The sequence below is a fragment of the Streptomyces sp. NPDC048269 genome, assembly GCF_040652395.1.
Classification (GTDB): domain Bacteria; phylum Actinomycetota; class Actinomycetes; order Streptomycetales; family Streptomycetaceae; genus Streptomyces.
In genome coordinates this window covers 1-46,598 of record NZ_JBEZLW010000052.1, presented here as the reverse complement: position 1 = coordinate 46,598, position 46,598 = coordinate 1, and the positions used below count along the sequence as shown (strand labels likewise).

At 71.0% G+C, this 46,598-nt stretch carries 32 protein-coding genes and 2 pseudogenes; 17 read left to right on the top strand and 17 right to left on the bottom strand.

Features of this window, described 5'->3' with window-relative positions; genetic code table 11:
- Window positions 1-136: 136 nt before the first annotated feature.
- From AB0D48_RS32635 to AB0D48_RS32625, 3 genes and pseudogenes are all read right to left on the bottom strand, one after another.
- Window positions 137-1,537, bottom strand: a pseudogene (locus tag AB0D48_RS32635) (amidase); the annotation flags it as partial.
- Between the two features lie 160 nt (window positions 1,538-1,697).
- The gene (locus AB0D48_RS32630; protein ID WP_362405242.1) at window positions 1,698-2,393 is read right to left on the bottom strand and encodes an alpha/beta hydrolase; all 696 of its coding nucleotides are present in this window, start codon (window positions 2,391-2,393) and stop codon (window positions 1,698-1,700) included.
- A 92-nt stretch (window positions 2,394-2,485) separates the two neighbouring features.
- Window positions 2,486-3,715, bottom strand: coding sequence for an MFS transporter (locus tag AB0D48_RS32625; protein WP_362405251.1), 1,230 nt, complete (start codon window positions 3,713-3,715; stop codon window positions 2,486-2,488).
- Between the two features lie 341 nt (window positions 3,716-4,056).
- Here AB0D48_RS32625 and AB0D48_RS32620 point away from each other — a divergent pair, with 341 nt between their 5' ends.
- The 7 genes from AB0D48_RS32620 to AB0D48_RS32590 all read left to right on the top strand — a co-directional run bounded on the left by AB0D48_RS32620 (window position 4,057) and on the right by AB0D48_RS32590 (window position 14,199).
- Window positions 4,057-5,130 (top strand): LacI family DNA-binding transcriptional regulator, encoded by a 1,074-nt coding sequence (locus AB0D48_RS32620; RefSeq protein ID WP_362405239.1) that lies wholly within the window; start codon window positions 4,057-4,059, stop codon window positions 5,128-5,130.
- 173 nt (window positions 5,131-5,303) lie between these two features.
- A complete protein-coding gene (locus AB0D48_RS32615) occupies window positions 5,304-6,503 on the top strand; it encodes a thiolase family protein (protein WP_362405236.1) in 1,200 nt (399 codons plus the stop codon).
- Between the two features lie 152 nt (window positions 6,504-6,655).
- On the top strand, window positions 6,656-8,095 hold the full coding sequence (locus AB0D48_RS32610; RefSeq protein ID WP_362405233.1) for an aldehyde dehydrogenase family protein: 1,440 nt from the start codon (window positions 6,656-6,658) through the stop codon (window positions 8,093-8,095).
- Window positions 8,096-8,168: 73 nt separating this feature from the next.
- Complete coding sequence (locus tag AB0D48_RS32605) at window positions 8,169-8,591, top strand: thioredoxin family protein (protein WP_362405230.1); 423 nt, start codon at window positions 8,169-8,171, stop codon at window positions 8,589-8,591.
- Between the two features lie 40 nt (window positions 8,592-8,631).
- The gene (locus AB0D48_RS32600; protein WP_362405227.1) at window positions 8,632-10,062 is read left to right on the top strand and encodes an NAD(P)/FAD-dependent oxidoreductase; all 1,431 of its coding nucleotides are present in this window, start codon (window positions 8,632-8,634) and stop codon (window positions 10,060-10,062) included.
- 131 nt (window positions 10,063-10,193) lie between these two features.
- Entirely contained in the window at window positions 10,194-12,677 is a 2,484-nt protein-coding gene (locus AB0D48_RS32595; protein ID WP_362405224.1) for a CHAT domain-containing protein, read from the top strand.
- Between the two features lie 127 nt (window positions 12,678-12,804).
- The gene (locus AB0D48_RS32590; protein ID WP_362405221.1) at window positions 12,805-14,199 is read left to right on the top strand and encodes a hypothetical protein; all 1,395 of its coding nucleotides are present in this window, start codon (window positions 12,805-12,807) and stop codon (window positions 14,197-14,199) included.
- Window positions 14,200-14,204: 5 nt separating this feature from the next.
- Here the strand turns inward: AB0D48_RS32590 and AB0D48_RS32585 are convergent, their stop codons facing one another.
- Window positions 14,205-19,322, bottom strand: coding sequence for a peptidoglycan-binding domain-containing protein (locus AB0D48_RS32585; RefSeq protein ID WP_362405218.1), 5,118 nt, complete (start codon window positions 19,320-19,322; stop codon window positions 14,205-14,207).
- The gene (locus tag AB0D48_RS32580) at window positions 19,319-21,283 is read right to left on the bottom strand and encodes a CHAT domain-containing protein (protein WP_362405215.1); all 1,965 of its coding nucleotides are present in this window, start codon (window positions 21,281-21,283) and stop codon (window positions 19,319-19,321) included. The genes AB0D48_RS32585 and AB0D48_RS32580 overlap by 4 nt, the downstream gene beginning before the upstream one ends.
- A gap of 244 nt (window positions 21,284-21,527) precedes the next feature.
- On the opposite strand from AB0D48_RS32580, the gene AB0D48_RS32575 reads away from it, so the two are divergent.
- Complete coding sequence (locus tag AB0D48_RS32575; RefSeq protein WP_362405212.1) at window positions 21,528-22,295, top strand: metallophosphoesterase; 768 nt, start codon at window positions 21,528-21,530, stop codon at window positions 22,293-22,295.
- Here AB0D48_RS32575 and AB0D48_RS32570 read toward each other — a convergent pair.
- The gene (locus tag AB0D48_RS32570; RefSeq protein ID WP_362405209.1) at window positions 22,268-22,573 is read right to left on the bottom strand and encodes a DUF2087 domain-containing protein; all 306 of its coding nucleotides are present in this window, start codon (window positions 22,571-22,573) and stop codon (window positions 22,268-22,270) included. The genes AB0D48_RS32575 and AB0D48_RS32570 overlap by 28 nt on opposite strands.
- Before the next feature lie 159 nt (window positions 22,574-22,732).
- Between AB0D48_RS32570 and AB0D48_RS32565 the strand changes: the two genes are divergently transcribed.
- Window positions 22,733-25,489, top strand: coding sequence for a penicillin acylase family protein (locus AB0D48_RS32565; RefSeq protein WP_362405206.1), 2,757 nt, complete (start codon window positions 22,733-22,735; stop codon window positions 25,487-25,489).
- An 80-nt stretch (window positions 25,490-25,569) separates the two neighbouring features.
- Here the strand turns inward: AB0D48_RS32565 and AB0D48_RS32560 are convergent, their stop codons facing one another.
- From AB0D48_RS32560 to AB0D48_RS32535, 6 genes are all read right to left on the bottom strand, one after another.
- On the bottom strand, window positions 25,570-26,226 hold the full coding sequence (locus tag AB0D48_RS32560; protein WP_362405203.1) for a hypothetical protein: 657 nt from the start codon (window positions 26,224-26,226) through the stop codon (window positions 25,570-25,572).
- On the bottom strand, window positions 26,223-26,660 hold the full coding sequence (locus AB0D48_RS32555; RefSeq protein ID WP_362405200.1) for a DUF6114 domain-containing protein: 438 nt from the start codon (window positions 26,658-26,660) through the stop codon (window positions 26,223-26,225). The genes AB0D48_RS32560 and AB0D48_RS32555 overlap by 4 nt, the downstream gene beginning before the upstream one ends.
- The gene (locus AB0D48_RS32550) at window positions 26,651-27,301 is read right to left on the bottom strand and encodes a DUF6230 family protein (RefSeq protein ID WP_362405196.1); all 651 of its coding nucleotides are present in this window, start codon (window positions 27,299-27,301) and stop codon (window positions 26,651-26,653) included. Before AB0D48_RS32550 ends, AB0D48_RS32555 begins: the two co-directional genes overlap by 10 nt.
- A 108-nt stretch (window positions 27,302-27,409) precedes the next feature.
- A complete protein-coding gene (locus AB0D48_RS32545) occupies window positions 27,410-28,162 on the bottom strand; it encodes a MerR family transcriptional regulator (protein WP_362405193.1) in 753 nt (250 codons plus the stop codon).
- Window positions 28,163-28,190: 28 nt separating this feature from the next.
- Entirely contained in the window at window positions 28,191-29,384 is a 1,194-nt protein-coding gene (locus AB0D48_RS32540; protein ID WP_362405248.1) for a methyltransferase, read from the bottom strand.
- Between the two features lie 101 nt (window positions 29,385-29,485).
- Window positions 29,486-29,836, bottom strand: coding sequence for a tetratricopeptide repeat protein (locus AB0D48_RS32535; RefSeq protein ID WP_362405245.1), 351 nt, complete (start codon window positions 29,834-29,836; stop codon window positions 29,486-29,488).
- Between the two features lie 129 nt (window positions 29,837-29,965).
- On the opposite strand from AB0D48_RS32535, the gene AB0D48_RS32530 reads away from it, so the two are divergent.
- Window positions 29,966-30,931 (top strand): pirin family protein, encoded by a 966-nt coding sequence (locus AB0D48_RS32530; protein ID WP_362405190.1) that lies wholly within the window; start codon window positions 29,966-29,968, stop codon window positions 30,929-30,931.
- A gap of 884 nt (window positions 30,932-31,815) precedes the next feature.
- Here AB0D48_RS32530 and AB0D48_RS32525 read toward each other — a convergent pair.
- From AB0D48_RS32525 to xylA, 3 genes and pseudogenes are all read right to left on the bottom strand, one after another.
- The gene (locus AB0D48_RS32525) at window positions 31,816-32,010 is read right to left on the bottom strand and encodes a hypothetical protein (RefSeq protein ID WP_362405254.1); all 195 of its coding nucleotides are present in this window, start codon (window positions 32,008-32,010) and stop codon (window positions 31,816-31,818) included.
- 283 nt (window positions 32,011-32,293) lie between these two features.
- Window positions 32,294-32,480, bottom strand: a pseudogene (locus tag AB0D48_RS32520) (DDE endonuclease); the annotation flags it as partial.
- Between the two features lie 156 nt (window positions 32,481-32,636).
- Window positions 32,637-33,809, bottom strand: coding sequence for a xylose isomerase (gene xylA, locus AB0D48_RS32515; RefSeq protein WP_362405187.1), 1,173 nt, complete (start codon window positions 33,807-33,809; stop codon window positions 32,637-32,639).
- A gap of 93 nt (window positions 33,810-33,902) precedes the next feature.
- Between xylA and xylB the strand changes: the two genes are divergently transcribed.
- Both xylB and AB0D48_RS32505 read left to right on the top strand, forming a co-directional pair.
- On the top strand, window positions 33,903-35,333 hold the full coding sequence (gene xylB, locus AB0D48_RS32510; RefSeq protein ID WP_362405184.1) for a xylulokinase: 1,431 nt from the start codon (window positions 33,903-33,905) through the stop codon (window positions 35,331-35,333).
- A gap of 13 nt (window positions 35,334-35,346) precedes the next feature.
- Window positions 35,347-36,558, top strand: coding sequence for an ROK family protein (locus tag AB0D48_RS32505; RefSeq protein ID WP_362405181.1), 1,212 nt, complete (start codon window positions 35,347-35,349; stop codon window positions 36,556-36,558).
- 186 nt (window positions 36,559-36,744) lie between these two features.
- Here AB0D48_RS32505 and araA read toward each other — a convergent pair whose 3' ends face one another.
- Complete coding sequence (araA, locus tag AB0D48_RS32500; protein WP_362405178.1) at window positions 36,745-38,256, bottom strand: L-arabinose isomerase; 1,512 nt, start codon at window positions 38,254-38,256, stop codon at window positions 36,745-36,747.
- A gap of 83 nt (window positions 38,257-38,339) precedes the next feature.
- Window positions 38,340-40,034: a ribulokinase gene (locus AB0D48_RS32495; protein ID WP_362405175.1), complete on the bottom strand. Its 1,695-nt coding sequence runs from the start codon at window positions 40,032-40,034 to the stop codon at window positions 38,340-38,342.
- Window positions 40,035-40,553: 519 nt separating this feature from the next.
- On the opposite strand from AB0D48_RS32495, the gene AB0D48_RS32490 reads away from it, so the two are divergent.
- The 5 genes from AB0D48_RS32490 (at window position 40,554) to AB0D48_RS32470 (ending at window position 46,551) form a co-directional block, all read left to right on the top strand.
- Window positions 40,554-41,552 (top strand): ABC transporter substrate-binding protein, encoded by a 999-nt coding sequence (locus AB0D48_RS32490; protein ID WP_112447263.1) that lies wholly within the window; start codon window positions 40,554-40,556, stop codon window positions 41,550-41,552.
- Window positions 41,553-41,646: 94 nt separating this feature from the next.
- Window positions 41,647-43,206: a sugar ABC transporter ATP-binding protein gene (locus AB0D48_RS32485; RefSeq protein WP_362405172.1), complete on the top strand. Its 1,560-nt coding sequence runs from the start codon at window positions 41,647-41,649 to the stop codon at window positions 43,204-43,206.
- A complete protein-coding gene (locus AB0D48_RS32480) occupies window positions 43,203-44,303 on the top strand; it encodes an ABC transporter permease (protein WP_362405169.1) in 1,101 nt (366 codons plus the stop codon). Before AB0D48_RS32485 ends, AB0D48_RS32480 begins: the two co-directional genes overlap by 4 nt.
- On the top strand, window positions 44,300-45,322 hold the full coding sequence (gene yjfF, locus AB0D48_RS32475) for a galactofuranose ABC transporter, permease protein YjfF (protein ID WP_362405166.1): 1,023 nt from the start codon (window positions 44,300-44,302) through the stop codon (window positions 45,320-45,322). Before AB0D48_RS32480 ends, yjfF begins: the two co-directional genes overlap by 4 nt.
- Window positions 45,323-45,426: 104 nt before the next feature.
- Window positions 45,427-46,551 (top strand): aldose epimerase family protein, encoded by a 1,125-nt coding sequence (locus AB0D48_RS32470; RefSeq protein WP_362405163.1) that lies wholly within the window; start codon window positions 45,427-45,429, stop codon window positions 46,549-46,551.
- Window positions 46,552-46,598 lie beyond the last annotated feature (47 nt).

Below are 46,598 nucleotides of genomic sequence, written 5' to 3'. Positions count from 1 at the left end.
GAGCGCCCTTGAGGGACCGGCCCGACCCGGAAGACGATGGGACGGACGGGAAACCCCCAGCCCCACCCTGATCCGGAGTAAGCGGCTCCCGCCCCCCGAAGCCCCCGCCCCGCCCCGCCCCGTCACCCAACACCCCTCACCCCGGACGCTTCGCCCCCCACGCCTCTGCCGCCTCCACCTGGGCCGCCAGGCCCAGCAGTGTCGGCTCCGATTCCGCCGGGCCCAGCAACTGGGCGCCCATGGGGAGTCCGTCGGCCGTGAAGCCCGCCGGGATGTTCACCCCCGGCCAGCCCAGGACGTTCCACGTCCAGGCGTACGGACAGGCCGCGATCATCGCCCGGTCCGTGGCCATCGCCCCCAGCCCGGCCAGCGCCCCGATCCGCAGCGGCGGGGTGGCCGTCGTCGGGGTCAGGACCACGTCGAAGCGGCCGAATATTTCGCCGACCCGCCACCGCAGTACGGACTCAGCCCGGCGGGCGGCCCGCAGCGGCAGGCCGCCCAGGATCCGGCCCGTCCGTACGGCCTCGTGCGTGCGCGGGTCCAGCAGCGCGGGATCCGGCACCCGGGCCGCCCAGTCCCGTACGCCGCTGGTCGCCCGGGGAACGAAGGTCAGGCCGATCGGGCCGTAGCGCGGGTCCTCGGGGACCACTTCGTGGCCCAGCGACTCCAGCCGCCCGGCCAGTCGCTCCACCGCCGAACGGACCTCGGGATCCAGTGACTTGGGCGTCGCCGTGAAGGGCATGGCGAACGAGAGGGCGATCCGCAGCCGGCGGGGGGTGCGGCGGGCTGCCTCGACGGCCGAGATGCGGGCCGGGCGGTGCAGGTCCTCGGGGTGCGGGCCGCTCGCGGCGTCCAGCAGGAGTGCGGCGTCGGCGACGGTGCGGGCCAGTACGCCGTTGACGGTGAGCCCGTGGAACGACTCGGGCTCCGGCCAGGTCGAGATGCGTCCGCGCTGCGGCTTGACGCCTATCAGGTGGGTCCACGCCGCAGGGATCCGTACCGAGCCGGCTCCGTCGGACCCGAGTGCCGCCGGGACCAGCCCCGCCGCCACGGCCGCGGCCGAGCCGCCCGAGGAACCACCGGGCGTGTAGGCGCGGTTCCAGGGATTGCGGGTCTCGCCGAAGGCATGCCCCTCGGTGAACGGCCACTGGCCCAGCTCCGGCGTCTGGGTCTTGCCGACGATCACGGCGCCGGCCGCGCGCAGCCTTCGTACCGCCTCGCTGTCGGCGGTCTTGGGGGCGAAGTTCCCGGCGCAGCCGAAGGAGGTCGGCTCGCCCGTCACGTCCATGTCGTCCTTGACGGCGAGCGGGACGCCCAACAGCGGCAGTCGCTCGCCCGTGGCCAGCCGGCGGTCGGCCGCGTCCGCCTCGGCCAGGGCGGCCTCGGCGCGTATGGTCCGGAAGGCGTTGAGCTCCGGCTGGGCGGCCGCGATCCGCCGCAGCGACTGATCGGTCAACTGCCGTGCGGTAATGCTCCCTTCGGCGAGAGCAGCCGCCATCTCCACCAACCCCCAGGGCCTGACGGTGCCCGATGCGGTCCTCGTGGCCGCCGCGACCGCTGACCCTGGAGAATCCGGCCCTGAAGCATCCGACCCCGAAGAACCTGACACTGAACCCGTCACTGAAGAATCCGACACCGCGACCCACTCCCCATTACCGACCGGTAGGAAGACGGTAACGGGGAGCGGTCGTGGTCGACTAGATCCAGCCCTCCAGTGAGGCCATGAACCCGTCGAAGTCGTCACGGTGGATGGTGTGTCCGGCCCCGGAGACCGAACGCACCTCGAAACCACGCTCCTTGAGGATGTCGGCCCGCTCCTCCGTGATCAGGGTGCTCGGATCGGCGAGCTGTACGAGCGAGGGGACCACCGGCGCTCCCGGCATCAGGTCGGCTCCCATCAGGGGACCGAGGCTCAGTGCGGTGGCCTCGTCCCACACCGCCAGGGTTTCCAGCTCGACGTCGACGTCGGCCTCGTCCCATCGCGGGTTCATCGCCTGGATCTGTTCCTTGGGCGCCGCCTTGAACTGCGCGAGCATCTCGGGACCGAAGCCCTCCACGGGAGCGGTGAGGTACCACGCCGGGTCGGAGAACACCGCCCGTCGCGGCTTCAGCCGGTCCACCGCGAGGGACAGGGTCAGACCGCCCAGGGAGTGCCCGATGGCGAGTTCGGCGCCGGCGGGGAGCGTCTCGACGACGTCGTCGGCGTAGAGCTCCGGACGGTACTCGCCGCGGCCGCTGGCCCCGTGGCCGCGCAGGTCCACGGCCATGACGCGGTACCCGAGGCCGGCCAGGGCGGGGCCGACCCGGCGCCAGGTGCGGTGGTCGGCCATGATGCCGTGGATCAGGAGGGCGAGGCGGTCGCCCTCGCCCCAGGTCCGGGTGTGAAGCTGCACGGTGGTGCCTTTCCATAAGTACTCGGAGGCTTCGAAGCGTTCGAAGAAGTGGACGAAGCCGAGGAAGTGGAGGACGCGCGGGAGCAGAGCGGTCAGCGCACGCTGCGGATCGGCCTCACGGCCAGGGCGCCCGCCACCGCCAGTACGGCCGCGACGATGAACAGGGCGGTGTACCCGCCGCTGAGCGAGACGATGACCGAGGCGATGAACGGGGCGGCGATCTGCGGGCCCGCGTTGGCGATGTTGAGCACCCCCATGTCGCGCGCCGCGTCCTCGGCCTTGGGCAGCACCATGGTGACCAAGGCGGTGTCCACGGCCATGTAGCAGCCGAAGGCGAGCCCGTTGACGACCGAGAAGGCGAGCATCGCGGTCCAGGTGCTCGATACGGCGGGGATCACCAGGGCTACCGCCGACAGCAGGGCGGAGGCGCCCACGAGGAGCTTGCGGCGGTCGAACCGGTCGGAGAGGTAGCCGCCGAGGACGGTGGAGAGGACCATCGCCACGCTGGTCAGCGGCATCAGCACCGCCACCGCGGCCTCCGGCTTCATGCCGTCGGGCAGCGCCGTGTGGTCCTGCAGGATGTACAGCTGGTAGCCGCTCACCGCGAAGTACCCGAGGACCAGGAGCGCCCGCCCGATGAAGGCCCACCGGAAGTCGTGGTCCTTCAACGCGCTCGCGAAGGCGGCGAGCTGGGCCTTGACGGGCATCGGGGCGCGGGCCGGCAGCCGCTGTTCCCGGGTGCAGGCGGTGAAGAGGACCGCGGCGCCCGCCACGAGCGCGCCGAAGACCAGGTACCCGGTGCGGTAGTCCTCGGAGAAGGCCGCGCCGGCCAGTGCGCCCGGGGTCGACCCGAAGGGCAGTCCGAGGCCGACCGCCGCCGAGGCCTTGCCGCGGGCGCTCATCGGCACCCGGTCGGGGACCACGAAGGTGATGGCGGCCTGGTAGACGTTCATGACGGCCTGGCCGAGGCACCAGGCGATCGTGATCAGCAGGATCGTGTCTGCGAAGCCGAGCAGCAACATCGCCGGTACGGCGGCGAGTCCGCCGCCGAGGATCCAGGGATTGCGCCGTCCGCTGCGGTCGGACAGGGCTCCGGCGACCGGGTTGAAGACCGTCGCGAAGATCGCCGAGACCCCTGCGATCAGGCCGAAGTTCGCGACCTTGTTCGCCGGGTCGATGTCTTCCACCTGGAGCGCGAGCAGCACGCCGGCGACCCCGACGTACAGCGCGTACATCGCGCTGTTGCCGACGAGCAGCAGCGGGAGCAGGCCGCGTCCCGGGCCGGAGGAGGCGTCGTCGGCGTCGGCGTCGGCGGTGTCGATGCTGGTGCCATTGCCGGGGGAGGAAAGGGCCACGGTGTCCTCCTGGGCAGATGCGAGCGGATGAGGGGCGGGGTTGCGGGGGTGCGGCTGAGCTGGGATGAAGGCGGTGCAAGGTGCGGACGAGGGTGCGCGCCGCCCTGTCGCGACGGCGGGGGTGCGACGGAGCGCGACAGGGCGACGGCACGGCTGGACACGGTCGCGACACGTCCGGGGATACATCTGACGAGCGGATGCGACACCCGGGTTACACGTGTCAATGAATCGTGTAACCACTGTGTAGCATCCGTTTCAGGCCATCCGCCAGCCCCCGGGCGCAACCGGTCTGGAAAGATGCGACGGCAATGTCACAGTCATCGAAATCGCCGAAGCCCCCGGCACCGGCCTCCGGGTCTCCTACGCCGCCCCCCGTGCCGACCAGCGCCGACGTGGCCCGCCTCGCGGGTGTGTCGCGCGCGACGGTCTCGTACGTACTGAACAACGCGGAAGCCGTGCGCATCAGCGAGCCGACCCGCCGCAAGGTCCGCGCGGCAGCCGAGGAGCTCGGCTACGTCCCGCACGCGGCCGCCCGCAGTCTGCGCGCCGGACACACCCGGATCGTGCTGTTGCCCACCTCGCACGTGCCGGTCGGACCGCTGTACAGCACCTTCCTCAACGAGCTCCAGTGGGCGCTGCGCCGCCTCGACTACACCGTCGTCCAGTACGGGAGCCTCGGTCTCGGCGGCGACGAGGCCGCACGCGCCTGGGCTGAGCTGCGTCCGGTGGCGGTGATCTCGCTGGGCGAGATCACGCTCTCGGCGCGCAACGTGGAGACCCTCAAGCGGGCCGGCGCCCGCGCGGTGATAACGATGGGCCCGGTCAGCGTGCCGGGGGCGCACGCGCTGGTCATGAACCAGGAGGAGGTCGGTGCCCGGGCCGCCGCCCATCTGGTCGCGCGCGGCCGGCGGCGGATCGGTGTGATCGTGCCCGAGGAGGACGGGCTCGACCTGTTCTCCGCGCCCCGACTGGCGGGCGCCCGTTCGGTGGCCGGGTCCGAGGCAGGATCCGGACCCGGGTCCGATGCCGGGATCGAGGCCCTCCCGATGGCCTACACCGAGGAGTCTGCCGCGGCGCTCGCCGCCCGCTGGCGCGGGCTCGGGCTCGACGCGGTGTTCGCGTACAACGACGAGTACGGCATGCTGCTGATGCGCGCCTTCCAGGACGAGGGGCTGCGCATCCCCGAGGACGTCGCCGTCATGGGCGCCGACGACCTGCTCATCGGGCGGCTGCTGCGGCCCCGGCTCAGCACGGTGCAGATCGAGATGCCGACCGGCGACCACCTGGCGTCGCTGGTGGACCGCGCGGTGCGGGAGCCCTCGGAGATCACGGAGCGGCACGACCTGATGGCGGCCGTGGCAGTCCAACGGGAGTCGACCTGACGCTGCCGGGATCCCACCGGACCCGGGCCTGGCTCCAGGGGGCCGTTGACAGGCGGTGACCTGCGGACGGAGACTGCGGGCGCGCCCCACCGGGCGCGCCCGGCGGCGTTCAGCGGTGCCCACGCACGCACCGATGCGCCACCGCCCGTACGGATCCGCCCAGGAGAGACCCCATGAGCATCCGCACCGTCCGCGACGTGTACGTCGTCGACGCCGTCCGCACCCCGATCGGCAAGTTCGGCGGGGCCCTGGCCGGGGTCCGGCCGGACGATCTCGCCGCGCACGTGGTGCGCGCGCTGGTGGACCGTACGCCCGACCTCGACCCGGCGCGCATCGACGACGTCGTGTTCGGTGATGCCAACGGCGCGGGCGAGGACAACCGCGACGTCGCGCGGATGGCCGTGCTGCTGGCCGGGCTCCCGGTCAGCGTTCCCGGCGTCACTGTCAACCGGCTCTGCGGCTCCGGCCTCGAAGCCGTGATTCAGGCCGCCCGCGCCATCGCGCTCGGCGACGCCTCCGTAGCCATCGCGGGCGGCGTCGAGTCGATGACCCGCGCCCCCTGGGTGGTGCAGAAGCCCGAACGGACCTTCCCCGCGGCCCACCAGCAGATGTGGTCCACCACGCTCGGCTGGCGGATGACCAATCCGCGCATGCCCGCGGAGTGGACCGGCTCGCTCGGCGAGGGCGCCGAACTCGTGGCCGACAAGTTCGGCATCACCCGCGAGGCGCAGGACGCCTTCGCCCTGGACAGCCACCGCAAGGCCGCGGCGGCCTGGGCTGCCGGCCTGTACGAGGACGAGGTCGTGCCTTACGCGGGCGTGGACCTTAAGTGGGACGAAAGCATCCGGGAGGGCTCCACGCCCGAGGCGCTGGCCCGGCTCAAGCCCGCCTTCCGGACGGACGGCAGCGGCACGGTCACGGCCGGCAACGCCTCGCCGCTCAACGATGGTGCTGCCGCACTCCTGTTGACGGACGAGGCGGGACTGGCCGCCACCGGCCGGGAGCCGCTCGCCCGGATCAGCGCCTCAGCCGTCACCGGGATCGAACCCCAGCTCTTCGGCCTGGGCCCGGTGGACGCCGTCCAGCGGGCGCTCGGCAAGGCCGGCCGCGGATTCGCCGATCTCACCACTTTCGAGCTCAACGAGGCTTTCGCCGCCCAGGCGTTGGGTTGCCTGGCGTCCTGGCCGGAGCTCGACCCGGCCGTGGTCAACCCGCGGGGCGGGGCCATCGCGATCGGCCACCCGCTCGGCGCGTCGGGAGCCCGGCTGGCCGGCTCGGTCGCGCACCAGTTGGCGGCGGCGGGGTCCGGTACCGGCATGGCGGCGCTGTGCATCGGCGTGGGGCAGGGCATCGCGCTGGTCCTGGAGCGCTGAACCCACCGCCGCCCTACGGTCGTCGATCGATTCCGGACACGGTCCAGTGTCAACTGCCTAATAACTGAACAGAAGTGGTGCCTCCGGTCTGGCACGATGGCGCGAGCTGCCGCCCCCCGCCCCGCCCCATCCCCACCCGGAGGCCCCGCGCCATGCCGCTTCTCGATCCGACGCTCTGGCAGGACGGACCCACCCTCACCGGCGGCGCCGCCGCGGTCGTCGAACCCGCCACCGGCCGCACCCTCGCCACCATCGACCTGGCCGCCCCCGCCGACGTCACGGAGGTCGCCGTACGGGCCCAGGCCGCGCAGCGGGACTGGGCGCGCGCCACCCACCTGGAGCGGGCGGCCGTGCTGCGCCGCGCCGGGGACCTCTTCGCCGTGCACGCCGAGGAGCTGCGGGAGTGGCTGGTGCGGGAGTCCGGCTCGATACCGGGCAAGGCCGACTTCGAGCTGCACGTCGCCGCGCAGGAGTGTTACGAGGCCGCCGCCCTGGCCTCGCGCCCGACCGGGCAGGTGCTGCCGAGCGAGGCGCCCCGGCTGTCCTTCACCCGGCGGGTGCCGGCCGGGGTGGTGGGGGTCGTGGCTCCGTTCAACGCCCCGCTGATCCTCGCGATCCGCTCCGTCGCGCCCGCGCTGGCCCTCGGCAACGCGGTGCTGCTCAAGCCGGACCGGCGCACCGCCGTGTGCGGCGGTATCGCCCTGGCCGCGGTGTTCGCCGCGGCCGGTCTGCCGGGCGGGCTGCTGCACGTCCTGCCGGGCGGGGCCGAGACCGGAGCCGCGGTGGTCGCCGACCCCCGGGTCCGGGTGGTCTCCTTCACCGGATCCACCGCCGCCGGCCGGTCGGTCGGTGAGTTGGCGGGTCGTCATATCAAGCGCGCCCACCTGGAGTTGGGCGGCAACTCCGCCCTCGTCGTGCTGCGTGACGCCGATGTCGAAGCCGCAGTGGCCCAGGCTTCCTGGGGTTCCTTCTTCCACCAGGGCCAGATCTGCATGACCGCCGGACGCCACCTCGTACACGCCTCGCTCTACGACGAGTACGTGGAGCGCCTCGCCGAACGTGCGGAGGCCCTGGTGGTGGGGGACCCGTACCGCGAGCAGGTCCACCTGGGCCCGCTGATCGACCGGGCCCAGCTGGAGCGCGTGCACGCCCTGGTGGAGGCCAGCACCGGAGGGGGAGCCAAGCTCGTCGCCGGCGGTACCCACCGGGACCTCTTCTACCGCCCGACCGTGCTGGCGGGCGTCGCCGACGACACCCCTGCCTACGCGGAGGAGGTCTTCGGCCCGGTCGCGCCCGTACGCTCCTTCGCGACGGAGGAGGAGGCCGTGGCCCTGGCCTCCGCGGGCCCGTACGGCCTCTCGCTCGGGATCGTGACCAGGGACGCGGCGCGCGGGCTGGACCTGGCCGAGCGGATCCCGACCGGGATCGCGCACATAAACGACCAGACGGTCAACGACGAGGCCGTCGCCCCGTTCGGCGGAGTGGGCGCCTCCGGCACCGGTGCCCGTTTCGGCGGCGAGGCGAACCTGGACGCGTTCACGGAACTGCGCTGGACCACGACCCGCGCCACGCCCGCAGGCCATCCTTTCTAGAAAGGGCCCAGGAATGCGGACGGCAGGTCGTTCGTTCAAGGAGCAGACGGCTCAATCAGGAGGTCTGGAAACCGTGGCTACAGTCGAGCTCACCAAGGAAAACTTCGACCAGACGGTCAGCGAGAACCCGTTCGTGCTGATCGATTTCTGGGCGGGCTGGTGCCGGCCGTGCCTGCAGTTCGCCCCCGTCTACGAGAAGGCCTCGCAGGCCCACCCCGACCTGGTCTTCGCCAAGGTGGACACCGAGGCGCAGCAGGAGCTGGCGAGCGCGTTCCAGATCACCTCGATCCCGACCCTGATGATCGTCCGGGACCAGGTGGCCATCTTCGCCCAGCCCGGCGCCCTGCCGGAGGCGGCGCTGACGGACCTCATCGGGCAGGCCCGCGCTCTCGACATGGACGAGGTGCGCGCCAAGATCGCCGCCGAGCAGAAGGGCGCGCAGGACGGGGGAGCGCAGGACGCCGGCGCGCGGGAACCCGGCACGCCGGAGGCCTGATGCGTGACGCCGCCCCCGGCGGGCGGTGACACTGATCCGTATGACCGAAGCCGTGGAGTACGACGTCGTGGTGCTCGGCGGGGGACCGGCAGGCGAGAACATCGTCGACCGGACCCGCGCCGCCGGGCTGAGTACCGCCCTCGTGGAGAGCGAGCTCGTGGGCGGGGAGTGCTCGTACTGGGCCTGCGTCCCCAGCAAGGCGCTGCTGCGCCCGGTGCTGGCCCGGGCCGATGCCCGGCGAGTGCCGGGGCTGGCGGGCGCCGTCGAGGGGCCGCTGGACACGGCGGCGGTGTTCGCGCACCGGGACTACTGGACCGGGAACTGGAAGGACGGGGGCCAGATCGACTGGCTCGACTCGATCGGCGCCCATGTGTACCGGGGCCACGGCAGGCTCTACGGGGTCCGCAAAATCGCCGTCACCAGCCCCGAGGGCGAGCACCACGTGCTGTCCGCCCGCCACGCGGTGGTGGTCGCCACCGGCACCCGGGCCGTGATCCCCGACGTGCCGGGGCTGGCCGGGGCCCGTCCCTGGACCAGCCGGGAGGCGACCTCCGCCCAGGAGGCGCCCGGGAGGCTGCTGATCGTGGGCGGCTCGGTGGTCGCCACCGAGATGGCCACGGCGTGGCAGGCCCTCGGATCGCAGGTCACCGTACTCGTACGCGGACCGCGGCTGCTGCCGCGGATGGAGCCCTTCGCGGGTGAGCTGGTCGCCGAAACGCTGCGCGAGGCGGGCGCGGTGGTCCGTACGGGCGTGTCCGTCGAGGCGGTCGTACGGGACGGCTCCACGGGGCCCGTCACGGTGGTGCTGGAGGGCGGCGAGATGCTGGAGGGCGACGAACTGCTGATGGCGACGGGCCGTTCGCCGCGGACCGAGGACATCGGGCTGGAGACCGTAGGCCTGCCCGCCGGGGAGTGGATCGGGGTCGACGACAGCTGCCGGGTGCCGGGGCACGACTGGCTGTACGCCGTCGGAGACGTCAACCACCGTGCGCTCCTGACCCACCAGGGCAAGTATCAGGCCCGGATCGCGGGCGCCGCCATCGCCGCCCGCGCGGCCGGCAACGCTCCGCAAGACACGGGACCCTGGGGCGCGCACGCGGCGACCGCCGACACGCGGGCCGTCCCGCAGGTGGTCTTCACCGATCCGGAGGCCGCCGCGGTGGGCCTCAGCCTGGCCGAGGCCGAACGGGCGGGCCACCGGGTGCGCGCCGTCGACTACGACCTGTCCAAGGTCTCCGGCGCCGGGCTCTACGCCGACGGCTACCGCGGACGGGCCCGGATGGTCGTCGACCTGGACCGCGAGGTCCTGCTCGGGGCCACCTTCGTCGGCCCGGGCGCCGCCGAGCTGCTCCACGCGGCCACCGTCGCGGTGGCGGGGGAGGTGCCGATCGCCCGGCTGTGGCACGCGGTCCCGGCGTTCCCCACGATCAGCGAGATCTGGCTGCGCCTGCTGGAGACGTACCGGGGGTAGAAGTCGCCCGCCGCACACTCGCGGTGACGGGGCGTCAGTTCCGAGCCGCAAAACGCAGCCGACGGTTGGTGACCTTGTGCTTCCCTTTCGCTACGTTCCGTATCGGTTGTTGATCGGCATCCGGAGGCGTCATGTCTGCAGGGTCGGACCGTTTCGTCACCACGAGCGACATCGAACCGCTCCTCGAAATTGCGGGGCAGGGCGAGGACCGTCGCCTCCGCATGGAGGCCCTCACGGCGTCCGCCTCGCTGCCCCTGGACGCAGCGGCTGCCGAGGCCGTCGGTGAAATCGTTCTCCATCGGTTGCGGACGGAGCGCGAACTGCCCGGCGCCTTGATCGCAGCGGCCGGCATCCTTCCCGTGCCGGAGGTTCGGGCCGTGCTGGACCACTGGGCTGCCGATCGCACTTCACCGCACCACGAGGCGGCAGGGCGTTCCCTCGCGGCGGATGTCCAGCCGCCGGCGCCACCGGCTGAAAGCCCTCCGGTCCCGGTCGCCGCAGGTGCGCGGGAACTGTCGGCGGCCGTGAGGGACGGGCTGCTGGAGGGCTCGGACTTCCCTGCCGACCTGTCACCGCTTGCCACGCTGCCGAAGGCAGAGGCCCGAGAGCTGCTCACCAGCCTTGTCTCCACGCTGATCGCGGCGATGGACTCGGACGACGACACGCTGGCCGCCGCTACGGAACGACTGAGCCTGGTCGTTCAGGCCCTGCCCACGACGGCGGTGGCCGCACTTCAGGCCCTGCCCGAACGGCCCTCCGGGGAACGGGACAACTGGCTGGGCGCTCTGCTCACCCTCGTGCCGCCCGCCGCCGTACTCAGCGCCGTCTACCGGCGCCTTGACGCCGAGGATTCCAGTGGACAGCTGAACACCCTTCGCCAGCTGACGCGGGCGGCACCACACCTCGGCCGGCCGCCACTGAACTGGCCGCCCCCCAGGGAGTCAGGCACGCTCGCCAGCGTCACATTGCTGCTGCGCCCGAAAGCCCGGGGCGCGCGCCGGGCCGGTGACGAGCCCGGGGCGCCGTCCCCCGCGGGGTACGGCAGGAGACCTGATGCCGGCAACGAGCCCGTGGCGCCGTCCCCCGCGCCCGACGGCGGGAGACGTGAGGCATACGCTCGACTGGACGCGCCGAGACGGGTCCCCCCGGCGCACGTCTTCGAACTACGTGTGGGACTGGCCCCGACCCCGTCGCCCGAGGTGTCTCAGCCCACCTCGCTCACCGTCCCCGGCGGAGAGTTCCTGCTGGACGTGGAGATCCTCGCTCCAGGGTTCGAGGTGATGGGCGGGGACCAGCTCAGCGTCCGGATGAAGGCCGGCCCGGACGACTTGTACCCCTACCAGCTGCGGCGGCTGCGCGCGACGGACGACGACGCCTTCGCCGCCGAGCGGGTGATCACCGCGGTGTACTCCGTCAGTGGGCGAGTGATCGGAGTGGCCCACCGGACGGTACTGGTGGGGGAGGGCCCGGAGGACGCCGTAGCCGCGCAGGTCTCGGAAGAGCCGGCCGGTATCACCTGGGTGCTGCCTGACGATCCGGCCACCCAGCCGGACCTGGAGATCATCGTGGCTCCGGGAAACGATGCCGAAGGCACCCGGCTCTGCTGGCTGTACCGGTCTCCGCATCGCCAGGTGCGACCTGCTGGGAAAACCCCCGGTTCAAGGCTCGGCGGTGAGGCGGAGTGGGCGCGCTCGGCCATGCGTAGCGTCCAGGACCGGAAGGATGCCAGTGACCTCCCATCCCACCTCCGCGGCATCGGCCTGGACGTGAGAGATGCGGTGCCACTCCAGGTGTGGGAAGCCCTCCGAGCCGCAGCCCGGGTGACGAACCCCCCTACAGTGCTGATTGCCACCTGGGATCCGTACGTCCCCTGGGAGCTCGCCATGGTGCCCGAGCCCTGGGACACCAGCATTCCCGCCCACCTCGGCGCGCAGGCGACCGTGGGACGGTGGACGTACAAGGATCAAATTCGCTCTGCGGCCCCCCCGGCCCGTCTGACGGCTCGGACGATGGCTGTCGTGACCGGCGACTACCCCACCAGCCCACTCAAGCAGGCGGCCGCCGAGGCGGATCACCTCATCACGGAGTACCGGGCCGAGACCGTGGACGCTCTGACCGATCCGGTGCTGGGCAGGCTGGGGCGGAAGGTGGGCGCCCCGGACATCCTGCACTTTGCCGTACACGGGAAGTTCGATGCCGCCGACTCGGAGGACGGCATCATGATGACCGACGGCTCGTATTTGAGCCGGCAGTCGGTGCGCGGGGTCGAGACCAGTCTCGTGGGTCTCGTCTTCCTCAACGCTTGCCAGCTGGGACAGAGCCGAAAGGCGCTCGGCTCGTACGTCGGCATGGTGCCGGCCTTCGTCGGCCTTGGCATCAGCGCGGCCGTCGCACCGCTGTGGAACGTCGACGACGGCGTCGCCAGGGAGTTCGCCCAAGGTTTCTACAAGGCCGCGCTCAAAGGCAAGACCGCGCCCGCGGAATACCTACGGCGACAGCGCGCCGCCACCCAGGGGGCATCAGGCGCGGGTGTTTCGACCCCCCTCGCCTACCTGTTCTACGGCCATCCCCGGCTGACCATCGAGTGGGACCAGGAAGGAGCGGACGATGTCTGAGCTCGAACGGGACGGACGTGTGGATCTTCCGTACGGCGTCGTCCTGCGGTCCTCTGGCGTGGGCGGACGGGTCGGCGAGATCCGGAAGTGGGCCGGTGCCAACGGCCCCGTCCGGGCCACCGGTCCGGTGGACTTCGCAGACCGGCTGGCGACCGACGAGGTTCCTGACGGCGCGGCACGGCTGCTGGGGACGCTCGCCCAAGAGGCCGGGATGCGCCCGGTTCTGACGCTGCCCCTCAGCGACCTAACCGTCCCCACCCGCCCCAGCGGAAGAGTGCGAGGAGACGCAGCCGTCGCTCACGTGGCGCTCGAGGTACCCGCACCGGGCGAGGACGAAGGGCAGGTCGTCCTGGAGGTCGACGGGACCGGAGTGGTGCGCTGGGTGGTGTCCGAAACCGCGGCACACGGGGGCGGTACGGACCGGGCCGGGTCGGTCCAGACCTTCCGGGTCTCCATGGAGCGGTTCGTCGTTCCGGACGGGACACAGGAACGCGGAGTCGCCGGGTTCGGGATTCGCAAGGTCCTGCATGTCCTGCGCTTTCCCCTTGAGCGGGCGGCAGGCAGGGCGGCGGAGTTCGCGGTGGGCCGTTGGGAGAACCGGTTCCGTCCTTACGGGTTGCGGCTGACCAGTCCGGGCAGCTTCCTCGACCCGACGGCTGGCGAGCCGGTGACTGTTGACCGGCTCGCCGAGCTCGCCGACCAGCCGTTCCTTGTGTTCGTCCATGGCACCTTCAGCCGGTGTCACTCGGGATTCCACGGCATCGCCATGGACGGGCAGCTGCTGCACGACCTCCACGGCCGGTACCGGGACCGGGTCCTCCTGTTCGATCACCCGACCGTCCATCTGGATCCGGCCGACAACGCCCGCTGGTTCCTCGAGCAGCTCCCCACCAGCCGGCCGCTGACCCTCGACGTCGTCACCCACTCGCGCGGAGGGCTGGTGGCCCGCCAGCTCGGCCAAGACGGAGTCGTCAGGGCTACCGGACGGCCCGCTCCCTCGGTACGGACGCTCATTCACGTCGGAACCCCAAACGCAGGCACGGTTCTTGCTGATGACCAGCGGCTTGGCGATCTGCTCGACGTGTTCACCAATCTGCTGGGCCTGCTCCCGGACGAGATGGTGAGCACCACGCTTGAGGTGATCCTGGAGGTCGTCAAGCACTGCGCCACCGGAGCGTTGGGCGGACTCGGCGGGTTGGCCGCGATGGATCCCGCCTCTCCCGAGCTGAGTGATCTGAACGCGGCCGCAGCGCCGACGAGGGGGACGGTGCGCGCGATCACATCCGATTTCAGATTTGCCGAAGGGGCAGGGCTCGCCATCAAGGCGCTCAACCTCATGGTCGACCGTCTGTTCGGCGTCGGCAACGACCTTGTGGTGCCGACCGACGGCGTCCATCGCGCGGGCTCATACGTCGTGCGCGATCCACTGGTGATCCCCTCGACGAGTGCGGTGGCGCACCTCGACTTCTTCCGGGACGCGCAGGTGCGCTCGCGGCTCGCGGAGTGGCTGCCGGGGAGCTGACCGCGTCAGATGCCGATGGGCAGCATCTCGTACGGCCGCAGCGAACTCATCAGCGCGGTCGCCGCGTACGGCAGGGCGTTGAGCCGGTCCCCGGTTGCCATGTGCTGCAGACCCCGGGCGACCTCGGCCGGTGTCCGGTCATCCCTGAGCTTCTGGACGAGCTCCTCGATCTGCTGGGAATCGCCCGCCGAGGTGAGGCCGGTGGCGAGCACCACCACGGCATTGCCCAGACTCGCGAGCTGGAAGGCGAAGTCGTTGCGGAGCAGGAGCTGTCGAACCAGCTCACTGGGCCGGGCGGGCCTGGCGATGTCCAGGATCACCAGCGGCGCTGGACGTCCGGCGGACATCCTGCAGACGAAGTGGTCCAGGTCCGTCACGGTGATCGTGTCCGAGGCCTCGGTCGCCCAGGCGGAGTCTCCCGAGTAGATGGACGCTCCGAAATCGATGTACGGGACAGTGCCTACCCCCTCCATGGTGGCGCTCACATGGATCACGTCCGGCGCGGGCATCCGGGCCGCCAGATGTTCGAGCACGATGCCGTTCGGGTCGTCCGCGACCTCCATGACCCAGCCGGCCCTCTCGTAGGCGACCCTCAGGTCGGCCCCGCCCAGCTGGTGCCCGCGCTGGGACTCCAGCTGCCGCGCGGCTCCGCGCCGCAGGATCAGCACCTGCGGACTGCGGCGGCGCCCCGACAGCTCCGCGCGGAGGCGCGCCCACGTGAGCGAGTCGGCGACTCCGTCCGCATCCAGACCGAGGGAACGCTGCACATCCGACACCGCACGTGTGGTCTGCGGCCCCATCAGCCCGTCGACCGGGCCGGGGCCGGCCTCCAGCAGGTCCAGGGTCTCCTGCAGCACACCGGTACGGACCCTCCCGGCCCGAGGGGTGCGGGGCATCCGGTAGACGGACCGGACCCGGTCGTCGGTGGCCAGCATGCCGTATCTCGTCGCCGCGATCTCCCAGGGCACTTGCGCGAGTTCGGGCTGGGCGACGGTCAGACAGATGTCCAAAGGTTCCATCATGCCCTGGTTGAGAAGTGGCTCCAGCGTCCATTCGCCGGGCACCAGAGGGTCACCGGCGAGAATCGCGCTGACGAGGGGCCCGAGGGACATCCGATGGCTCTTCTTGCGTAGCGCCAAGGCGAGCGGGGCCAACGGCCCTACCCGGCCCAGCTCTCGGTCGCCGCCGTGAACGAGCACGGCACCGTCCGGAGCGAGAGCAAAACCGACGGTATCCGGGGCCGGGGGCTGCGACGAGGGGATCCCGCGCTCGTCGCCGAGCTCCGCGAGGACGGCACGGGCGGCGTGCACGTGGAGGTCCGCCTCGGCGCTCTCGGTCCTGGCCAGCAGCCGGGACCAGGTCTCGTGGGACAGGACCTGCCACCGGTTCGCCGGCCCCGGCGGCAGAAGGGTGTCCGCCAGGCGGAGCCGTTCGGCGGTCCGGTCCGGCGAAACGCGGTCAGCCCAGCGCCGGGCGACAGTGATGAGATGGGCAGCCTGCAGCAACGGATACTCGTCATAGCCGTCGAGGGCAGGCGGCTGCGGCTCTCCCTGCCCGACGGGCCCGGTCAGCTCCATGAACCGGGCCAGCCGCCACCAGGCGAAGCTGTCCTCGCGCGTGAGGATCCCGGCCGCTCGGGCGGCGCAGCGACGCGCGTCGCCGAGTTGGCCTGCCAGGCGGTACGCGGTCGCGGCGCGTGCGGCCAACCATCCGACGTCCATCAGATCCACCGCTTTCGGCGGGCCTCCGTCGGGCAGGACGAGCGTCAGCAGCTCCAGCCCGACGGCAAGCGGCCCCGGGCAGTACTCCAGCGTGCGCAGCAGCGCGAGGCGCGCCGTGGCCGGCGTCACCCGGCGCAGTGCGCGGAGCAGGGCTTCGCCGAATGGTTCGGGCCGGTCGTCCGCCAGGGCCAGCCCGTGTGCGGCAGCCTCGACGATGAGCAGTGGGTCCGCACCGGTCTGCTCCAGCTGCGCCAGAACGTCCTCACACACCCTTGTGGCGCCAGCTGTGTCTCCGTGCCCGGCCATGAGATCCGACTGCAGCAACAGGCACCGGGTTGCGATCTCACTGTTGTCCTCGTAGCTCAGCCGCATCGCCTCGTCGAGGAATTGCGCCGCCTCCAAGTGGTTCCCGACGACGTCGAGCTGCGCCCTGGCAGCGTGGAGCGCGCACTCGGCAGTGCCTTCGTAGTCCTGGAAGCGGGCATATCGCTCACGCGCCACCAGCAGGTCGCTCATGCCCCGGTCCACCTGCATGAGCTCGATATTGACCCGCCCGCGCAGAGCGAACACCGCGGCCTCCTGTTCCGGATGCAGGCTGACGGGTGTGCTCAGCGCGCGTTCGCACAGAGCACGGGCCTGCCGCGGCAGACCGAGCGTGAGTAGCGCCTCGACGCTCAGGGGCAGCGGCCGGGCCCCTGGGTCGTCGGACGGTGTCGCGGCCAGCCGGGCGGCGGTAGCGGGCAGCCCGAGGCTTAGGGCCAGCTCCGCCTCCATACGGCGCAGCCCGGTGCGCGCGGCGGCCGTGATGCCCTCGCGCGGGGCCGCGTGGACCCATCGCAGGGCTTCCTCGTACTTCAGGCCGGCCGCCGCGTCCTGGGCCAGAAGATGCGCCAGATGGGCCGAGTTGGGCTGGTCTCCCAAGGTCTGGGCGATCTGCTGGGCCGTGTGCAACGCCGCGGACGCCTCGTCCGGCCGCCCGAGGGCGCTCAGCGTCCCCGCGTACACCTCCAGCGCGAAGCAGAAGTCCGCGGACAGCTCGATGGTCTCCGCGGTGGGCCTCAAAGCCTTTTCGGCGCGCCCGGGCCGACCACGGGCGAGCAGTAGCGCGCCCCGTGCGGTGTTCCACCGCACGGGGGGAAGCCGTACGGCGGACTGCGTCGCGATCGCTTCCACGGCGCTCAGACTGCGCTCGGCCTCGCTCCAGAGCTGGTGTCCCCCGGAGAGCTCATCGCTGCGCGCTCTGCGGGCGAGAGCCCAGGCCAGTTCCACGTGGGCCTCTGCGTGCAGCCGCGGGTCGAGTGCGGGGATGTCTCCCGCGACCTTGAGCGGCTCGCCGTCCTCGTCGACGTACTGCGGGCCGAGGATTTCCCCCGCGATCTCGGCCAGGTCCTCGAAGCGGCCGGAAGCCCTGGCCTGTTCCACGGCCTCCCGCCAGGCGGGCGCCGCCTTGTATCCATAGGCCTGGATGCGATGGTAGAGCGCTGCCCTGGTCCAGGCGGCCCACGCCGTCGGCTGCAGTTGGGCCAGCCGCTCGTAGTAGCGCGCGGCGTCCTCGTGCAGCAGCCGGTAGACGGGCTGTCCGGAGAGAAGGCGCCGCAGCGGCTCCGCCACGCAGGGGTGGAAGACCAGGGTGTCCGGATCGGTCGGGGCAGTGCTCACCCAGGAGGATACTTCGGCCGAATACTGCTTGAGGTTCTCCCAGATCCGCGCGAAATCCGCGGGCCCGTGCGGAGGTGCGACTCCGGTGCGGAACGCGGGTGGGGATCCGGACGGCCGGGGATCATCTTCCGGGCAGTCGTCCCTGGTACCCCGCATCGCCGAGACCATTCGGGGGAGAACGACCTGCTCGGCGAAGTCCCGGCTCAGTCGTCTCGCCAGCACGCCGTACCGGACCAGCCACCTCAGGGCGTCGTCCTCGATCTTGCCGATGATGCGGTCCATGCACCAGGCGAGCTGGGGGTCGAGGCTCGCCACGCTCTCCACCGACATGTCCGGCGAGTAGTCCGCCACGTCGGCGAAGAGCGCGAGTTGCCAGGGGATCCCCTGGGCCCTGCGCCCGATGGCGTCGACCAGCTCCGTACGCCGGATGCCGCGCTTTCCGGTCAGATAGCTCCTGGCCTCGTCCGCGGTGAACGGTGGGATCTCCAGCTGGCCCATGTCGTGCTCCGACAAACGTTCGTCCAGCCGGATCAGCTCCTCGGCGCCGGTGACCCGCCCGGACAGGATCAGCCTCACCTGGTTCGACGAAGCGTGGATGTCCGCCAGGACATCGACCAGTCCGGCGGAGCCGCCGAGTGACCGCAGTACCGCGACTTCGAAGCCGTCGAGCACGATGAGCAGCGTTGTTCCGGAATGGTCCTCGCTCAGCGTGCTGAGGAACCGGTCGCGGACATCGAGGGCGTCGGATTCGGCTGCGGCGGTATCGAGCGCGGCCGCCCCCGACCGGGCCAACGTCGGGGCGTCTCGGAACAGCACCGAGCGGTACGCGCCGTGCCGGCGCAGCAGCTCCTGGAAGGGGGCGCCGACCATCTGCTCGTTGAGCTGCTCCGCGAGTTCCAGTGTGAGCAGCCAAGGACTCCGTACGACATTCACCACGTCGACGGCATCGAGGTCCACCAGCGCGCAGGGCACCCGGGCCGGTGCGGCGACGCAGCGGCGGGCGATGAACCATTGGAGCATCATCGACTTCCCCATACCGCCGAAGGCGTGCAGTCGCAGTGCGCGGGTGGGGGTTCCGGTCAGCAGTTGGTCGAGTCTGTGCTCCAGGTCGGGCCGGGACAGATAGTGGCCCGACCTGAGCAGCGCGTCGTACCAGAGCATCCGTGACCGGAGATAGCGGTCACAATCACTGCGCAGTTCAGCCAGGCGCGGACTGAACATCCATGCCCAGGAGTCGTTCAAAGCGTCGAGCAGGTCCTGACAGCCGGGGAAGTCGAAGCGCTCGTCCCGCTCCCGGTACCACTGTTCGAAGCGCGCGGCTGCCCGGTCGGGATCAGCGACGACGAGGGCGTGCAAGGCCGCCAGGCTTCGGCCCGTACGCTCGCAGAAGTCTGCGATGCGTTGCTCGGCGGCACGGAGTGCTTCAGGCACCGGCAGGGAGTCGAGTACCGCTCCGACTTCGAGCCACCAGGCTCGCCGGGCCGCTTCCCGTAGTCCGGACGCCACCTCGTAGGTGCCCGCCCTCCCGGGTTGCGGCTGGACGCACGGCTGGAGCACCAGCTCGTCCAGCGGCGGCCCCACACCGTCACGCAGGGCCGCGTCGTACAGCGCCTCGTCGAAACCGTCCACCAAGGCGCACCGCAGCAGTGTCCGATGCAGGGGCTCGGGCATCAAGGACAGGGTGACGTCGGCAAGGTCCTCGCCTGATGCGAGGCGCTTCGCGGCTTCGTCCACGGTGATCATTGCTGCACCTGCCGAAACGTGTACGCCATCTGTTCCCACGCCACAAGTTCCTTGGGGCTGAAGTACTCTCCGTCTTCTCCCTCTCGTTCGAGAGCCCGAGCTCGCATGCTCTTGACGAAGGCCGTCCAGGACTCCTCGTCGGGCCGCTGTCCTCGGTAGAAGTCCCGCTTGCGGGCGCAGTACTCGCGGACGAGGAGCTTTGCCTCACTCCGGTCGAAGGTCCTGACGGTCCTGACCCGGTCCACCAGTTGCGCACCGAGCTTTGCGTCGAGCCCGCAGTCGACGGCCACGATGCGAACCGGATCGAAGTCTCCTGCAGCAGCGGGTTTCAGCAGGTTCTCCACGACGTGGCCGTACGGTTCGCAGCGAAGGACGTGGTCCAGGATCAGCAGGATCGGTTCGTGGGTGACCGCTTGGAGGAAGAGAGCGAAGTCGTTGAGCAAGCTCTTCTCGTAGGCCACGGCGTCGCGCGGACGGTCGTTGAGAGGTGGCAGCGCCACGCCGGGTGCGGTGGCGGCCAACGGCTGCCCCTCGCGCAGTGACTGGACGAGATCTTCCTTGGCCTGGAGCGCCTGGGTAAAGGTGGTGACCGGCCGCTCGGCTTTCGGTCCGAGCCAATGAGCGACAGCATCCTTGATCTCTTTGAGCAACCCCTGCAGGTTGAGATTACCTTTGTTCATAAGATTCACGTAGACGACGGGAACGCCACACCAGATACTGGTCAACAGGCAAGAGCGGGTCAGCTCGGACTTTCCGGCTTCGCTGTCGCCGGTGACGGCCAGCAGATCGGCCTTGTCCGCCGTGAGCATCGAGGCCAGGCGCTCCATTATCTCGTGGTGCTCCATCCCGCGTCCCACCAGCCAGCGTGGCCCCTCGAACTCCTGCCCGCGCATTTTCGTCACTGTCAGATGGTCGATCGGCTGGGGCCACTTGAGGATCACCGAGGGGTCGGCTTGGACGGTCAGCACGGGCATGGCCCCGTCGCGGGGATGACCGCCGTTCACCCAGTGGAGTCGATTGCGTGCGTGGGCCGTGGCCTCGTCGAGAGCTCGCCCCGCCGCCAACTGCCCGTAGAACTCTCTGCTGAACCGCACCGCAGGGACAGACGCGATATCGCCCTGCATGGCAACGACCGCCAGTGTCTCACGTTCGAAGAAGGCGTCGCTGAGCCCCCAGACCACTTGTTGGGGATCCGCACCTGACGTCCGGCACGCATTCAGCACTGCGAGGCGCAGAGGCGTGGTCAGAACTCCGGCGATGAAACCGGCGCTGAGGTCCCAGGGCTGGTCCGGGGCCATGATCTCAAGGGACGGCCCTGCGGATGACTGCTTGCCGTGCCCGATGAAGTGAAGGATGTGCGGGGTGAAGTCTGCGAGGGCCTGGCGCGTCTTCTCCATATCGGGTGCGCGTAGAACGTGCACCTGCCAGCAGCAGGGGACATTGCTGAGCCCGGTGTATATGGCTTCGAGTTCTCGGTCCCCCTTCAGTACCTCGTCGTCGGGGTCGCCCATGATGACGAGAAGCCGGACCGGTCCGGTCAACGGCTCTGTTTGCATCGCGAAGGGGATGCGCGCCCGGACGCAGGGGCTTGCCTCGTTCTCGAAGAGCCAGTGCTCCTGGGGCTCGGGCGTGCAGAGCAGTTCCCACGGCAGTGAGCGGAGATCGCTGGGCTCTATGTCCAGCACCATGCGCGAGTCCCGATTCGAGGTCGCAGCCTCCCAGACCTCGGCTGGGCTGCCGGACAGGAGGGCGCCGAAGAGGTCCCGCCCGGTCGACAGCAAGTCGTCGGCCTGGATGCCGTCATCCATCAGGCCGGGGCATTGTGCCAGCTCGTAGCTCGGTATGAACTTTCGGGCACGCGGATTGACGAACCATTCAGGATCCGAACCGTCGTCGACGTAGACGTCCTCGGGAAACCCCTGTGACTGGGGGTCTCCGACGTGGATGAGGATCGTCGACATACCAAGCCCCGCGCTCGCGATACAGCGCTGCGTGATCGTCCTACCTCCATGGTCGACCCGCCACGGGTGGATGTCCACCCGTCACCCGTCGAGCGGGAGGTGGTGCCTGCTAGCGGACATGCGCAGACGGGCCACCTGCGCAAGAACGCGGGCGCCCGGCGTGAATCGCCTGGAGAAGAGATCTCCGTCATGTGTTGAATGGGGCGTACACATGTGTGGACCGGAGACGAAAGAGGCGTTGCAAGTGATCGTGATCGCCCATCTCAGCGACATCCATCTCGACTGCGGCCCGCGGGCTGCCGAGCGCACCCGCGCCGTCATGGAGTACCTCGACGCCCTGCCCCACGACCTGGACGCCGTGCTGGTGAGCGGGGACATAGCCGACCACGCGGCCCCCGCCGAGTACGAGGAGGCCGCCAAGCTGCTCCGGTCCCGGCACCCCCTGGTCGTCTGCCCAGGCAACCACGACGAGCGGGTCGCCTTCCGGCAGGGGCTGTTGGGGGAGGGGGCCGGTGCTTCCGCGCGGCCGGTCGACCAGGTGTTGCGCGGGGACGGCTTCGTGCTCGCCGTGTGCGACTCGTCCGTTCCCGGCGAGGACCACGGCCTGCTGGAGGAGTCCACGCTGGCCTGGCTGGACGGCGTACTGTCCGACACCCCGCGCGACACGCCTGTGCTGGTCGCGTTCCACCACCCGCCGGTCCCGCTGCACACCCCGTACGTCGACGGGATCCGGCAGTTCGGCGAGGAGCGGCTCGCGGCCCTCGCCGAACGGCACCCGCACCTCACCGCGTTCCTGTGCGGGCACGCCCACACCGCGGCCGCGACCACCTTCGCCGGCCGCCCGCTGCTGGTGGCGCCCGGGGTGGTCTCCACCCTCCGGCTCCCCTGGGAGGTCCAGACGGCGCCCGACCACCACGTCCACCTCGACGAGCCGCCCGCCGTCGCCTTCCACGTACTGGGCGAGGACGGACGGCTGACGACCCACTACCGCGTGGTCGTCGCCCGCCGGTAGCAACTGCCGTCCCGGGTCCGGGTGAGACGGCCCGAGGTGATCAGATAGCGCCGCAGCGCCGAGCAGTCCTCGTGCACCGTGCGCAGCGCGTCGTTCACCTCGGGCTCCGTGTACTCCCGGTCCACCGCGAACAGGGTCTCGGTGAGGTGGGCGAGCAACTGCTCGCGCCGGGCCGCCCTGCGCGGGATGACGACGAGGCGCCCGCGGGAGAAGAGGTCGGAAACGTCCCGCCGTGCCGGGCTGGAGGACTGTTGCTGTTCGGTGCTCTGCTGTGACATGTCTGTGAGCTTCACCCGGCGCCCTCCCGCGGGGCAACGCAATTTCCGGCGCGAAAGCGCCTCGACGCCACAAAAGTGACGGTCGTTCATCTTACTGAGTGGTAGTCCCGCCAGTACCCTCCCCGTGACCGGTTCCTGCCCCCCCACGGAGGAGCACGTATGCGACGTCCCACCGCTCGCCTCAGAACCGCCGTCGCCACCGGGCTGATCGCCCTCGCCGCGGCCCTGCTCTCCCCCCTCGCACCCGCGGCCGCCGCCGCTCCCGGAGACCCCGTACCCCTCCCCGTCGCCGATTACTGCGGCGGCCAGTGCTCGGACATCCTGCCGCCCGGCCAGAACGGCAACGCCACCCTCGCGCAGATCCTCCTGCACAAGGCGTTCGGCACGATGCCCGCCCACACCTCCGACCAACTGGCCCGCTACGACTCGCTGGTGGCCGGATACCCCGGCCTCACCGACGCCAAGGTCAACGACTTCTTCAACAGCGCCTCCTTCGGCGTGCCGGCCGACCAGGTCGAGTCCACCGCCAGTCCGCGTCCCGACGTCACCATCACCCGCGACAAGAAGACCGGCGTCCCCCACATCAAGGGCACCACCCGCTACGGCACTTCCTTCGGCGCGGGCTACGCCGCCGCCCAGGACCGGCTCTGGCAGATGGACCTCTTCCGCCACGTGGGACGCGGCGACCTGACCCCCTTCGCGGGCGGCGCCCTCGCCAACCAGGGCCTGGAGCAGCAGTTCTGGCCGCAGGCGCCGTACACCGAAGCCGATCTCCAGGCCCAGGTCGACCGGATACGCACCACCGAGGGCGAGCGAGGCCGCCTCGCGATGGAGGACGCGCAGGCCTACGTCGACGGCATCAACCTCTATCGCACCCAGTCCAAGAACGGCCGCTACTTCCCCGGCGAGTACGTCCTCACCGGCCACATCGACTCCGTCACCAACGCCGGTGAGATCCAGCCCTTCAAGATCACCGACCTGATCGCCCTCGCCTCCGTCGTCGGCGGCCTGTTCGGCGGCGGAGGCGGCGGCGAGGTGCAGGCCGCGCTGTCCCTGCTGTCCGCGCAGCAGAAGTACGGGCTGGAGGAGGGCACCCGCGTCTGGGAGTCCTTCCGCCAGCGCAACGACCCCGAGGCCGTGCTCACCGTCCACGACGGTACGAGCTTCCCGTACGCCCAGAAGCCCACGAACCCCCAGGGCACCGCGCTCCCGGACGCGGGCTCCGTGGTCCCCGAACAGCTCGTGTACGACCGGACGGGCGCGGCGACGGCCGACGAGGCCCTCGACCCGCCGAAGCCCGTCAAACAGAGCATGTCCAACGCCCTGCTCGTCTCCGGCGCGCACACCGCGAGTGGCCACCCGATCGCCGTCTTCGGACCGCAGACCGGCTACCTCGCGCCCCAGCTCCTCATGCTCCAGGAGCTCCAGGGCCCCGGCATCAGCGCCCGCGGCGCCTCCTTCGCGGGCGTCAGCATGTACGTACAGCTCGGCCGCGGCCAGGACTACGCCTGGAGCGCCACCTCCGCGGGACAGGACATCACCGACACCTTCGCCGTCGAACTGTGCGAGCCCGGCGGCGGGGCGCCGACGAAGGCGAGCACCTCGTACCTCTACCACGGCACCTGCACCCCCATGGAGAAGCTGGAGCACACCAACACCTGGAAGAAGTCCGTAGCCGACCCGACCCCCGACGGCTCGTACCGGATGCAGGTCCGGCGCACGAACTACGGCATCGTCACGCACCGTGCCACCGTCGCGGGCAAGCCCGTCGCCTACACCGCGCTGCGCTCCACCTACCGCCACGAGGCCGACTCGATCATCGGCTTCCAGATGCTGAACGACCCCTCCTACGTCAAGGACGCCCGCACCTTCCAGCAGGCGGCCGAGCACATCGGCTACGCCTTCAACTGGTTCTACGCCGACTCGCGCGAAGCCGCCTACTACAACAGCGGGTTGAACCCGGTCCGTCCCGCCGGGGTGGACGCGGCCCTGCCCGTGCATGGCAGGCAGGCGTACGAGTGGCAGGGCTTCGACCCGGCCGCGAACACCGCCGTCTACACACCGCCGGCCGAGCACCCGCAGTCCATCGGCCAGGACTACTACATCAGTTGGAACAACAAGCAGGCCAAGGACTACAGTGCGGCCGGCTTCGGGATGGGCGCCGTCCACCGCGGCGACCTCCTCGACCGCCGGGTCAAGCCGCTCGTAGCGGCGGGCGGAGTGACCAGGGCCGAGCTCACCCAGGCCATGGCCGAGGCCGCCGTCACCGACCTGCGCGCCGAGAACCTGCTGCCCGAGCTCCTCGCCGTCCTGCGCAGTGCGCCCGGCACGGATCCGGCGGTGACCGCGGCGATCGACAAGCTGGCCGCGTGGCAGGCGAGCGGCACCAAGCGCAAGGAGACCGCCCAGGGTTCGAAGGCGTACGCGCACGCGGACGCCGTCCGGATCATGGACGCCTGGTGGCCGCTGCTGATCGAGGCGGAGTTCAAGCCCGGCCTCGGTGCCCCGCTGTACGATGCCCTGCGCGCCTCGCTGAGCGTCGACGAGGCTCCCAACGCGGGCCACGGACCCACCGGTTCACACGCCGGATCGGCCTTCCAGTACGGCTGGTGGAGCTACGCGGACGAGGACCTGCGCATGGTCCTCGGACGGCCTGTGGCCGATCCGCCGTCCCAGGTGTACTGCGGCGGCGGCTCGCTCACCGCGTGCCGCGAGGCCATCACCGCCACGCTCAAGCAGGCGGCCGCGGCCACCCCCGCGGCCGTGTACCCGGCCGACGGGACTTGCGCGGCCGGCAACCAGTGGTGCGCGGACTCGATCGTGCAGCGCCCGGTCGGCGGGCTGAGCCATCCGCAGATCAACTGGCAGAACAGGCCCACCTACCAGCAGGTTGTGGAGTTCCCGGCCCACCGCTGAGGCGTCCCGTACGCGCACACGGGGCCCGCCCGCCGGGGACATGTCCGCGGCGGGCGGGCCTGGGCGAACGCGGGGTGTGGTCAGGGACCGACGGTGATCTGCTGCGCCGGGTCGGTGGTGTCGGTGACCTTGTATACGGCGTTGAAGGTGGAGGACGTCGCACTCGTGGGGCAGCCGAACCCGCCGGTGACCGTGACCGGCACGGACACGTTGGTGAAGGTCAGGCCGGACGGGGCGCCGTTGACCCAGGATCCGCCCACGCTCGCCGCGGCCGCGGGGGCCGCCGTCACGGTACAGGTGGCGAGACCCGTCGTGTGGACGACGAGCCCGCCGACGGGCACGGTCATGGTGGCGGTGCTCGGGGCGCCGTTCTGCATCGACACCGACCAGGCGCCGCTGGTGGTGACCGTGGGGGTCACGCCCCACATGCTGGAGGTGCACGAGCTGTACGTGGGCGGCGAGATGGGCGACGAGACGGGCCCGGCCGCGTTGGCGTTGCCGGGAGCGGCCGGCACCGTACCGGTGGAGACGGAGACCGAGCAGGTGACCGTCACCGACCCGGCCTTGAGGGTGGCCTTTCCGCTGAGGGTGGCCTGGAAGGCGTGCCCGGCCGGGGTGACGGTGGTCGACCCGGCCAGCGGTATGGGCGTGGCGGAGGCGGAGGCGGTGGCCGAGGCCACCGACAGGGCTGCGGCGGCGGCCATCCCGAGGGCGAGCGCGGTGCGCGTACGGCTCATGGCTGTGCTCCTTGGGGATCGGAGTGCGGCGTGGGGACTGCGGTGGGGGGAGAGGGAGCAGGTACGGGAGCTGCGGGTGCCGGAGCGGGTGCGGCGGACGGCTGCCAGGCGAACATCAGGCCACCGCCGAGAATGCCGAGCAGGGTGCCGATCAGAAAGCCGCCCAGGTTCGACAGGACCAGGGCGGCCGTCGCGATCAGCGTGGTGAGGACACCGGCCAGGCTTCGCTGTGGGGGCGCGAACCAGGCGGTGAGCCCGAGCACGATCATGACGATCCCCATCAGGACGGACGGGATTCCCGCCACCCCCTGCTGGAGCATGATCTTCAGTGGTGCCAGCGGCAGGACGCAGATCCACGCCCCGGCAAGGACCGCGAACAGCCCGCCCCAGAACGGTCTGCTGCGCCGCCACCGCCGCCAGCGACTCAGAAGCATTCCTTCTTGCCCTTGCTGACGTGCATGCTGAGCCCGGAGAGCTTGAAGGTGCCGGCGTTGGTCGCCCACGCCGTCTGCTGCAGATCGGTGATGCTGACCCTGTCCGCCTGCTGGGCGAAGAGGTCCTGCATCCCCTGCGCGTCGGCCGGCCCCTTGTCGAGGGTGGAGGCGTCGCGCCCGATCTCGATGTTGGTGAACACCGCGTCACCGGAGAGCTGCGTCGCGTCGACGAACAGGTTGCTCGCCTCGACCGGCTTCTTCTGGCCGGCCGTCAGGTTGAGCGAGATGTCCCCGATCACCGGGAGCGAGGTGACCACCGACTGGCACAGGCTGTTGAGTTTGGCCTCCCGGATGGCGGTGACCGCTACCGGGATGAGTTCCTCGCGGGCGTTGACGTCGACGCTGCCGTACTGGGCGAAGCCCTCGCCCTCCAGGCTCTTCGCCGACACCTTGAACTGCTGCCCCGAGACCGCGAAGGAGGCGGCGAGCGCGCCCTGTGCGAGGGCGATGCCGAGGCCGGCGGTGACGGCGACGGCGGGGACGGTCAGGACCGCGAACCTGCGCCAGCGGACGCGGCCGTCGCCCGGCCCGGGCCCGTTGGGGCCATCGGGGGATTCGGGTAACTTGGGGGAATCTGCCATGAGATCGTCCCTTAACTTCGGCTGTGCACCGTTGTTACCGACGAGTTGAATGTAAGAGTGCCAATGGAGGTTGGCAAGGTTGTGCGAGCGCAGCCTTTCGGCCGACTCCTACTGCTCCGTACGGAGCAGTTCGGCGACCTCCGCGTCCACCCGGCGCGCCATCGCCCGCGCGAACTCCGTGGCCACGACCTCGCCCGCCACCGGCCTCAGCGCCGACACCGCCGCCGTGATGTGCTGCAACTGGGTGGCCGAAAGCCGCTCCAGCCCTTGCGCACCGATCACATGCCGCCGGAACAGTCCGACGAACCGGTCCGCGAGCGCGGCAGCCTGTGCCTGCGCGAACTCCCCGGCGTCCAGGATCTCGGCCATCGGCACCCCCTGACGCACCAGCGCCAGCGTCGCGTCCAGCAGCCGCCGGCTCGGGTGGGTGACGAGGTCCCCGTCGACCGTCACGTACCCCAACTCGGCTGCCCGCCGGGTGTCCTCGGCGGTGGCCGTGGGGCCGAACAGCTCCCGCAGCTCGGCCCGGGTCATCGTGATCGGCTCCTCCTGCACCCAGTCCCGGGTCATCTCCCGTTCCAGGCCCAGCAGTTGCGACAGACCGCCGCCGTCCTCCCAGGCGTGCAGGAGTTCGGCGATGCCGTTGACGGTGTAGCCGCGCCCCAGCAGGTCGCTGATCAGCCGCAGCCGCGTCAGGTGGTCGTCGGAGTACCAGGCGATCCGGCCCTCCCGGCGCGGTGGCGGCAGTAGCCCGCGCTCCTGGTAGTAGCGCAGGTTGCGCACCTTGACGCCGGCCGCCCGGGCCACGTCCTCGCGGCGGTAGCGCCCGCCGCCGTTCCCGTCCTCCACCTGGCTGCTCACGCGGCCGAGTGTAGGACGTACTGGCAGGTCACATAGGGCGCGGGCGGTCTTGTTTGACCGCGCGCAGCACCACGAACCTCGGTTCGCTCGCGACGACTTCACTGTTGCCGAAGAGCCGGCGCAGGTGGGTGTGGTACCCCATGTGCCGGTTGGCGACGATCCACAGCTCCCCGCCGGGCCGCAGCGCCTTGCGCGACTGGGCGAACATCCGCAGCGCCGTCGCGTCCGTCGTGGCCTGGTGGGAGTGGAAGGGCGGATTGCTCAGCACCCGGTCGACGGAGCCCGGGGGCAGCATGGCCACCCCGTCGCCGACGAGGAACTCGGCGGTACGCCGGCCCTCGCGGACGTTCGCCCGGTACGTCGCCTGCGCCGAGGCGACCGCCTGGTAGGACTCGTCCGTGAAGACGACCTCGGCGTCCGGGTCGGCGACCTGGACCGCCGTGCCGACGATCCCGTTGCCGCAGCCCAGGTCCACGACCCGGGCACCGTCCGTGTTGATCGGCAGGTTCTGCAGGAAGAAACGGGTGCCGACGTCGAGCCGGTCGGCGCAGAAGATCCCGGCGTGGTTCACGACGGTCAGACCGGAGCCCGACCCCGCGTCCTCGTCCACCGTGTACGTCAGCGGCCACGGCCCGGCAGTGGTCGGGTGCACGGCCCCGGGGGTGCCCGGCGTACAGAAGATCAGCCGTGCCTTCTTCTCGGCGAGCGAGGTCTTCGTCGGGCCCAGGATCCGCTCGAAGAGCCGCAGAGTGGAGGTGTGGATCTCCTTGACCATGCCGGTGCCGACGACCACGGTGCCCGCGTGCACGTGCGGGGCCAGCCGGTGCAGCTGGTCCTCCAGCAGCGCCAGGCTCTTCGGTACGCGCACCAGCAGGACGTCGATCCGCCCGGGCGGCGGATCCTGCGTGGTCAGCAGCGTCACCGTCGACTTCGACGTGCCGATCCCGTTCCGGTCGAGGTTGGCCGCGGTGGCGGAGCGGGTGAGGGAGGAGTCGGTGATCTGCGTCGGCCGGTACGCGGCTAGCGCCGTCGTCAGCGTTCCCCAGCGGTCCCCGAGCACGGTGATCTGCCCGGCGGCGGCGAGGTCCACCGGCCCGCGCTCCCCGGTACCGGAGTCGAGGTGGCGCAGCAGGTACTCGTCGGCGGCGTCCCAGGCGCGGAGCCGGTCGCGCGGGTCCTCGGGGAAGCGGGTGAGCTCGTAGGTGCCGAAAGGCGTGGTCAGGCGGTTCATATGGGACCCAGGCTAGCCGAGCCGGAGCCCCAGCCCCGCACGGACGGGGCGGGGAGGGGCCTGTCCGGTACGGGGACCGCGGCTGAACGGCCCTACTCGGGGAACTCCCCGGCCATCGCGGCGGCCATCCGCAGGTACGGACGGGCCTCGGCGGCCCGGCCGCTCCGCTCCAGCGTGCGACCGAGCATCAGCTGCGCGTAGTCCTCCACCGGCCAGCGCTCCAGGATGGCGCGGAGCTCGCGCTCGGCGCGGGAGAGCTGCGCGGAGTGGTAGTAGGAGCGGGCCAGCAGCAGGCGCGGCGCCAGCTGCTCCGGGGCTTCGCTCGCGAGCGCGTCCAGGATGCGTGCGGCCGTCGCGTACTCCTTCGCGTCGAAGAAGAGCTGGGCCCGCTCCCAGCGCTCGGCCGCCGTCCCGTGCTCGAAGTACGTCGTCGGCGCGTCCATCGCGTCCATCGCGTCCTTTCCGTCTTTCCGTCGATCCGTTTCCAGCTGGTGTGTCCGGAGCCTCCAACACGTCCCGGCGGCGGAACATTCCACCCCGCACGGCCCCCGCCTCGGGGCTAGGTTGTCCGCATGAGCAATCTCGATCGCCAGCCCGCTCTCTCCGCCTGTGGAGGCCGCGGCTTCGTCGTGGCCGAACCGGTACGCGAACTCCTCAGCCCGCGCACGGTCAAGCTCGGGGAGTCCACCGAGGTCCGCCGGCTCCTGCCGAACCTGGGCCGCCGCATGGTGGGCGCCTGGTGCTTCGTGGACCACTACGGCCCGGACGACATCGCGGACGAGCCCGGCATGCAGGTCCCGCCCCATCCGCACTCCGGACTGCAGACCGTGAGCTGGCTCCACGAGGGCGAGGTGCTGCACCGCGACAGCGTGGGCAGCCTGGCGACGGTGCGCCCGCGCGAGCTGGGCCTGATGACCTCCGGCCGAGGCATCAGCCATTCCGAGGAGAGCCCGCGCCCGCACGCCCGCTTCCTGCACGGCGCGCAGCTGTGGGTGGCCCTGCCGGACGCCCACCGCGACGTGGAGCCGCACTTCCAGCACCACGCCGAGCTCCCGCAGGTGAGTGCCCCGGGCCTGAACGCGACGGTCATCCTGGGCACCCTGGACACGGCCACCTCGCCCGGATCGACGTACTCGCCGATCGTCGGCGCGGACCTGACCCTCGCCGCGGGCGCCGAGGCCCGTCTCCCGCTCGACCCGGACTTCGAGTACGCGGTCCTGTCGATGTCGGGCGAGGCCCACGTCGACGGCGTCCCGGTCCTCCCGGGCTCGATGCTCTACCTCGGCTGCGGCCGCACCGAACTCCCCCTGCGGGCCGCGTCCGACGCGGGCCTGATGCTCCTGGGAGGCGAGCCGTTCGAGGAGGAGATCGTGATGTTCTGGAACTGGATTGGCCGGTCCCACGAGGATATCGCACAGGCTCGCGAGGACTGGATGAACGGGACCAGATTCGGCGAGGTGAAGGGGTATGACGGCCCTCCGCTTCCGGCTCCTGACCTGCCCCCGACTCACCTCAAACCACGCGGCCGAGCGCGCTGACCTGCGGTAACTGGAGAGAGGCAGTCCTGCAGGGCGCGGGGCTTATGCCTTCCGGTTGCTGAAGCCTCCGCGCTTCCGATCACGCCCCGCGCTTGCCCTTCGAAGGTGCGGGGCCTTCCCCTTCTGTGGGCGTCCGTGGATGGGCGTGTGTCTACGAATGCTGACCCAATGCTGACTTTTCTGACGCCGCATCAGGTGAGGCTTCGGGCAGGTGTAGACGTCTTATCGACTTCGTCGGCGATCGGCGCTTGCCTGGAAGTTGTTCCCGGCTTCATGCCGGTCGGGTCGCCCACTGCGCTTCGCGAAGGCTGGAGCGAGAGTCCGATCGCCTGGGGCTACCGCTTGTGGGAAGCCTACAACCCCCGCAGCGGTCGTCGCAGCGGCGTCCTACACGCAGGCTCGGCGAGGTGGGCTTCCGGGCGGCAGGGCGATGAGCGGCGCTGCCGTATGTCGCACCTTCCCTTCTCCCTCGTCAGCGGTGGTGCGTTGCGCTCCAGAAGCTATTCAGAGGGTAGCGTCTGCCGGCGCCTCCGACTCTTCGCAATTGCGGCGCCAGTAGGGGTGGTCTTGTCCATCTGCTTGGCCAGGCGGAGGAGGGGGTCTGTCGGCCGATCTGGCCGCTGGTCAAACGCGACATCGGCAACCTCGGCGCCGCCAACCTCGACCAGCTCACCCGAGCCGTCAAACGCAAGCTCAAGCAGATCCAGTACCGCCCGCACCTCATCAACGGCTGCCTCGCCAGCACCGGGCTGATCATGGATGGCTGACCGACAACACCCAATCAAGAAGCAGCCGATTCCACGTGCCAGCCCCGTTCAAGCGGGCGTTATGTCCGGCGCAATTTCTGTGGGGACGTCAAGCGGGTCGGCTTGCCAGAATCGCGGTCAGTCCAGAGCGGCGTCGCGATTCATCTCCCGGGCGAGATCGTTGAGATGTTGCGCGTTGTTCTGGTAGTGAGTGGGATCGGCGGCGAGGTTGTCGAGCATGCGGCTGAGATCGGGACTCTTGACGACGATCTGTGCAGCTCTGATGCGTGCGGGGATCTCGGACGCCAGAGCACTGTCTGTAAGAGCTTCCACGAGCGTTGTGTACCGGTCCCGTCGCTGCTTCTGGAACTCTGCATTCCTTGCGGTACTTGCCTCGAAACTGGGCCCGCCTGCTGTTTCTTTTGCCTGCTTGATGGCGGCTTCGGCAGTCGTCTTGGCTGCAGCCGCTGTGGCCTTGGCTTGTGCCAGGCCAGTCCTGGCACCTACGAGGCCTCCTCCGATGCTGCCGACAAAGGCAACGATGGCTGGGCGAGGTCATGGTGCGGGTCGGCACTACGGGGTGGTCGCCGGCCAGTTCGCGGCAGGCTGGAGTCGGTGGGTTGATAGCCAGGCCGGTGGCGGTGAGGCAGCCGTCGATGAGGTGGGGTCGGAGCTGAATTCTGCGTAACTCGCGGCGGAGTGTGCGGTCGAGGTCGTCGGGTGTCGAAGGCGGTGTTGGCCGTGGCTCTGCGCACGAGTGACCAGACGGCTTCAACCGGGTTCAAGCCTGGCGCGTATGCCGGGTTCATGGCGTGGGCAGCTCCACCTGCTGACCCATGCTCACCGCACCGAGGAACCCCAGCCGCGCATCGGCTGGGGTTCCTCATCCTGTACCGGCGGCCAAGGCGCCCCGGAGCCGGGCCGTGGAACGCCACGGCCCGGCTCCGGGGCGCTGCGGCTCAGCGGGCGCCGAGGAGGTGTTCGAGGGCGAGCTGGTCCAGTTGTTCGAAGGCCATGCCGCGGCGGGCGGCGGCGTCGACGTCGAACTCGTCGAAGGCGGACGGGTCGGCCAGCAGCCCGGCCAGGCCGTCCGCGGCGGTCGGGAGGGCCAGTTCGGGCAGCCGGGAGGCGGCGAGCGCGGCCCGGACCTCCGGATCGGACCGGAAGGCGCGGGAACGCTCCGCCAGGAGCAGGTAGTTGCGCATGCAGGCGGCCGCCGAGGCCCAGACGCCGGCGGAGTCCTCGGTGCGCGGCGGCTTGAAGTCGAAGTGACGGGGGCCGTCGTAGCCGGCCGACTCCAGCAGGTCGACCAGCCAGAAGGCCTGGCGCAGGTCGCCCGCACCGAAGCGCAGGTCCTGGTCGTACTTGATGCCCGTCTGGCCGTTGAGGTCGATGTGGAACAGCTTGTCGTGCCACAGGGCCTGGGCGATGCCGTGCGGGAAGTTCAGCCCGGCCATCTGCTCGTGGCCGACCTCCGGGTTGAGGCCGACCCGCTCGGGCCGCTCCAGCTCGTTGATGAACGCCAGGGCGTGGCCGATGGTGGGCAGCAGGATGTCGCCGCGCGGCTCGTTGGGCTTGGGTTCGATCGCGAAGCGCAGGTCGTATCCCTGGTTCTCGACGTACTCGCCCAGCAGGTCGAAGGCCTCCTTCAGTCGGTCGAGGGCGGAGCGCACGTCCTTGGCCGCGCCCGACTCCGCGCCTTCGCGGCCGCCCCAGGCGACGTAGACCGAGGCGCCGAGTTCCATGGCCAGGTCGATGTTGCGGATCGTCTTGCGGAGCGCGTACCGGCGCACGTCCCGGTCGTTCGCGGTGAAGGCGCCGTCCTTGAACACCGGGTGGGTGAAGAGGTTGGTGGTGGCCATCGGGACCTTCAGCCCGGCCGTGTCGAGTGCGGTGCGGAAGCGCTTGACCGCCTGCTCGCGGGCGGCCTCGCCGGCGCCGAAGGGGATCAGGTCGTCGTCGTGGAACGTGACGCCGTAGGCGCCGAGCCCGGCCAGCCGCTCCACGCTCTCGACGGGGTCGAGGGCGGGTCGGGTGGCGTCGCCGAAGGGGTCCCGGCCCTGCCAGCCGACGGTCCACAGGCCGAAGGTGAACCTGTGCGCGGGGGTGGGGACGAGCGGGTCGCTGGTCATGAGGCGCTCCGGATCTGGGCCGAGGGCTATTTGTAATGGCGAAAAACAAATTAGTATGCGGACACGCCAGAAGGAACCCCACCGGAGGAACGCATGTCTGCTCAGCGTGTCGTGATCGGTGTCGACAGCTCGACCCAGGCCACCAAGGCCCTCGCCGTCGACCTGGACACCGGCGCCGTCCTGGGCGAGGGCCGCGCCGCTCACGCCGTCAGCGCGGGCGCCGGACGCGAGAGCGACCCCGAACAGTGGTGGCGGGCGCTTGGCGAGGCCATGGCGGGCACCGGCTGGGCGGATCGCGCCGCCGCCTGCTCGATCGCCGGCCAGCAGCACGGCCTGGTCACCCTCGACGCGGCCGGACGGCCGGTGCGCCCGGCGCTGCTCTGGAACGACGTCCGCTCCGCCCCGCAGGCCGCCGAACTCGCAGCCGCGTTCGGTGCGGCAGAGCTCGCCCGCCGCACCGGAAGCGTCCCCACGGCCGCCTTCACGGCCGCCAAGTGGGTCTGGCTGCACACGAACGAGCGCGCCGCCGCCGACCGCGTCGCGGCCGTCCGGCTTCCCCACGACTTCCTGACGGAGCGCCTGACCGGTGAGGCGGTGACGGACCGCGGAGACGCGTCGGGAACCGGCTGGTGGGGCCCGGACGGCTACGACACCGACGTCCTCGGCCGGATCGGCCTCGACCCCGGGCTGCTGCCGCAGGTCCTCCCGCCGGGAGCCCGGGCGGGCGTCGTCCGAGCCGGGATGCCGCTGCGCAGGGGCGCACTGGTGGCGACCGGGACCGGTGACAACATGGCCGCCGCCCTCGGCCTGGGCCTGACCCCCGGACGTCCGGTGCTGAGCCTCGGTACCTCCGGCACCGTCTACGCCGTCGGCCGGACCCGGCCCACCGACCCGGGCGGAACCGTCGCAGGCTTCGCCGATGCCCTCGGCGGCTGGCTGCCGCTCGCCTGCACGCTCAACTGCACCCTCGCCGTCGACCGCTTCGCCGCCCTCGTCGGCCGCGACCGGGAGGACGTCGAGGGAGGCGGCACGGCGGTGGTGCTTCCCTACCTGGACGGCGAGCGCACCCCCGACCTCCCGGGTGCTTCCGGCCTGGTCCACGGCCTGCGCCACGACACGACGCCGGGCCAGCTGCTCCAGGCCGCCTACGACGGCGCCGCCCACGCCCTGCTCGCGGCCCTGGACGACGTGCTGCGCGCCGGAGGCGAGAGCCCCGCCCCCGGCGAACCACTCCTGCTGATCGGCGGCGGAGCGCGCGGCAGGGCCTGGCAGAGGACCGTCCTGCGACTGTCCGGGCGAGCGGTCCAGGTGCCCGAGGCCCGGGAACTGGTCGCGCTCGGGGCCGCCGCCCAGGCCGCCGCACTGCTCACCGGTGAGCCTGCCGATGCCGTCGCCCGGCGCTGGCGGACCGCCGAGGGCCGGGTACTGGAGCCCGTACCCCCTGACGACGACACGCTCGAACGGATCACCAGTACGCTGCGGCGGGCGCGGGCCTTGCAGGAGGTCCCGCCGGGAGAGCGATAGGAGGGTAGGGCCGATGACGGGGACCGGCAGGGCGAGCGGGGGCGCGGAGGCCGCGCCCGCCTCGCAGCAGGGGATGCGCCGGCGGAACCTCGCGGTGGTGATCGGCGTGGTCGCCGCGCACGGCCCGCTCTCCCGGGCGGACGTGGCCGGGCACACGGGCCTGACCAGGCCGGCCATCTCCTCCATGGCCGACGAGCTCATCGGTCGAGGAGCGCTGACCGAGACGGAGACCGCGCCCAGCGGACGGGTCGGCCGCCCCGGACGGGCGCTGGCCCTGAACGATCGGGGTCCCGCGGGCCTCGGCCTGGAGATCGGCGTCACCCATCTCGCCGCGTGCGTCGTGGACCTGCGCGGTGAACCCCGGGTCTGGCGTCGCGTGGAGCGGGCCAACGCGGGCCGGCCGGCCGGAGAGGTGCTGGCGGAGGCCGCCGCGCTGGGCGCCGAGGCGGAGTCCGAGGCCGCGGCCCTCGGCCTGCGCGTCGAGGGCCGCGTCCTGGCCGTGCCGGGGGTGGTGCCGAACGAGCCGGGCGGACTGGTCGCGAACGCTCCCAACCTCGGCTGGCAAGCCGTCCGCCCCGCCGACCACTGGCCCGACCCCGACACCGCGCCCGAGCCGGAGAACGAAGCCAACCTCGGGGCGCTGGCCGAGCAGTGGTACCAGGGAAACCCCGCCGAGACCTTCGTGCACGTCTCCGCCGAGGCCGGAATCGGTGCCGCACTGGTCATCGGCGGGCAGCTGTTCCGGGGCGCCCGCGGCTACGCGGGCGAACTCGGCCACCTGCCCGTCCACCCGGAGGGCGCCCGTTGCGCCTGCGGGGCGCGCGGTTGCCTGGAGCAGTACGCGGGCGAAGCGGCCGTGCTGCGGGAGGCCGGGCTGGGGCGCGTCGGCGACCCGGTGGCCCTGCTGGCCGAGCGGGCGGGAGCCGGGGACGCGGCGACCCTGCGCGCCCTGGACCGCGCAGGACGGGCCCTGGGCCTCGCCCTCACCTCGGCGGTGAACCTGATCGACCCGGACGGCCTCGTTCTGGGCGGCGCCTACGCCGAACTCGCCGACTGGCTCCTCCCGTCCATACGCGCCGAACTGGCCGCCCGGATCACCGTCCGGCCCTGGACCCCGGAGGCGGTACGACCCTCCGCCCTGGGGCGCCGCGGACCGGTGCTGGGCGCGGCCTGGTCGACCGTCCGAGAGATCATCGCCGATCCCACTCGCCTGCCGGCCCGGTAGTGCTGTGACCGCGTGGGTTCGCCGGGCTGGGGGCCGCCGTTCCCCGGTGTACCGGGGCGGTCAGTCGTCGATCGCGCTCGCAGCGAGTCGCCGCTCGGACAGGCGGCCGGCCACTGCTCCACGGCCGTGATGTGGACGGTCGCGGCCGGTGCCAGGCCGCGCGGACCGTGCCGGGCTTCAACTGGTTCACAGTCCCAGTGCCAGCCGGTAGTAAGCCTGGTTCCAGCGGAGATCGCGCCGGAACTGCTTCGGGGTGGTGGTCTCGTCGATGAGGGCGAGCTCCAGGCGGAGCATTTCCGCCAGGTCGTCGAGGTGGTCGGAGGCCAGGGCGGTGCTGAGGACGGTGTGGTGCGGTCCTCCGGCCGTCAGCCAGGATTCGGTGGAGGTCCGCAGGTCGGGGCGGGGCCGCCAGACCGCGCGGGCGACGGGCAGTGCGGGCAGCGGGTGAGGGGGTGCCACCACGTCGATGTCATTGGCGATCAGGCGGAAGCGGTCGCCGAGGTCGGCGAGCCCGACCACCACGGCCGGGCCGGGTGCCGCGTCGAACACCAGCCGCACCGGGTCCTCCCGCCCGCCGATGCCGAGGGGGTGGATCTCGCAGCTGGGCCTGGAGGCGGCGATGGTGGGGCAGACTTCCAGCATGTGCGCGCCGAGGATGAGCTCGTTGCCGGGTGTCAGGTCGTAGGTGTAGTCCTCCATGAAGGAGGTGCCGCCCGGGAGGCCGGCGGCAGCCACCTTGAGGGCGCGCAGCAGGACGGCGGTCTTCCAGTCGCCCTCTCCTCCGAAGCCGTACCCCTGGGCCATGAGCCGCTGGACCGCGAGGCCGGGCAGCTGGCGCAGTCCGCCCAGGTCCTCGAAGTTGGTGGTGAAGGCCCCGAAGCCGCCCGTTTGGAGGAAGGTGCGCAGGCCGGCTTCGATGCGGGCCGCGTAACGCAGCGCGTCGTGCCGTCCGCCGCCCGGTCGCAGTTCCGGCGCCAGGTCGTACAGGTCGGCGTACTCCTCGACGAGGGAAGCCACGTCGGTCTCGTCCGTGCTGTCGACGACCTTCACCAGGTCGTTGACGCCGTAGGTGTTGACGGAGACGCCCAAGCGCAGCTGGGCCTCGACCTTGTCGCCCTCGGTGACGGCCACGTCGCGCATGTTGTCGCCGAAGCGGGCGACCTTGAGGGTGGCCAGTTCGGATCGTGCGGCGGCCGCCCGCGCCCAGATCGCGACGCGTGCGCTCGTCTCGGGATCGGTGACGTGGCCGGCCACCGTTTTGCGGGGTACGCCCAGACGGGTCTGGATGTGCCCGAACTCGCGGTCTCCGTGGGCGGCTTGGTTGAGGTTCATGAAGTCCATGTCGATGGTGTCCCAGGGCAGGGCCACGTTCGACTGGGTGTGGAGGTGCAGCAACGGCTTGCGCAGCGCGTCCAGTCCGGCGATCCACATCTTGGCCGGCGAGAAGGTGTGCATCCAGGCGATCAGCCCGATGCACCGGTCGTCGGCGTTCGCGTCGAGGCACACCCGGCGGATGGCGTCGGCGTCGGTCAGTACCGGCTTCCACACCACGCGTGCGGGAATGCCGGAGGCGTCGGCCAGCGCGGCGGCGATCTGCAGCGACTGTTCGGCGACCTGCTTCAGCGTCTCCTCCCCGTACAGGCCTTGGCTGCCGGTGAGGAACCAGATTTCCTGGACGGGGGATGTTCGGCTGGGCACATGGACTCCTGAAGGTGACGTCCCGCAACGGTGGTGAGGGCGGCGGGCGGGTGGGAATGCGGGAACGGACAACGGGGCGGGGGTCAGCCCGCGGTGTGGGTCGTGTCGCGGATGTGCCTGAGGCGGTGCAGCAGGCCACCCGTGGCGAAGTGGTCGTGCAGGAGCCGGTATTCGGCGAAGAGGGCGTCGTACGCCTCGGCCCGGGTGGCGTCGGGCAGGTAGACGGCCGGCAGCCGGCGGCCCATGGCGGCGGTGGCCGTCCGTACGTCACCGTGCGCGCCGGCGGCTACGGCGGCGTGGATGGCCGACCCGAGGGCGGGGCCCTGGTCGGACGCGGCCAGGGAGACGGGGCGGCGCAGCACGTCGGAGTAGATCTGCATCAGCAGTTCGTTCTTGGCCAGTCCGCCGGCGACGATGAACTCGTGGACCGGTACGCCGCCTGCTTCCAGGGCCTCCACGATGACGCGGGTGCCGAACGCGGTGGCTTCGAGCAGTGCGCGGTAGACGTCCTCGGGGCGGGTCGCGAGGGTGAGACCCACGATGACTCCGGAGAGGTGGTGGTCGACGAGGACCGAACGGTTGCCGTTGAGCCAGTCGAGGGCGACCAGTCCGTGTCCGCCGACCGGCTGGCCGGCGGCCTTCCGGGTCAGCAGGGTGTGCAGGTCCTCGCCGCGCTCGGCGGACTCGGCGAGGTAGTCCGGCGGGACGCCTTGGTCCAGCACCCAGGCGAAGATGTCGCCGACCGCACTCTGGCCGGCCTCGTAGCCGTAGGTTCCCTCGACGATCCCGCCGGCCACGACACCGCAGATGCCGGGGACGTCGGCGAGGACGGGGGCGTTCACGACGTGGCAGGTGGAGGTCCCCATGATGGCGAGCAGTTGTCCGTCCTCGACGGCCTGGGCCGCCGCCGCGGTGACATGGGCGTCGACGTTGCCCGCGGCCACGGCGATGCCGGGCCGCAGCCCTGTCCACGCTGCCGCCTCCGTACTGAGCGAGCCCACTCGTGAGCCCAGTGCGGAGAGGGGGAATTCGAGGCGGGTGCGTGCGAAGTCGGCGAACCGGGGGTTCAGCGCGGCCAGGTACTCCTCGCTCGGGTAGGCGCCGTCCTGGTGGATGCCCTTGTATCCGGCGGTGCAGGCGTTGCGGGACTCGGTTCCGGTGAGCTGCCACACGATCCAGTCGGCGGCCTCGATCCACCGCGCGCAGCTTTCGTAGACGAGCGGGTCTTCTTCCAGGACCTGGAGCGCCTTCGCGAACTGCCACTCGGCGGAGATCCGGCCGCCGTAGCGGGCGATCCACTTCTCCCCGCGGGCGTGGGCGAGTTCGTTGATGCGGTCGGCATGGGACTGGGCGGCGTGGTGCTTCCACAGCTTGGGCCACGCGTGGGGCCGTCCGGCGAGCTCGGTCTCGGCGAGGGGAGTCCCGTCGGCCAGCGTGGGCAGGACGGTGCAGGCGGTGAAGTCGGTGGCGATGCCGATCACCGCGGCGGGATCGATCCCGGCCGCCGCCAGGGCCTGCGGGACGGCGCGACGCAGTACGTCCCGCCAGTCCTGGGGGTGTTGCAGGGCCCAGTCCGGAGGCAGCGGCGCACCGCCTTGCGGCAGGTATCGGTCGATGACGCCGTGCCGGTAGGGGTGGACCGCCGCGGCCAGCTCCTGACCGTCGCGAACCCGCACCACCACGGCGCGGCCCGACAGGGTGCCGAAGTCGACACCGACCGTGTACTGCTCCGATTCCTCGGAAGGAGGGGCGGGCGCGAGGAGATGGGGTGACGTCAACAGAGTGCCTTTCGAAGGAGCCGTGGGCGGCACGCGGCGCGGCCCGGCAGCCGGAGATGCCGTCCCGACCATCCTGGCGGTCGGCGGAGGATCCGATGAGCTTGCAGTGTGAGCGCTAACAATGTCGATAGGCAAGGGGTCTGCGTGGATCATGTGGGAGACCCTCATGGTGCGGCGGCCTTCGTATACGGGGCCGCGGCTCGATGTGCCTTTGATGCGAGGCGGGTTGAGGTCTCCGATTCGGGTAGGCGGGGTCGATGGTCGCGCGAAGGGATGGAGTCAGCGTTGTTGTCGCACGTGACGGGGTAACGGACAGGTAACGCGCGCAAAGGGGTTGAGAACCCGGCTTGTTAGCGCTCACAATGCGACGGCGCCCCCTCAAGGGCATCCCGCTCCTGTCGCCCCGCCCCCGCCCCCGCCCCCGGCCCCCGCCCCGGCCCCGCCACGCCCATGACCACGGGCGCAGCCCGGCACCGGCCGTGCGGAGCCTCATCCGTAGCCCCCGAAAGGACACCCGTCATGGCTCGCAGAGCAGCCCTCGTCCTTACCGTCGCCCTTCTCGCCTCCTCGGCGCTGACCGCCTGCTCGACCGAGGGTCCCGCCTCCGCCCCGGCCTCCGGGGCCAAGACGGGCTCCGGCGGCACGATCACCATGGGCTTCGCCCAGGTCGGCGCCGAGAGCGGTTGGCGTACCGCCAACACCAAGTCCGTCCAGGAGGCGGCGAAGAAGGCCGGGATCGAACTCAAGTTCTCCGACGCTCAGCAGAAGCAGGAGAACCAGATCAAGGCGATCCGCACCTTCATCCAGCAGAAGGTCGACGTGATCGCCTTCTCGCCGGTCGTGGAGTCCGGCTGGGACACGGTGCTCAAGGAGGCCAAGGACGCGGGCATCCCGGTCATCCTCACCGACCGCGCCGTGGACACCAAGGACACCTCCCTCTACAAGACCTTCCTGGGCTCGGACTTCGTCAAGGAGGGCAAGTCCGCGGGCGAGTGGCTGACCGGCGCGTACGCGAACGAACAGGGCCCGGTCAACATCGTCGAGCTCCAGGGCACCACGGGCTCAGCACCCGCCAACGACCGCAAGGCCGGCTTCGCCGATGCCATCCGTGCCGACGGCAAGTTCAAGATCGTCGCCTCGCAGACGGGCGACTTCACCCGCGCCAAGGGCAAGGAGGTCATGCAGGCGTTCCTGAAGTCCCAGAAGGACATCGACGTCCTCTACGCCCACAACGACGACATGGCCCTCGGCGCCATCCAGGCCATCGAGGAGTCCGGCAAGAAGCCCGGTACGGACATCAAGGTGATCTCGGTGGACGGAATCAAGGACGCCTTCGTCGCCATGACCGAGGGCAAGATCAACGTCGTGGTGGAGTGCAACCCGATGCTCGGCGACCAGCTGATGGAGCTGGCCAAGAAGGTCGTGGCGGGGGAGAGCGTGCCGACCCGGGTCGAGACCCAGGAGGGCGTCTTCCCGCAGGACAAGGCCGCGGCCGCCCTGCCGTCCCGGAACTACTGACGCGACAGGTTTTGGTGCCGGAGGAGGCCCGGCTCCGGTGCCTCCTTCACCCTCCGGAGCCCGCTCCACCACCCCACACATGAGAGGAGGGCGGATGACGCATCCGTCCACCCCGCCGGCCACGGGCGCCGGCGGCCCGCGGCCGGTCCTGGAAGCCCACGACATCCGCAAGCGGTTCCCGGGCGTGCTCGCCCTCGACGGAGTCGCCCTGCGGCTCTTCCCCGGTGAGGTGCACGCCCTGATGGGCGAGAACGGTGCCGGGAAGTCCACCTTGATCAAGGTGCTCACCGGTGTCCACCCCGCCGACGGCGGCGCCGTCCTCGTGGACGGCCGGCCCCACGCGTTCACGGACCCCCTCCAGGCGCAACAGGCCGGAATCAGCACCGTTTACCAGGAGGTCAACCTCTGCCCGAACATCTCGGTAGCCGAGAACATCCTCATCGGGCGCGAACCGCGCCGGTTCGGTCTCATCCGCTGGTCCGCGATGCGGCAGCGGGCGGCAGAGCTGCTGACGGAACTCGACCTCGATCTGGACGTCACCAGTCTGCTCGATTCGCACTCCCTGGCGGTGCAGCAACTGGTCGCCATCGTCCGGGCGGTGGACGTCTCGGCGAAGGTGCTCGTGCTGGACGAACCCACCTCCAGCCTGGATCGCGAGGAGGTCGCCCAGCTCTTCACCCTGGTGCGGCGCCTGCGGGACCGCGGTGTGGCCATCCTGTTCGTCACGCACTTCCTCGACCAGGTATTCGACCTCTGCGACCGCGTCACCATCCTGCGCAACGGCCGGCTGGAAGGCGAGTACCCGATCGGGGAACTCACGCCGGTGACGCTGGTACAGCGCATGATCGGCGGAGAACTGGCCACCCTCGACCAGCTGTCCGGCCGTGCCCACGAGGAAGCGGCCGAACGGGCGGCCGGCGAGCCTTTCCTCCAGGCCCGACAGCTGACCCGTACGGGCTCGATCGAACCGTACGACCTTGACATCCATCCCGGCGAGGTCATCGGACTGGCCGGCCTCCTGGGCTCGGGCCGCACCGAGGTGGCGCGCCTCCTGTTCGGCGCGGACAGCGCGGACGCCGGAGAAGTGAGCATCGAGGGCGAGAAGGTGGTCCTGCGCAGCCCCCGCCACGCCATCGCCCGGGGCATCGCGTTCTGTTCCGAGAACCGCAAGTCCGAGGGACTGGTGGGCGAGCTCACGGTCCGCGAGAACATCGTCCTCGCCCTGCAGGCCGCCCGCGGCTGGACCAGGCCGCTGGCCCGTGCGAAGCAGGACGAACTGGCGCGGCACTGGACAGAGGCCCTGGACATCCGCCCCGCCGACCCCGAAGCGCAGGTGCGCCACCTCAGCGGAGGCAACCAGCAGAAGGTCCTCCTCGCCCGCTGGCTGCTGACCGCACCCCGGCTCCTGATCCTCGACGAACCCACCCGGGGCATCGACATCGGGGCCAAGGCGGAGATCCAGAAACTCGTGGCCCGCCTGGCGGGCGAAGGCACCGCCGTGCTGTTCATCTCGGCGGAACTCGAAGAGGTCCTGCGCCTGAGCCACCGCATCGCCGTGCTCCGCGACCACCGCATGGTGGCCACCCTCGCGAACGACGACACCGTCACGCCCGAACGCCTCCTCACCACCATCGCCACCGGAACGGACTCATGACCACCCAGCCCGCCAAGTCCGAGGCGGCCGCCGCGATCGGGAGACGGCTGGCCGGCCACCGCCTGCTGTGGCCCGCGCTCATCCTGCTCGCCCTGCTCCTCGGCAACCTCGCGTTCCACCACGACTTCTTCTCCGTCCGCGTACGCGACGGCCATCTCTACGGCAGCCTCATCGACATCCTCCAGTTCGGTGCGCCACTCATCCTGGTGGCGCTCGGCATGACCCTGGTCATCGCCACCCGCGGGATCGACCTCTCGGTGGGTTCCACCGTCGCCATCGCCGGCGCCCTCGCCTGCGGGCACATCTCCACCGCCGCGCATCCCGGCAGCGTCGCCACTCTGCTCACGGCCGTCGCCCTCGCGCTCGGCGTCGCCCTCGTGCTGGGCCTGGCCAACGGCTTCCTGGTGTCCGGGCTGGGGATGCAGCCCATCGTGGCCACCTTGATCCTCATGGTCGCGGGCCGCGGCGTCGCCCAGCTGATCACGGACGGCCAGATCGTCACGGTGACCAGCGCCCCCTACAAAATGATCGGCGGGGGCTACTGGCTGACCTTCCCGTTCGCCGTCCTCCTGGCGGCCGCCCTCGTCGCGCTCACCGCCCTCGTCACCCGCCGCAGCGCACTCGGCATGCTGATCGAGTCCGTCGGCGGCAACCCCGCCGCCAGCCGCCTGGTCGGCATCCGCGCCGGCGGCCTGCTCGCCCTGGTCTACGTCTTCAGCGCCCTGTGCGCCGCCGTCGCCGGACTGATGATCAGCTCCAACGTCTCCAGCGCCGACGGCAACAACGCCGGCCTGTGGATCGAGCTCGACGCGATCCTCGCCGTCGTCGTCGGCGGCACCGCACTGACCGGAGGACGCTTCTCCCTCGGCGGCACCGTCCTGGGCGCCCTGATCATCCAGACCCTGTCGACCACCGTCTACACCCTCGGCGTCCCACCCGAGACCACCCTCGTCTTCAAGGCCTTCGTCGTCATCGTCGTCTGCCTCGTGCAGGCCCCGGCCTTCCGGGCCAAGGTCCTGCGCCGCCGCAGGACGACCACTCCCCGATCCCACACCACGGCGGGCGCCGCCCCGCTGCAGCAGGAGGTACGCGCATGAGTACCGGCATCGCGAGCGCCGCCGCGCACCTCACCCGCCCCTTCGCGACCGTGTCCCCGCGCACCCGCACCCGTATCCCACTGATCGTCACGGCCGTCCTGCTGGCCGTCATGTTCAGCGTCGGATCGGTGCGCTACGAGGGCTTCCTCTCGGCGCAAGTCGTACTGAACCTGCTGATCGACAACGGATTCCTCCTGGTCGTCGCGGTCGGGGCGACCTTCGTCATCCTCACCGGCGGCATCGATCTGTCCGTCGGCTCCATGGTGGCCCTGTCGACCATGCTCACCGCCTGGCTGGTCGAGTCGCACGGCTGGCCCCTGGCCACCGTCATCCCCCTGGTCCTGCTCGTCGGCGCCGGGAGCGGGACGCTCATGGGCTGGATCATCCACACCTTCGAGATCCAGCCGTTCATCGTCACCCTGGCCGGCATGTTCCTCGCCCGCGGGCTCTGCTACACGATCAGCACCGAATCCATCACGATCAGCGACCCCACGACGGCGGGAATCGCGCAGACCCGGCTGTACGGCCCGGGAGGACTGTTCGTCTCGATCCCGGTGGTCATCGCCCTGGCCGTGCTGGTGATCGCCTTCGTCGTCCTGCACCACACACGCTTCGGCCGCAACGTGTACGCGCTGGGCGGCAACGAGTCCTCCGCCCGGCTGATGGGTCTTCCGACGGGCTCCACCAAGATCGCCGCATACGCCGTCAGCGGCCTGTGCTCCGCACTCGGCGGCCTGCTGCTGACCTTTTACATGCTCTCCGGCTACGCCCTCCACGCCATGGGCATGGAACTCGACGCGATCGCCGCCACCGTGATCGGCGGCACGCTGCTGACCGGAGGCTCCGGCTTCGTCCTGGGCACCGCCCTCGGCGTGCTCGTCCTCGGCACGATCCAGACGGTGGTCAACTTCCAGGGCACGCTCAGCTCCTGGTGGACCCGGATCGTCATCGGTGCCCTGCTGCTCGTGTTCATCGTGCTGCAACGCCTGATGAGCGGCCGCCGCCCCGCCGTCGACTGACTCCGGCTCCGCAGCCCACCCGCCCGTGCCACCGCGTTCGCGTGCCGCGATCACAGCTCGGTCCCGGCGCGCATCCGGTGGACCGACTTCCAGGGAATGCCGTCATGGAACACGCATACGAATCTGTCGACCAGGCCGCCGAGCCCAGGCAGACGGCCGCCTGTCCGCGGACGGTCCGCCCCCTGCGTCTGGACGATGGCGGAACGGGGGAGAGGTGGCGGTTCGGCTTCCCCGGCAGGGCCCGTGCCGAGGTCCACACCCGCGGCGCCCGGCTCCGTTCACTGATCCTGCCGGACCGCTGGGGCCACACCGCTGACGTGGTGCTCGCGCCCCGCGACCCCGCCGCCTGCGAGGGTTCCGCACGCTACTTCGGTGCGACGGTTGGCCGTTACGCCAACCGCATCGCACGCGGCGGGCTCGTAGTCGACGGCGTCACCCACCGGCTCGCCACCCAGGAGACCGGGCACACATTGCACGGTGGTCCCGACGGGTTCGACCAGCGCCTGTGGCGGTGCGAACCCTTCCACTCGGCGCACCGCACCGGTGTCCGTCTGTTCCTGCACAGCCCCGACGGCGACCAGGGATTCCCCGGTGCCCTGAACGTGCGCCTCACCTACACGCTGGACCGCGACGACAACCTGACGATGTCGTACCAGGCGGTCGCCGACGCCCCGACGGTCGTCAACCTCACCAACCACGCCTACTGGAACCTCGAAGGGGAGGGGCGCGGCAACGTCCTGGCCCACCACCTCCAGGTCGCGGCCCCCCTGTACACCCCCGTCGACGCCGAGTTGATCCCCGACGGCTCCCACCGCCCGGTCAGCGACACCCCGTTCGACCTCCGCCGGCACCGGCGTCTCTCCGACTCCTTGACCCATACGGAGGCGCAACTTGCCCTCGCCGGCGGAGGCTTCGATCACAACTGGGTCCTCGACGACGCCCGGCGAGACAGTCCTCGTAAGGCCGCTGTGCTGTACGCCCCCGCATCCGGCCGCCGCATGGAGGTGCGCACCACGGAACCGGGCATCCAGGTCTACACCGCGCAAGGCCTGACCGGTGACATCACGGGCAAGGCAGGCAGGCCGTACCACGCCTACGCGGGGGTCGCGCTGGAGACCCAGCACTTCCCGGACTCCCCGAACCGCCCCGACTACCCGACGGTCGTCCTGCGCCCGGGCGAGCTGTACCGGTCGACCACGATCCACAGTTTCACCACGGTCGCCGCCTGAGAGGGGCGGCGGCGGCCGTAGCCGCTGTCCGGTGCCGGGGGGCACCG

Excerpts from the sequence above, each read along its gene's own strand:
- AB0D48_RS32505 (WP_362405181.1), top strand. The coding sequence starts at position 35,347 with ATGACGGGGACCGGCAGGGCGAGCGGGGGCGCGGAGGCCGCGCCCGCC.
- AB0D48_RS32600 (WP_362405227.1), top strand. The coding sequence starts at position 8,632 with ATGACCGAAGCCGTGGAGTACGACGTCGTGGTGCTCGGCGGGGGACCG.
- AB0D48_RS32610 (WP_362405233.1), top strand. The coding sequence starts at position 6,656 with ATGCCGCTTCTCGATCCGACGCTCTGGCAGGACGGACCCACCCTCACC.
- xylB (WP_362405184.1), top strand. The coding sequence starts at position 33,903 with ATGTCTGCTCAGCGTGTCGTGATCGGTGTCGACAGCTCGACCCAGGCC.
- AB0D48_RS32480 (WP_362405169.1), top strand. The coding sequence starts at position 43,203 with ATGACCACCCAGCCCGCCAAGTCCGAGGCGGCCGCCGCGATCGGGAGA.
- AB0D48_RS32560 (WP_362405203.1), bottom strand. The coding sequence starts at position 26,226 with ATGAGCCGTACGCGCACCGCGCTCGCCCTCGGGATGGCCGCCGCCGCA.
- AB0D48_RS32555 (WP_362405200.1), bottom strand. The coding sequence starts at position 26,660 with ATGCTTCTGAGTCGCTGGCGGCGGTGGCGGCGCAGCAGACCGTTCTGG.
- AB0D48_RS32490 (WP_112447263.1), top strand. The coding sequence starts at position 40,554 with ATGGCTCGCAGAGCAGCCCTCGTCCTTACCGTCGCCCTTCTCGCCTCC.
- AB0D48_RS32550 (WP_362405196.1), bottom strand. The coding sequence starts at position 27,301 with ATGGCAGATTCCCCCAAGTTACCCGAATCCCCCGATGGCCCCAACGGG.
- AB0D48_RS32485 (WP_362405172.1), top strand. The coding sequence starts at position 41,647 with ATGACGCATCCGTCCACCCCGCCGGCCACGGGCGCCGGCGGCCCGCGG.
- AB0D48_RS32535 (WP_362405245.1), bottom strand. The coding sequence starts at position 29,836 with ATGGACGCGCCGACGACGTACTTCGAGCACGGGACGGCGGCCGAGCGC.
- AB0D48_RS32565 (WP_362405206.1), top strand. The coding sequence starts at position 22,733 with ATGCGACGTCCCACCGCTCGCCTCAGAACCGCCGTCGCCACCGGGCTG.
- AB0D48_RS32470 (WP_362405163.1), top strand. The coding sequence starts at position 45,427 with ATGGAACACGCATACGAATCTGTCGACCAGGCCGCCGAGCCCAGGCAG.
- AB0D48_RS32585 (WP_362405218.1), bottom strand. The coding sequence starts at position 19,322 with ATGATCACCGTGGACGAAGCCGCGAAGCGCCTCGCATCAGGCGAGGAC.
- AB0D48_RS32620 (WP_362405239.1), top strand. The coding sequence starts at position 4,057 with ATGTCACAGTCATCGAAATCGCCGAAGCCCCCGGCACCGGCCTCCGGG.
- AB0D48_RS32570 (WP_362405209.1), bottom strand. The coding sequence starts at position 22,573 with ATGTCACAGCAGAGCACCGAACAGCAACAGTCCTCCAGCCCGGCACGG.
- AB0D48_RS32530 (WP_362405190.1), top strand. The coding sequence starts at position 29,966 with ATGAGCAATCTCGATCGCCAGCCCGCTCTCTCCGCCTGTGGAGGCCGC.
- xylA (WP_362405187.1), bottom strand. The coding sequence starts at position 33,809 with ATGACCAGCGACCCGCTCGTCCCCACCCCCGCGCACAGGTTCACCTTC.
- AB0D48_RS32595 (WP_362405224.1), top strand. The coding sequence starts at position 10,194 with ATGTCTGCAGGGTCGGACCGTTTCGTCACCACGAGCGACATCGAACCG.
- yjfF (WP_362405166.1), top strand. The coding sequence starts at position 44,300 with ATGAGTACCGGCATCGCGAGCGCCGCCGCGCACCTCACCCGCCCCTTC.
- AB0D48_RS32580 (WP_362405215.1), bottom strand. The coding sequence starts at position 21,283 with ATGTCGACGATCCTCATCCACGTCGGAGACCCCCAGTCACAGGGGTTT.
- AB0D48_RS32615 (WP_362405236.1), top strand. The coding sequence starts at position 5,304 with ATGAGCATCCGCACCGTCCGCGACGTGTACGTCGTCGACGCCGTCCGC.